At 44.8% G+C, this 57,671-nt stretch carries 55 protein-coding genes and 1 other annotated feature (2 of these 56 cut by a window edge); of the genes, 52 read left to right on the forward strand and 3 right to left on the reverse strand.

The features are described from left to right. The 24 genes from ftsZ to pyrE all read left to right on the forward strand — a co-directional run. Positions 1 to 118: the 3' portion of a cell division protein FtsZ gene (ftsZ, locus tag ETB99_RS01580; protein WP_077429487.1), read on the forward strand. Its footprint begins 1,001 nt before the window's first position; the window shows 118 of its 1,119 coding nt (coding positions 1,002–1,119); the start codon falls outside the window, past its left edge; the stop codon is at positions 116 to 118. A 137-nt stretch (positions 119 to 255) separates the two neighbouring features. After that, positions 256 to 1,149 (forward strand): sigma-E processing peptidase SpoIIGA, encoded by an 894-nt coding sequence (gene spoIIGA, locus ETB99_RS01585; protein ID WP_171699758.1) that lies wholly within the window; start codon positions 256 to 258, stop codon positions 1,147 to 1,149. Between the two features lie 449 nt (positions 1,150 to 1,598). Continuing rightward, the gene (gene sigE, locus ETB99_RS01590; RefSeq protein ID WP_006321468.1) at positions 1,599 to 2,318 is read left to right on the forward strand and encodes an RNA polymerase sporulation sigma factor SigE; all 720 of its coding nucleotides are present in this window, start codon (positions 1,599 to 1,601) and stop codon (positions 2,316 to 2,318) included. 65 nt (positions 2,319 to 2,383) lie between these two features. Beyond that, on the forward strand, positions 2,384 to 3,163 hold the full coding sequence (gene sigG / locus ETB99_RS01595; RefSeq protein ID WP_077429485.1) for an RNA polymerase sporulation sigma factor SigG: 780 nt from the start codon (positions 2,384 to 2,386) through the stop codon (positions 3,161 to 3,163). 104 nt (positions 3,164 to 3,267) lie between these two features. After that, positions 3,268 to 3,510, forward strand: coding sequence for a YlmC/YmxH family sporulation protein (locus ETB99_RS01600; protein ID WP_032101528.1), 243 nt, complete (start codon positions 3,268 to 3,270; stop codon positions 3,508 to 3,510). 69 nt (positions 3,511 to 3,579) lie between these two features. Next, positions 3,580 to 4,386: a peptidoglycan editing factor PgeF gene (gene pgeF / locus ETB99_RS01605; protein ID WP_216366025.1), complete on the forward strand. Its 807-nt coding sequence runs from the start codon at positions 3,580 to 3,582 to the stop codon at positions 4,384 to 4,386. A gap of 1 nt (position 4,387) precedes the next feature. Next, positions 4,388 to 5,071 (forward strand): YggS family pyridoxal phosphate-dependent enzyme, encoded by a 684-nt coding sequence (locus tag ETB99_RS01610; protein ID WP_171699760.1) that lies wholly within the window; start codon positions 4,388 to 4,390, stop codon positions 5,069 to 5,071. Further along, the gene (locus ETB99_RS01615) at positions 5,071 to 5,493 is read left to right on the forward strand and encodes a cell division protein SepF (RefSeq protein ID WP_064220854.1); all 423 of its coding nucleotides are present in this window, start codon (positions 5,071 to 5,073) and stop codon (positions 5,491 to 5,493) included. The genes ETB99_RS01610 and ETB99_RS01615 overlap by 1 nt, the downstream gene beginning before the upstream one ends. Positions 5,494 to 5,495: 2 nt before the next feature. Continuing rightward, complete coding sequence (locus tag ETB99_RS01620; RefSeq protein ID WP_006321475.1) at positions 5,496 to 5,768, forward strand: YggT family protein; 273 nt, start codon at positions 5,496 to 5,498, stop codon at positions 5,766 to 5,768. Further along, complete coding sequence (locus tag ETB99_RS01625) at positions 5,768 to 6,541, forward strand: YlmH family RNA-binding protein (protein WP_006321476.1); 774 nt, start codon at positions 5,768 to 5,770, stop codon at positions 6,539 to 6,541. Before ETB99_RS01620 ends, ETB99_RS01625 begins: the two co-directional genes overlap by 1 nt. A gap of 63 nt (positions 6,542 to 6,604) precedes the next feature. After that, the gene (locus ETB99_RS01630) at positions 6,605 to 7,108 is read left to right on the forward strand and encodes a DivIVA domain-containing protein (RefSeq protein ID WP_006321477.1); all 504 of its coding nucleotides are present in this window, start codon (positions 6,605 to 6,607) and stop codon (positions 7,106 to 7,108) included. Between the two features lie 45 nt (positions 7,109 to 7,153). Beyond that, positions 7,154 to 7,369, forward strand: a binding site (T-box leader). Positions 7,370 to 7,413: 44 nt separating this feature from the next. Next, positions 7,414 to 10,170 (forward strand): isoleucine--tRNA ligase, encoded by a 2,757-nt coding sequence (gene ileS / locus ETB99_RS01635; RefSeq protein WP_171699761.1) that lies wholly within the window; start codon positions 7,414 to 7,416, stop codon positions 10,168 to 10,170. A gap of 75 nt (positions 10,171 to 10,245) precedes the next feature. Next, positions 10,246 to 10,734, forward strand: coding sequence for a signal peptidase II (gene lspA, locus ETB99_RS01640; protein WP_129000948.1), 489 nt, complete (start codon positions 10,246 to 10,248; stop codon positions 10,732 to 10,734). Beyond that, the gene (locus ETB99_RS01645) at positions 10,709 to 11,620 is read left to right on the forward strand and encodes an RluA family pseudouridine synthase (protein WP_077429480.1); all 912 of its coding nucleotides are present in this window, start codon (positions 10,709 to 10,711) and stop codon (positions 11,618 to 11,620) included. The genes lspA and ETB99_RS01645 overlap by 26 nt, the downstream gene beginning before the upstream one ends. A 154-nt stretch (positions 11,621 to 11,774) precedes the next feature. Then, positions 11,775 to 12,311, forward strand: coding sequence for a bifunctional pyr operon transcriptional regulator/uracil phosphoribosyltransferase PyrR (gene pyrR, locus ETB99_RS01650; RefSeq protein WP_171699762.1), 537 nt, complete (start codon positions 11,775 to 11,777; stop codon positions 12,309 to 12,311). A gap of 118 nt (positions 12,312 to 12,429) precedes the next feature. Next, positions 12,430 to 13,722: a solute carrier family 23 protein gene (locus ETB99_RS01655; protein WP_171699763.1), complete on the forward strand. Its 1,293-nt coding sequence runs from the start codon at positions 12,430 to 12,432 to the stop codon at positions 13,720 to 13,722. 128 nt (positions 13,723 to 13,850) lie between these two features. Next, a complete protein-coding gene (locus tag ETB99_RS01660; protein WP_171699764.1) occupies positions 13,851 to 14,774 on the forward strand; it encodes an aspartate carbamoyltransferase catalytic subunit in 924 nt (307 codons plus the stop codon). After that, positions 14,740 to 16,026: a dihydroorotase gene (locus tag ETB99_RS01665; protein ID WP_129000097.1), complete on the forward strand. Its 1,287-nt coding sequence runs from the start codon at positions 14,740 to 14,742 to the stop codon at positions 16,024 to 16,026. Before ETB99_RS01660 ends, ETB99_RS01665 begins: the two co-directional genes overlap by 35 nt. Beyond that, positions 16,023 to 17,117, forward strand: a complete 1,095-nt coding sequence (locus ETB99_RS01670; RefSeq protein ID WP_129000098.1) for a carbamoyl phosphate synthase small subunit — start codon at positions 16,023 to 16,025, stop codon at positions 17,115 to 17,117. Before ETB99_RS01665 ends, ETB99_RS01670 begins: the two co-directional genes overlap by 4 nt. Continuing rightward, positions 17,110 to 20,301, forward strand: a complete 3,192-nt coding sequence (carB, locus tag ETB99_RS01675; protein ID WP_171699765.1) for a carbamoyl-phosphate synthase large subunit — start codon at positions 17,110 to 17,112, stop codon at positions 20,299 to 20,301. Before ETB99_RS01670 ends, carB begins: the two co-directional genes overlap by 8 nt. Next, positions 20,298 to 21,062: a dihydroorotate dehydrogenase electron transfer subunit gene (locus tag ETB99_RS01680; RefSeq protein WP_171699766.1), complete on the forward strand. Its 765-nt coding sequence runs from the start codon at positions 20,298 to 20,300 to the stop codon at positions 21,060 to 21,062. The genes carB and ETB99_RS01680 overlap by 4 nt, the downstream gene beginning before the upstream one ends. Then, positions 21,059 to 21,997, forward strand: coding sequence for a dihydroorotate dehydrogenase (locus ETB99_RS01685; protein ID WP_077429474.1), 939 nt, complete (start codon positions 21,059 to 21,061; stop codon positions 21,995 to 21,997). The genes ETB99_RS01680 and ETB99_RS01685 overlap by 4 nt, the downstream gene beginning before the upstream one ends. Beyond that, positions 21,969 to 22,682 (forward strand): orotidine-5'-phosphate decarboxylase, encoded by a 714-nt coding sequence (gene pyrF, locus ETB99_RS01690; protein ID WP_077429473.1) that lies wholly within the window; start codon positions 21,969 to 21,971, stop codon positions 22,680 to 22,682. Before ETB99_RS01685 ends, pyrF begins: the two co-directional genes overlap by 29 nt. Then, the gene (gene pyrE, locus ETB99_RS01695; protein ID WP_171699767.1) at positions 22,682 to 23,296 is read left to right on the forward strand and encodes an orotate phosphoribosyltransferase; all 615 of its coding nucleotides are present in this window, start codon (positions 22,682 to 22,684) and stop codon (positions 23,294 to 23,296) included. The genes pyrF and pyrE overlap by 1 nt, the downstream gene beginning before the upstream one ends. A gap of 43 nt (positions 23,297 to 23,339) precedes the next feature. Here the strand turns inward: pyrE and ETB99_RS01700 are convergent, their stop codons facing one another. Together ETB99_RS01700 and ETB99_RS01705 are read right to left on the reverse strand one after the other, a co-directional pair. Continuing rightward, entirely contained in the window at positions 23,340 to 24,131 is a 792-nt protein-coding gene (locus ETB99_RS01700; RefSeq protein ID WP_171699768.1) for a hypothetical protein, read from the reverse strand. Positions 24,132 to 24,234: 103 nt separating this feature from the next. Beyond that, entirely contained in the window at positions 24,235 to 25,947 is a 1,713-nt protein-coding gene (locus ETB99_RS01705) for an Rqc2 family fibronectin-binding protein (protein WP_171699769.1), read from the reverse strand. A 102-nt stretch (positions 25,948 to 26,049) separates the two neighbouring features. Here ETB99_RS01705 and ETB99_RS01710 point away from each other — a divergent pair, with 102 nt between their 5' ends. The 16 genes from ETB99_RS01710 (at position 26,050) to spoVM (ending at position 43,169) form a co-directional block, all read left to right on the forward strand. Further along, positions 26,050 to 28,719, forward strand: a complete 2,670-nt coding sequence (locus tag ETB99_RS01710) for a calcium-transporting P-type ATPase, PMR1-type (protein ID WP_171699770.1) — start codon at positions 26,050 to 26,052, stop codon at positions 28,717 to 28,719. 103 nt (positions 28,720 to 28,822) lie between these two features. Then, positions 28,823 to 29,701, forward strand: coding sequence for a YicC/YloC family endoribonuclease (locus ETB99_RS01715; RefSeq protein WP_129000102.1), 879 nt, complete (start codon positions 28,823 to 28,825; stop codon positions 29,699 to 29,701). Positions 29,702 to 29,731: 30 nt separating this feature from the next. Then, on the forward strand, positions 29,732 to 30,346 hold the full coding sequence (gene gmk, locus ETB99_RS01720) for a guanylate kinase (RefSeq protein WP_129000103.1): 615 nt from the start codon (positions 29,732 to 29,734) through the stop codon (positions 30,344 to 30,346). A gap of 1 nt (position 30,347) precedes the next feature. After that, positions 30,348 to 30,557, forward strand: coding sequence for a DNA-directed RNA polymerase subunit omega (gene rpoZ / locus ETB99_RS01725; RefSeq protein WP_003395016.1), 210 nt, complete (start codon positions 30,348 to 30,350; stop codon positions 30,555 to 30,557). Positions 30,558 to 30,626: 69 nt separating this feature from the next. Then, entirely contained in the window at positions 30,627 to 31,829 is a 1,203-nt protein-coding gene (coaBC, locus tag ETB99_RS01730; RefSeq protein ID WP_077429466.1) for a bifunctional phosphopantothenoylcysteine decarboxylase/phosphopantothenate--cysteine ligase CoaBC, read from the forward strand. Next, a complete protein-coding gene (priA, locus tag ETB99_RS01735; protein ID WP_077429465.1) occupies positions 31,826 to 34,240 on the forward strand; it encodes a primosomal protein N' in 2,415 nt (804 codons plus the stop codon). Before coaBC ends, priA begins: the two co-directional genes overlap by 4 nt. 17 nt (positions 34,241 to 34,257) lie before the next feature. Beyond that, on the forward strand, positions 34,258 to 34,731 hold the full coding sequence (gene def / locus ETB99_RS01740) for a peptide deformylase (protein ID WP_004891139.1): 474 nt from the start codon (positions 34,258 to 34,260) through the stop codon (positions 34,729 to 34,731). Continuing rightward, the gene (gene fmt / locus ETB99_RS01745) at positions 34,728 to 35,672 is read left to right on the forward strand and encodes a methionyl-tRNA formyltransferase (RefSeq protein WP_077429464.1); all 945 of its coding nucleotides are present in this window, start codon (positions 34,728 to 34,730) and stop codon (positions 35,670 to 35,672) included. The genes def and fmt overlap by 4 nt, the downstream gene beginning before the upstream one ends. Beyond that, complete coding sequence (gene rsmB, locus ETB99_RS01750; protein WP_171699771.1) at positions 35,665 to 37,005, forward strand: 16S rRNA (cytosine(967)-C(5))-methyltransferase RsmB; 1,341 nt, start codon at positions 35,665 to 35,667, stop codon at positions 37,003 to 37,005. Before fmt ends, rsmB begins: the two co-directional genes overlap by 8 nt. Continuing rightward, positions 37,002 to 38,051 carry a dual-specificity RNA methyltransferase RlmN gene (gene rlmN, locus ETB99_RS01755; protein WP_064220615.1) on the forward strand — a complete coding sequence of 350 codons (1,050 nt, stop codon included), beginning with the start codon at positions 37,002 to 37,004 and terminating at the stop codon, positions 38,049 to 38,051. The genes rsmB and rlmN overlap by 4 nt, the downstream gene beginning before the upstream one ends. 58 nt (positions 38,052 to 38,109) lie before the next feature. After that, positions 38,110 to 38,859: a Stp1/IreP family PP2C-type Ser/Thr phosphatase gene (locus ETB99_RS01760; RefSeq protein WP_006323129.1), complete on the forward strand. Its 750-nt coding sequence runs from the start codon at positions 38,110 to 38,112 to the stop codon at positions 38,857 to 38,859. Positions 38,860 to 38,865: 6 nt separating this feature from the next. Then, on the forward strand, positions 38,866 to 40,791 hold the full coding sequence (gene pknB, locus ETB99_RS01765; protein WP_171699772.1) for a Stk1 family PASTA domain-containing Ser/Thr kinase: 1,926 nt from the start codon (positions 38,866 to 38,868) through the stop codon (positions 40,789 to 40,791). Between the two features lie 13 nt (positions 40,792 to 40,804). Continuing rightward, complete coding sequence (gene rsgA / locus ETB99_RS01770; RefSeq protein ID WP_064220613.1) at positions 40,805 to 41,686, forward strand: ribosome small subunit-dependent GTPase A; 882 nt, start codon at positions 40,805 to 40,807, stop codon at positions 41,684 to 41,686. A 2-nt stretch (positions 41,687 to 41,688) separates the two neighbouring features. Beyond that, the gene (gene rpe, locus ETB99_RS01775; RefSeq protein WP_077429459.1) at positions 41,689 to 42,345 is read left to right on the forward strand and encodes a ribulose-phosphate 3-epimerase; all 657 of its coding nucleotides are present in this window, start codon (positions 41,689 to 41,691) and stop codon (positions 42,343 to 42,345) included. 30 nt (positions 42,346 to 42,375) lie between these two features. After that, positions 42,376 to 43,014: a thiamine diphosphokinase gene (locus tag ETB99_RS01780; RefSeq protein WP_006323123.1), complete on the forward strand. Its 639-nt coding sequence runs from the start codon at positions 42,376 to 42,378 to the stop codon at positions 43,012 to 43,014. A gap of 74 nt (positions 43,015 to 43,088) precedes the next feature. Continuing rightward, positions 43,089 to 43,169: a stage V sporulation protein SpoVM gene (gene spoVM / locus ETB99_RS01785; protein ID WP_003394991.1), complete on the forward strand. Its 81-nt coding sequence runs from the start codon at positions 43,089 to 43,091 to the stop codon at positions 43,167 to 43,169. A gap of 30 nt (positions 43,170 to 43,199) precedes the next feature. On the opposite strand, the gene rpmB is transcribed toward spoVM, so the two are convergent. Next, entirely contained in the window at positions 43,200 to 43,385 is a 186-nt protein-coding gene (gene rpmB / locus ETB99_RS01790) for a 50S ribosomal protein L28 (protein ID WP_003394988.1), read from the reverse strand. A 220-nt stretch (positions 43,386 to 43,605) separates the two neighbouring features. Between rpmB and ETB99_RS01795 the strand changes: the two genes are divergently transcribed. The 12 genes from ETB99_RS01795 to smc all read left to right on the forward strand — a co-directional run. Next, entirely contained in the window at positions 43,606 to 43,968 is a 363-nt protein-coding gene (locus ETB99_RS01795) for an Asp23/Gls24 family envelope stress response protein (RefSeq protein WP_006323120.1), read from the forward strand. Between the two features lie 17 nt (positions 43,969 to 43,985). After that, positions 43,986 to 45,644, forward strand: coding sequence for a DAK2 domain-containing protein (locus ETB99_RS01800; RefSeq protein ID WP_171699773.1), 1,659 nt, complete (start codon positions 43,986 to 43,988; stop codon positions 45,642 to 45,644). Positions 45,645 to 46,130: 486 nt separating this feature from the next. After that, positions 46,131 to 46,793: an L-serine ammonia-lyase, iron-sulfur-dependent subunit beta gene (gene sdaAB / locus ETB99_RS01805; RefSeq protein ID WP_171699809.1), complete on the forward strand. Its 663-nt coding sequence runs from the start codon at positions 46,131 to 46,133 to the stop codon at positions 46,791 to 46,793. Positions 46,794 to 46,816: 23 nt separating this feature from the next. Continuing rightward, the gene (gene sdaAA / locus ETB99_RS01810; RefSeq protein ID WP_006323117.1) at positions 46,817 to 47,704 is read left to right on the forward strand and encodes an L-serine ammonia-lyase, iron-sulfur-dependent, subunit alpha; all 888 of its coding nucleotides are present in this window, start codon (positions 46,817 to 46,819) and stop codon (positions 47,702 to 47,704) included. Next, positions 47,697 to 49,745, forward strand: coding sequence for an ATP-dependent DNA helicase RecG (gene recG / locus ETB99_RS01815; RefSeq protein WP_171699774.1), 2,049 nt, complete (start codon positions 47,697 to 47,699; stop codon positions 49,743 to 49,745). The genes sdaAA and recG overlap by 8 nt, the downstream gene beginning before the upstream one ends. 75 nt (positions 49,746 to 49,820) lie before the next feature. Beyond that, positions 49,821 to 50,405: a transcription factor FapR gene (fapR, locus tag ETB99_RS01820; RefSeq protein WP_006323114.1), complete on the forward strand. Its 585-nt coding sequence runs from the start codon at positions 49,821 to 49,823 to the stop codon at positions 50,403 to 50,405. Continuing rightward, positions 50,402 to 51,388 (forward strand): phosphate acyltransferase PlsX, encoded by a 987-nt coding sequence (plsX, locus tag ETB99_RS01825; RefSeq protein ID WP_077429456.1) that lies wholly within the window; start codon positions 50,402 to 50,404, stop codon positions 51,386 to 51,388. The genes fapR and plsX overlap by 4 nt, the downstream gene beginning before the upstream one ends. A gap of 15 nt (positions 51,389 to 51,403) precedes the next feature. After that, positions 51,404 to 52,345, forward strand: coding sequence for an ACP S-malonyltransferase (gene fabD / locus ETB99_RS01830; RefSeq protein WP_171699775.1), 942 nt, complete (start codon positions 51,404 to 51,406; stop codon positions 52,343 to 52,345). Positions 52,346 to 52,348: 3 nt separating this feature from the next. After that, complete coding sequence (gene fabG, locus ETB99_RS01835) at positions 52,349 to 53,086, forward strand: 3-oxoacyl-[acyl-carrier-protein] reductase (protein WP_171699776.1); 738 nt, start codon at positions 52,349 to 52,351, stop codon at positions 53,084 to 53,086. A gap of 58 nt (positions 53,087 to 53,144) precedes the next feature. Then, positions 53,145 to 53,381: an acyl carrier protein gene (gene acpP / locus ETB99_RS01840; protein ID WP_003394967.1), complete on the forward strand. Its 237-nt coding sequence runs from the start codon at positions 53,145 to 53,147 to the stop codon at positions 53,379 to 53,381. A gap of 69 nt (positions 53,382 to 53,450) precedes the next feature. Next, on the forward strand, positions 53,451 to 54,167 hold the full coding sequence (gene rnc, locus ETB99_RS01845) for a ribonuclease III (RefSeq protein WP_006323103.1): 717 nt from the start codon (positions 53,451 to 53,453) through the stop codon (positions 54,165 to 54,167). A 60-nt stretch (positions 54,168 to 54,227) separates the two neighbouring features. Beyond that, a protein-coding gene (gene smc / locus ETB99_RS01850) for a chromosome segregation protein SMC (RefSeq protein ID WP_171699777.1) crosses the window boundary here: on the forward strand, positions 54,228 to 57,671 show its 5' portion. The gene runs 117 nt beyond the window's last position; only the first 3,444 of its 3,561 coding nucleotides appear in the window; the start codon lies at positions 54,228 to 54,230; the stop codon falls past the right edge of the window.

The following is a 57,671-nucleotide window of genomic DNA, read 5'->3' on the forward strand; positions in this document are numbered from 1 at the left end:
TGGCGTCAAGCGCGAGAAAAAAGAAGAGCCAGTCGACTACTCGCCAACACGCGGACAACAAGTCGAGGATCCACTCGACATCCCTGCCTTTTTACGCAATCGCAACCGTCGCCGTTAAAAAAACGCTCACTACGTGTGGGCGTTTTTTTATTTCCATCATCATATGACAAAATCTCTGAAGAAATGACGTCATCGTTTGACACACTTTTCTATTGGAAGTGCTATATACTAGTTTCAAGATGTTGTAAGGAGGGGATGCCGCTGATTTATGCCGATCTCGTATGGTTATTAAATTTTTGTTTTGATGCGATGTTGCTATGGCTTGCGGCAATTATGTTAAAGCGTCGCATTCGTTTATGGCGGCTTATGCTTGCAGCATTATTCGGTTCGTTGCTCGTCTTGCTTGTTTTCACTCCTTTTGCTTATATGACATCTCATTTCGTAACGAAACTTGTCATCTCTTTTTTCATCGTGTGGATTTGTTTTGGTTTCCATCGCTTTCGCTTTTTTGTGGAAAACGTGCTCGCTTTTTATTTCGCCACGTTTATGATGGGCGGAGGGATGGTGGCCTTTCACTTTTTGTTGCAAAGTGAAATCACGCCTTATTCATCGGGTTGGCTCACGCATTCAACTTCGATCAGCTGGTTGTTTATCGTCATCATGTTTCCAATTTTATGGATGTTATCAAAAGTGCAAATGGGAACGATTCGCGAAAAAAAATTGCGGTTTGAACACGTCATCGATGTGCGTGTCACATGTTTTGGACAAACGGTATGTTTAAAAGGATTAATTGACAGTGGAAACCAGTTGCGCGACCCATTCACAAACACACCGGTTATGATCGTCGAATTGCAACCGTTCGCACATATTTTCCCTCAAACTGTTTTACAAATGATTCAAAAACGTACGTACACAGATGACATCCCGAACGAATGGGTGAGCCGGATACGTTTCGTTCCATATCGCGCCGTTGGCGTCGAGCAACAGCTGTTAGTAGCGATGAAACCAGACGACGTACAATGGTTGGACGGAAAACAATGGATATCTGTCAAAAAAGTGCTTGTTGGCTTTTATCCGTCATCATTATCAGCAGACGGAGAGTATAACTGCATCGTTCATCCGCATATGGTTATGTCGCAAGCTTCGTAATTATTATTATCATACGGCCGTTCGTGCTGAAATAGAAGGAGGTTTTTTGTCAACTACCCCCACTTAGTTAACGCTTGAAGTGAGGGCTTGCAACTCCCCAGAAGTGCAAACGGACTTCTTCCTCCTTCCTTGACTTGGGGTTGCATCAGGGGCAGGTTGACGACTACCCAACGACGCAGGTCATGCCTGCATCGTTACCGATTCTCTCGGTGTGTCTGTTGGCAGTACTTGGCTTCCACACACAACAGACGGACCTACGCTCGATGTTTTACGGTTACAACGTTTCCTGTAACCAACTCCATACATCGAGTAGCAGTTATTGGAGTGCCTTTATTGAACGGTTTTCTCCACGCCTTTATTATATCATACACAAAAGAAAGGGGGAACGCGCATTCCTCTCCCACTTACTCCTTTGGTCGTTGAAGTGGGAGTCTCCTGCGCGAAATAGGATGAAGTTATTCAAATTACGCCTCACATATGTATGGTACAAACTATTAAAAAAATTAGGGCTTAAAGCGGACGAAATTTATTACATTGGTGGAAGCGAGGCATTGCCACCGCCGCTCACAAAAGAGGAAGAAGAAATGTTATTAAAAAAACTTCCTTCTGGGGATGAAACAGCGCGTTCGCTCCTTATTGAGCGAAATCTTCGCCTCGTCGTCTACATCGCCCGAAAATTTGAAAATACCGGCATTAACATTGAAGATTTAATTAGCATTGGTACGATCGGGTTAATTAAAGCAGTCAATACGTTTAACCCGGAGAAGAAAATTAAACTCGCTACATATGCATCGCGCTGCATTGAAAATGAAATTTTAATGTATTTACGGCGCAACAATAAAGTACGTTCAGAAGTATCGTTTGATGAACCGTTAAACATCGACTGGGACGGCAACGAACTGTTGTTGTCGGACGTATTAGGCACAGAAGATGACGTCATTACGAAAGATTTAGAAGCAAATATTGACCGAAACTTATTATTTCGTGCGCTCGATCAATTAAGCGATCGAGAGAAACAAATTATGGAACTTCGCTTCGGGCTAAGTGGTGGAGAAGAAAAAACACAAAAAGATGTCGCGGACTTGTTAGGCATTTCCCAATCGTACATTTCCCGTTTAGAAAAGCGAATTATTAAACGATTGCGAAAAGAGTTTAACAAAATGATGTAATGCATATTTTTCCCTTCGAAGGAGATACTGAAAGCTGACAGCATCTCCTGCAAGGAGGGAAAGACATGGCAAGAAACAAAGTTGAAATTTGCGGCGTTGATACATCGAAACTTCCCGTACTGAAAAACGAAGAAATGCGTGAACTATTCCGCCAAATGCAAGCCGGTGACATATCGGCACGCGAAAAATTAATCAACGGGAATTTACGGCTCGTATTAAGCGTCATTCAGCGATTTAACAATCGTGGTGAATATGTCGACGATTTGTTTCAAGTCGGCTGTATCGGACTTATGAAATCGATTGATAATTTTGATTTAAGTCAAAACGTGAAATTTTCAACGTATGCTGTACCGATGATTATTGGTGAAATCCGCCGATATTTACGTGACAATAACCCGATTCGCGTGTCCCGCTCGTTGCGCGATATTGCATACAAAGCGCTACAAGTGCGCGAAAAAATGATGAGTGAAACAGCAAAAGAACCGACAGCAGAAGAAATTGCAAAAATTTTAGACGTCCCACACGAAGAAATTGTGTTTGCATTGGATGCGATTCAAGATCCTGTTTCCTTATTTGAACCGATTTACAACGATGGTAGCGACCCAATTTATGTGATGGACCAGCTGAGTGATGAGAAAAACCGTGATATAAATTGGATTGAGGAAATCGCGCTGAAAGAAGGGCTACGTCGGCTAAATGAGCGCGAAAAAATGATTATTCGCAAACGATTTTTTCAAGGGAAGACACAAATGGAAGTGGCCGAAGAAATCGGGATTTCCCAAGCGCAAGTATCTCGTTTAGAAAAAGCGGCCATTAAACAAATGAATAAAAATATTCAATGGTAACATCCCCCACACAGCTGGGGGTTTTTCTATGCTTTCAACATGACTACAACCTTCGATTTACGCATACATATAGGAGATAGAAAGAAGAAAAGGAGCGGGGGAACATGGTGAAAATTTCTGAACTCCAACAAAAAGACGTCGTCAATGTCGCAAACGGCAAACGGCTTGGAAATATTGGAGATATTGATATTAATTTAACGACCGGTCAAATTGAAGCTATCATCATTATCGGTGCAGGGAAGGTGCTCGGTTTATTTGGACGAACGGATGAAATTATTATTCCGTGGCGCGATATTGTGAAAGTTGGTGCCGACGTCATTCTCGTTCGATTAGATGGCGATGAATAATTCACGTTTTCGGCAAGCTGTGATAAAATAGGAAAAAAAGTGATAAAATTGTACAGAGGATGTCGAACGATGAATGAAATATTTCGACAAGCGAGCGAGTCATTGCTTTTGTTTCATGGATGGGAACACGTCGTCGTGGCGTTTACGACAAAACGAGGCGGAGTGAGCATCGGACCGTTTGCGACGTTAAACGTTGGCATGCACGTCAACGATGAACGAGACGCGGTGTATGAAAATCGGAAAAAAGTAGCGGACCAACTGAACGTGTCGCTTGATCGCTGGGTATGTGCGGATCAAGTGCATGGCGTACATGTGCAAAAAGTGACGAAAGAACATGCGGGCAAAGGCGTGCGCACGTACGATACCGCTTTGCCGCATACAGACGGTCTGTATACAAGCGAACAAGATCTCATGTTGGCGCTTTGTTTTGCGGATTGTGTTCCGCTTTACTTTTTTGCGCCAAGTAAAAAGCTTATTGGGGTAGCACACGCTGGCTGGAAAGGAACGGTGCAAAACATCGCTGGACAAATGGTGAAACGGTGGGAAGAAGAAGGCGTCGCTCCCCAACATATTCATGTTGTGATCGGTCCGTCGATCGGCCGTTGTTGTTACGTCGTCGATGATCGCGTCATTGAATTCGTTCAAAAGGCGCTAGTCAACTCGCCACAATCTCTTTATAATGAAACAAGTAAGGGACAGTATGCGCTCGACTTAAAAGAAATGAATAAACAGCTTTTGCAGCAAGCAGGTGTTCCGAGCGAACGTATCGCTGTTTCATCGTATTGCACAAGCTGTGAGCAGTCATTATTTTTCTCTCACCGACGCGACGGTGGCAAAACAGGAAGAATGATGGCGCTTATTGGCTGGAGGGAATGATATGTCGGTCAAACAACGGTTACAAACAATTCAACAACATATTGCTAAAGCGTGTGAAAAAACAGGACGAAACGCATCAGACGTTAAAATTGTGGCAGTGACAAAATATGTCAGCATCGCGCGAGCAAAAGAGGCGATCGATGCGGGCATCGTTCATTTAGGCGAAAGTCGTACCGACGGTTTTTTACAAAAATACGAAACAATCGGAAAAGAAGCAACATGGCATTTTATCGGCACGTTGCAATCAAGAAAAGTGAAACAAATCATCGATTACGTTGACTACGTTCATTCGCTCGACCGTCTTTCATTAGCAGAAGAAATTAACAAACGGGCGAATCGAACGATCAAATGTTTCGTGCAAGTCAATGTTTCAGGGGAGCAATCGAAACACGGGCTAGCGCCAAAAGACGTATTGCCGTTTATTGAAACATTATCTGCTTTTTCACGTATTGAAGTTGTCGGATTAATGACGATGGCGCCATATACGGACGATGAGGCGACGATTCGTCGCTGTTTTCGGACGTTGCGCGAGTTGAAAGAACAAGTACAAGAAAAACAATTGCCGCACGCCCCTTGTACACAATTGTCCATGGGGATGTCAAACGACTACGTAATTGCAGTCGAAGAAGGAGCAACGTTTCTTCGCCTCGGTACATGTCTTGTCGGTGAAGAGGAGGTGGAATGATGGGATTTGTGAAAAAAATTCGCGATTTTTTCGATTTAGATGAAGAAAAATGGGAAGAAGATGAATACGAGGAAGAAGAAGTCGTTCAACAACCGAAAGCCGAACAAAAACAAAATGTTGTGAGTTTACAAAGTGTACAAAAATCGTCCAAGCTCGTCTTATTTGAGCCGCGCGCATATGCGGAAGTACAAGAAATTGCCGACCATTTAAAAAATCGGCGTGCTGTCGTCGTAAACGTTCATCGTGTTGACCGTGATCAAGCGCGGCGCATTGTCGACTTTTTAAGCGGAACGGTGTATGCGATTGGCGGAGACATTCAACAAGTCGGCTCTACCATTTTTTTATGCACGCCGGATAATGTAGATGTAAGTGGATCCATTTCGATCGTTTCTGACGATGAACCGACAATAAAGAGGTGGTAATTTTGTATCAAATAGCAAATTTTCTAGCAACCGTCATTGAAGTATATTCGTACGCGATTATTGTTTACATTTTAATGTCATGGTTTCCAAATGCGCGTGAAACAAAAATTGGTCAATTTCTCGCCAACATTTGTGAGCCGTATTTAGAGCCGTTTCGTCGCTTTATTCCACCGATTGGCATGATCGACATTTCTCCGATCGTCGCCTTGCTTGTGTTACGTTTTGCGACGGCGGGCGTTTACGGATTAGTCGACATGGTCATTCGAGGGTTGTAATGGATATTTATCAACATTTTCGCAAGGAAGAGCATCATTTTATTGATCTCGTTTGCGAATGGAAGCGGCTTGTCACGGAACAATATGCTCCGAAGCTCACAGATTTTTTAACTCCGCGCGAACAACAAATCGTCCGCTCGATTGTCGGCCATCACGATGAAGTGCACGTTGCCTTTTTTGGTGGCTCATCATCTGTTGAACGAAAGCGAGCACTGCTATATCCGACTTACATGCAACCGAATGAAGATGATTTTCAACTATCGTTGTTTTCCGTTCGCTATCCAAAAAAATTTGTTACACTCGGGCATCGTGACGTGCTCGGTGCCCTTTTGTCACTCGGTGTGAAGCGTGAAAAATTTGGCGATATCGTCATCGTTGATGATATCATTCAGTTTGTCGTCGCTAAAGAAATTGCACCGTTTGTGAAAATGAACGTCACAACGATTGGAAAAGCAAAAGTATCGTTAGAAGAACAACCGCTTTCGCAACTTCTCGCTGTGAAAGAAGAATGGGAAGAAGAAACATTTACCGTTTCTTCTTTGCGACTTGACGCCATTTTAGCGCAATGTTTTCGCATATCACGCCAAAAAGCACAAGCCTTCATTGCCCAAAACTTCGTGAAAGTGAATTGGAAAACGGTTGATCAAGCTCATATGGAGTGCCAAGAAGGTGATTTATTGTCGTTACGCGGGTATGGGCGCTGCCGACTGCAAGCGATTGTCGGTCAAACAAAAAAAGAAAAATGGCGCATCGTTGTCGAAAAAGCAAAATAAAAGAAGGATTTTCGCAAAACATGTCGAAACATACGGTACGTACATAAGATGGAGGTGGGCCGCATGCCGTTAACGCCGTTAGATATTCATAATAAAGAATTTAGCCGAGGCTTTCGCGGATATGATGAAGATGAAGTGAACGAGTTTTTAGATCAAGTCATTAAAGACTATGAAATGATTTTGCGTGAAAAAAAGCAGCTTGAGGAAAAAGTGCGAGAGCTGACGGAAAAACTCAACTATTTTACAAATATCGAAGAAACGTTAAATAAATCGATTTTAATTGCGCAAGAAACAGCCGAAGAAGTGAAGCGAAACGCGCAAAAAGAAGCGAAGCTTATCATTAAAGAGGCGGAGAAAAATGCGGATCGCATCATTAGTGAGGCGCTCGCAAAAACGCGAAAAATCGCGATGGAAGTGGAAGAACTAAAGCGTCAAGCGAAAGTGTTCCGCAATCGTTTTAAAATGTTAATTGAAGCGCAGCTCGATATGTTAAATAGCGGCGACTGGGATCATTTATTAGATTACAAACTTGATGATGAAGCGGTGCAAGAAATAACAGAGTCTTGACGATGGCTATTGTGATTGCCTATAATATCGAATACAGTTATACATGAGAAAACGATGAAGGGGACAGTAGTTCTTTCATCAGCTTATTACAGCGAGCCGAGGGCGGTGGAAGCTCGGCATAAGCGAAAGAATGAAAATCACCCCGGAGTTCCGTGCTGAACAAATAGTAGGCCACGGCGCGTCATTCCCGTTACGAATGTCAAGTGGGCTATGTTTACATAGTCAACAAGGGTGGTACCGCGAGACCTTCTCGTCCCTTTTGGGCATGAGAAGGTTTTTTATTTACATAAAAGGAGGTAAACAAAATGGATTACAAAGATACGTTACTCATGCCAAAAACCGATTTCCCGATGCGCGGAAATCTTCCACAACGTGAACCACAAATGCAAGCAAAATGGGATGAAATGGACATTTATCGAAAAGTGCAAGAGCGTACAAAAGATCGCCCGCTTTTCGTATTGCATGACGGACCGCCGTATGCGAACGGCGACATTCATATGGGACATGCCCTTAATAAAATTTTAAAAGACTTTATCGTTCGCTATAAGTCAATGAGCGGCTATTGTGCTCCGTACGTACCGGGCTGGGATACGCACGGCTTGCCAATTGAAACGGCGCTGACGAAAAATAAAGGCGTCAATCGGAAAGAAATGAGCGTTGCGGAATTCCGCAAGCTATGCGAACAATATGCATACGAGCAAATTGACCGCCAGCGCGAACAATTTAAACGCCTTGGTGTGCGCGGCGATTGGGACAATCCTTACATTACGTTAACGCCAGAATATGAAGCACAACAAATTAAAGTATTTGGTGAAATGGCGAAAAAAGGATTAATTTATAAAGGATTAAAACCTGTGTATTGGTCTCCATCAAGTGAATCGGCGCTTGCCGAAGCGGAAATCGAGTACAAAGACAAACGTTCCCCATCGATTTACGTCGCTTTTCCTGTCAAAGACGGAAAAGGGGTGCTTAATGGCGACGAAAAAATCGTCATTTGGACGACAACGCCATGGACGATTCCAGCGAACTTAGGTATCGCTGTTCATCCACAGTTGCAATATAGCGTCGTTGAGGCAGATGGTGGCAAATACGTCATTGCATCGGAGTTATTACAATCGGTACAAAAAGAAATCGGCTGGGAGCATGTGACTGTATTAAAAACAGTGAAAGGAAGCGAACTCGAATACGTCGTTGCGAAACATCCGTTTTACGACCGCGATTCGCTCGTCATTTGTGGCGAACACGTCACAACAGACGCCGGAACCGGTTGCGTTCATACGGCCCCAGGACACGGGGAAGACGACTTTATCGTCGGTCAAAAATACGGCCTCGGTGTTCTTTGCCCTGTCGATGAACGCGGCTATATGACGGAAGAAGCGCCAGGGTTTGCTGGCATGTTTTACGATGACGCGAACAAAGCGATTACAGAAAAGCTACAAGAAGTAGGTGCTTTATTAAAACTATCGTTTATTACGCACTCGTATCCGCACGATTGGCGGACGAAGCAACCGACAATTTTCCGTGCGACAGCTCAATGGTTTGCGTCCATCGACAAAATTCGTGATCAATTATTGAAAGCTGTCGAAGAAACGAAATGGGTGCCAGCATGGGGTGAAATTCGCATCCACAACATGATTCGCGATCGTGGCGACTGGTGCATTTCGCGCCAACGTGCGTGGGGCGTACCGATTCCAGTCTTTTATGCGGAAAACGGTGAACCGATTATTACAGACGAAACGATTGAACACGTATCGAACTTGTTCCGCCAATACGGTTCAAACGTTTGGTTTGAGCGCGAAGCGAAAGATTTGCTCCCAGAAGGGTTTACGCATCCAGGCAGCCCGAACGGACGGTTTACGAAAGAAACGGACATTATGGACGTTTGGTTCGACTCTGGTTCTTCTCATCAAGCGGTATTAGAAGAACGGGACGATTTACAACGTCCAGCAGATCTTTATTTAGAAGGGTCCGACCAATATCGCGGCTGGTTTAACTCATCGCTCTCCACCGCGGTTGCAGTTACCGGAAAAGCGCCGTATAAAGGCGTATTAAGCCATGGCTTCGTACTAGATGGCGAAGGACGAAAAATGAGCAAATCGCTCGGCAACGTCGTCGTACCAGCAAAAGTCATGGAACAGCTTGGTGCCGACATTTTGCGTCTTTGGGTTGCTTCTGTCGACTATCAAGCGGACGTGCGCATTTCTGACAACATTTTAAAACAAGTCGCAGAAGTATATCGTAAAATTCGCAACACGTTCCGTTTCATGCTCGGGAACTTATTCGATTTCAATCCTGCAGAACATACGGTAGCGATCGAGCAGTTGCGCGAAGTGGACCGTTACATGCTCATTAAATTAAATCGTCTCATCGAAAAAGTAAAACAAGCGTATGAAACGTATGAATTTGCGACGATTTACCATGAAATAAACAACTTCTGCACCGTCGATTTAAGCGCTTTTTACTTCGATTTTTCAAAAGACGTGTTGTACATCGAAGCAGCCAATAATCATGAACGTCGTTCAATTCAAACGGTGTTGTATGAAACGCTTGTAGCGTTAACGAAACTTGTTGCGCCAATTTTACCGCATACGGCAGATGAAGTGTGGTCGTACATTCCACACGTGAAAGAAGAAAGCGTACAGCTTGTCGATATGCCAGAATCCGTGCATATTGATGATGTCGATCGCATCGTTAAAAAATGGGATGCGTTTATGGAATTGCGCGACGAAGTATTAAAAGCGCTAGAAGTGGCGCGCAATGAAAAACTAATCGGCAAGTCGCTAACGGCGCACGTCATTTTATATCCGACGGACGACACGAAAGCGCTCATCGACTCCATTAAAGAAGATATGAAACAATTGTTAATCGTTTCTGCGTTTTCGATTGGTGGCTCATTTACAGAAGCACCGAGCGAGGCGCAAACATTTACAAAAACAGCGATTGTCGTCAAACAAGCGGAAGGAAAAACGTGCGCACGTTGCTGGGTCGTTACTCCGACAGTCGGCGAAGATGCAGACCACCCAGAGCTATGTCCACGTTGTGCGACAATTGTCAAGCAATAACACTAATCCCCCCTCGTTTTCAAGGGGGGATTGTTTGTGATACAATGAAAAAGAATTTCGTCTTGGAGGGGTATGATGGTATATTATTTGCTTGCTTTTGTCGTCATTTTGCTTGATCAATGGACGAAGTGGCTTGTCGTTCGCTATATGGAATTAGGGGAAAGCATTCCAATTATTGAAAACGTATTATACATAACGTCGCATCGTAATCGCGGCGCGGCATGGGGCATGTTGCAGGGGCAATTTTGGTTGTTTTATATCGTTACGGTTGTCGTTGTCGTCGGCATCGTCATATACATTCAACGGTTGCAACCGACGCAACGGCTGTTTGGCATCGCGCTTGGACTGATGCTTGGTGGCGCGCTCGGGAACTTTATTGATCGCGTCTTTCGAAAAGAAGTTGTCGATTTTGTGCATACGTACATTTTCAATTATAGCTTCCCGATTTTTAACGTCGCCGATGCAGCATTGACAATCGGTGTTGCGCTCATGTTTATTTATACATGGACCGAAGAAAAACAACGAAAGGGAATGAGCGATGGAGCAAATTCAACTCACGATTGAAGAACAACACGATGGAGAGCGCATTGATAAAGTCATTGCTGAACTAAATGAACAATGGTCGCGTTCTCAAGTACAACAATGGTTAAAAGAAGGGCATGTGCTCGTGAACGGTAAAGCGGTGAAACCGAACTACAAATGCCATGTCGATGATGAAGTGGTCATTTCCATTCCGAGTCCGGAGCCGTTAGATGTCGCACCGGAGCCAATTCCGCTTGATATTTATTACGAAGATGCGGACGTGCTCGTTGTCAATAAGCCGCGCGGCATGGTCGTTCATCCAGCGCCAGGGCATATGCACGGGACGCTTGTTAACGCGTTACTTGCACATTGTCAAGACCTTTCCGGCATTAACGGTGTGCTTCGACCGGGCATCGTTCATCGCATCGATAAAGATACGTCCGGTTTATTAATGATTGCCAAAAACGATTTGGCGCATGAGTCGCTTGTTAATCAACTTGTAAACAAAACGGTGACGCGCAAATATGTCGCGATCGTTCACGGTGTCATTCCGCACGATTATGGGACGATTGATGCCCCAATCGGGCGCGACCCACGCGATCGTCAAAGCATGGCCGTTGTGGAAAACGGAAAAGAAGCGGTGACACATTTTCGCGTCCTCGAACGATTTGAACATTATACGTTCGTTGAATGTCAGCTTGAAACAGGGCGGACGCATCAAATTCGTGTGCATATGAAATACATTGGCTATCCGCTTGCCGGAGATCCAAAATACGGTCCACGCAAAACGTTGCCGATTGACGGACAGGCGCTTCACGCTGGGGTATTAGGATTTCAACATCCGCGCACGGGCGAATATTTTCAGTTTGAAGCCCCGATTCCTCACGAATTTGAGCGATTGCTCGACATGTTGCGAAATAATCGTTGACAAACGAAAAAAAGAAACGTACAATGAGTTCAAGTAAACAAAGACCTTTAAGTTCAGTCCCGTGAGGCTGAGAAGGTGTCGGATTTAGGTGACGTGTGCCTACATATACCCTCTCGCCAAACGGTGAGAGGGTTTTTTGTATGGAGGTGGAACGATGCAAAAGGCAATTGTATTAGACGAACAAGCGATTCGACGCGCGTTGACGCGTATTGCTCACGAAATTATTGAGCGCAATAAAGGGATTGACGATTGCGTCCTCATCGGTATTAAAACGCGCGGCATTTACTTAGCAAAGCGATTAGCTGAACGCATTGAACAAATTGAAGGAACGTCTATTCCTGTTGGCGAGTTAGATATTACATTATACCGTGATGATTTAACAGTAAAAACAGACGATCGTGAACCGCTTGTGAAAGGAACGGACGTCCCGTTTTCCGTTACAAATCGAAAAGTCGTTTTAGTTGATGATGTATTATTTACAGGCCGAACGGTGCGCGCCGCCATGGATGCCGTTATGGATCTCGGTCGTCCGGCGCAAATTCAATTAGCTGTTCTCGTTGACCGCGGTCATCGCGAATTGCCGATTCGTGCCGATTTCGTCGGTAAAAACATCCCGACATCAAGCACAGAAAGAATTGTCGTCGAATTAAAAGAAGTGGACGACATTGATCAAGTGAGCATACATGAATAAAGCACCCTTTTTAAAGGCAGTCCAGCGAGGCTGACAAAGGGGATTCGTTTCCTATACCCTCTTTGTGCCTTCGTACGGACAAAGAGGGTTTTTTAATAAAAAGAAAAGGAGAGAGAAGATGAACAAACCAGTATTAGACGTGAAAGATGTTCCTTCTTCCGGACAGCTTGTTACACTTAGTTTACAACATTTATTTGCGATGTTTGGTGCCACCATTTTAGTGCCATATTTGGTCGGGTTAAGTCCAGCGATGGCGCTCATTTCAAGCGGACTCGGTACAATCGCCTTTTTAATCGTGACAAAATGGCAAGTACCTGCTTACCTCGGCTCATCGTTCGCGTTTATTACGCCAATTATTGCAGCGAAAGCAGCTGGCGGTCCGGGTGCGGCGATGATCGGAAGTTTTTTAGCCGGTCTCGTATATGGCATCGTCGCTTTAGCGATTAAAAAAGCAGGTTATCGTTGGATTATGAATTTACTTCCACCGATCGTCGTCGGTCCGGTCATTATCGTCATCGGCTTAGGATTAGCAAACGTTGCCGTCAGCATGGCGATGAACGGCCCAGATGGAAAGTATAGCTTGACGCACTTTTCTGTTGCGGTCGTGACGCTTGCTGCGACGATTATGTTTTCGATTTTATCAAGAGGAATGTTTAGCTTAGTACCTGTTTTGATGGGCATTATCGTCGGCTACGTGTACGCGTTAGCTGTCGGCGTCGTCGATTTATCAGGGGTAGCAAAAGCAAAATGGCTTGAGATGCCTGATTTCTTGTTGCCGTTCGTTCATTACGATGTCCGCGTGACGCTCGATATTGTGCTTTTGATGGTGCCTGTAGCCATTGTGACATTATCTGAACATATCGGTCATCAGCTCGTATTAAGCAAAGTCGTTGGGCGCGATTACATTAAAGAACCAGGTTTACATCGCTCGATTTTCGGTGATGGATTAGCGACGATGATTTCAGCCCTCATCGGCGGTCCGCCGAAGACGACATACGGAGAAAATATCGGTGTATTAGCAATTACGCGCGTATATAGCGTATATGTGTTAGCTGGTGCGGCTGTGCTCGCGATCGCATTCGGATTTTTAGGAAAAGTGACGGCGCTTATTAGCTCGATTCCGACGCCGGTCATGGGTGGCGTATCGATCTTACTGTTCGGAATTATCGCTTCTTCAGGTTTGCGCATGCTTGTCGATAGTAAAATCGACTTTGGTGACAAACGAAACTTAGTCATCTCATCAGTTATTCTCGTCATCGGCATCGGGGATGCGGTTGTGAAAGTATCAGAACAATTTGAAGTGCACGGTATGGCGCTTGCGGCAATCACAGGTATCGTATTAAACCTCATTTTGCCTGGTCGCCCGAAAGTGTCGGATAGCGTATTTGAACAAAAACATGATGTCGCATAACACACCTTTTAAAAGAAGTCCAGCGAGGCTTACAAAGGTGCGAGGAGGAGGACATACGTTTTCCTCATGCTTTTCAACACCTTGCCTCGCTCGGCAAGGTGTTTTTTTACTAAAAAGGAGGAGTTTATATGCATTTACTAACGTTAGCAGAACTCTCGGTTGATGAAGTGCTCGCCATTTTGCATGAAGCGGAACGATTTGCGAACGGTGAAACGTGGAAAGTCAATAAACAAACGTTTGTCGCCAACTTATTTTTTGAACCGAGCACGCGCACAAAATGTAGTTTTGAAATAGCGGAACGAAAACTTGGGCTTGAAGTCATTCCGTTTGATGCAGAGATGTCGAGCGTCCAAAAAGGAGAAACGTTGTACGATACGATTCGGACGTTGCAAGCGATCGGTGTGGAAGCGGTCGTCATTCGCCACCCATCCGATCATTACTTTGAACCGTTGCGCCATACGATTGACATTCCGATCATTAATGCAGGCGACGGGTGCGGTCATCATCCGACGCAATCGTTATTAGATTTACTGACGATTCGTCAACAATTTGGCACATTTATCGGGCTGAATGTTGCCATTGTTGGTGACATTCGTCATAGCCGAGTAGCACGTTCGAATGCTGAAATATTAACAAGGCTCGGCGCAAACGTCTTCTTTTGCAGCCCTCCTGAGTGGCAAGATATAACGAATCCGTACGGCACATACGTCGATCTTGACACGGCAGTGAAAGAAGCAGACGTCGTCATGCTTCTTCGCATTCAGCACGAGCGTCATGAAGAAAAAATGGGATGGACGAAAGAGCAATATCATGAACAGTACGGTTTAACGATCGCGCGAGAAAAACAAATGAAAAACACGAGTATCATTTTACATCCGGCTCCAGTCAATCGCGATGTAGAAATCGCAAGTGAACTCGTTGAATGTGAACGATCACGCATTTTTAAACAAATGGAAAACGGTGTATACGTGCGCATGGCTGTTTTAAAACGAGCATTACAAAAAGGAGGAACGAAACATGGCTATCATTTTCAAACGTGCGCGTTTGCTTAATGAGCAAGGTGAACTTATACAGACGGATATAAAAGTTGCTGGAGGTCGTATCGTTCAAATCGCCCACGACCTTCATGCAGACGCCGATGATGAAGTCATTGATGTGGATGGGCAATTTGTCGCGCCAGGATTTGTCGACGTACACGTTCATTTACGTGAGCCGGGCGGCGAGCATAAAGAAACGATCGCGACAGGTACGCTCGCTGCAGCAAAAGGCGGATTTACAACGATTGCAGCGATGCCAAACACAAAACCAGTACCTGATACGAAACAACAAATGGAGTGGCTCGTCAACCGCATTCGCGAAACGGCGCACGTGCGCGTGTTACCGTATGCTTCGATTACAGTGCGCCAAGCAGGAAAACAGCTTGTCGATTTCGCGGCCTTAAAAGAAGCAGGAGCGTTCGCGTTTACAGACGATGGCGTGGGAGTGCAAAGCGCACGCATCATGTATGAAGCGATGCAACAAGCGGCAGCTCTCGATATGCCTATTGTCGCACATTGTGAAGACGAAACGCTCACATATAAAGGATGTGTACACGACGGTTCGTTTGCAAAACGGTATGGACTTTCTGGCATTCCTTCCGTTTGTGAATCGGTACATATTGCCCGCGATGTGTTGTTAGCCGAAGCGACCGGGTGTCACTACCACGTTTGTCATATAAGCACGAAACAGTCGGTGCGCATCGTGCGCGAGGCGAAACAAGCAGGAATTCGCGTCACTGCTGAAGTGACTCCGCACCATTTACTGCTTTGTGATGAAGACATCCCAACGTTAGATGCGAACTTTAAAATGAATCCACCGTTGCGAACGAAAGAAGATCAACAAGCGTTAATCGAAGGGTTGCTTGATGGAACGATTGATTTTATTGCCACCGATCATGCGCCACATACAAAGGAAGAAAAAAGCGAAGGGATGGTACTTGCGCCGTTTGGCATCGTCGGATTAGAAACGGCCTTTCCGCTTTTATATACGCATTTTGTTGAAAAAGGAGTATGTACGTTAAAACAGCTTGTTGACTGGCTTTCAAAAAAACCAGCCGAGACGTTTCGCATTGACGGCGGGGAACTAAAAGTTGGCGCCAAAGCAGATTTCGTCATTATCGATTTACATACCGAACAAGCCATTGATCCAAACACGTTTGTATCGAAAGGAAAAAATACACCGTTTGCAGGCTGGACATGTAAAGGGTGGCCAACGATGACGATTGTAGATGGAAAAATGGTTTGGCAGAAAGGAAGAGGAGAATGAAACGACAACTCATTTTAGAAGATGGTACACGTTTTGTTGGCGAAGCGTTTGGAAGTGAACGACAAACAGTCGGTGAAGTCGTTTTTAACACAGGAATGACAGGATATCAAGAAATTTTGACTGATCCGTCGTATTGTGGACAAATCGTAACGATGACATATCCATTGATCGGCAACTACGGCGTCAACCGCGACGATTTCGAATCGATCGAACCGCATGTGTTTGGGTTTATTGTGAAAGAAGCGTGCCTATCTCCGTCCAATTGGCGAAGTGAGCTAACGATTGACGAATATTTGCGCATGAAAAATATCCCCGGTTTAGCAGGTGTCGATACGCGGAAACTGACGCGCATCATTCGTCAATACGGCACGTTAAAAGGGATGATTTGCGACATGGGCGTGTCTGTGACGGAGGCAGTCGCTTATTTAAAAGAAACGGAGCTTGCGCGCGATCAAGTGAAACGCGTATCGACAAAAAGCCCATACGTTAGCCCGGGGCGTGGCCATCGCATCGTTTTAATCGACTTTGGCATGAAGCATGGTATTTTGCGCGAATTAAATAAACGCCATTGCGATGTCATCGTGTTACCGTACAACGCAACGGCCGAAGAAGTATTGCAATGGCATCCCGACGGTGTCATGTTATCGAACGGACCAGGGGATCCGAAAGACGTACCAGAAGCGATTGACATGATTCAACACATACTTGGTCACGTTCCGCTTTTTGGCATTTGTCTCGGTCATCAACTATTTGCACTCGCTTGTGGGGCGAATACAGAAAAAATGAAGTTCGGTCATCGAGGTTCCAATCACCCTGTGAAACATCTCCAAACAGGAAAAGTAGCAATTACTTCACAAAATCACGGCTATACCGTTACAGAGCAGTCGCTTCGTCACACGCGGCTAGAAGTGACGCACATCGCATTAAATGACGGAACGATTGAAGGGCTTCGCCATCGCGACGTTCCTGCGTTTACCGTGCAATATCATCCGGAAGCGTCGCCAGGTCCAGAAGACGCAAACGGTTTATTCGACGATTTTATTGCGATGATTGAACAGTTTAAAAAAGAAAGAGGTGTCGTTCATGCCTAAACGTCAAGATATTGAAACGATTCTCGTCATCGGTTCTGGACCGATTGTCATCGGGCAAGCAGCGGAGTTCGATTACGCGGGGACGCAAGCATGTTTAGCGTTAAAAGAAGAAGGATATAAAGTCATTCTCGTCAACTCCAACCCGGCAACGATTATGACCGATACAGAAATTGCTGACAAAGTATACATGGAACCGTTAACGCTCGAATTTGTCTCGCGCGTCATTCGGAAAGAACGGCCCGATGCCATTTTGCCGACGCTTGGCGGGCAGACGGGATTAAACTTGGCGGTCGAATTAGCAAAAGCAGGAGTGCTTGAAGAGTGCGGTGTTGAAATTCTCGGCACGAAATTAGAAGCGATTGAAAAAGCGGAAGACCGTGAACAATTCCGAGCCCTTATGAACGAGCTTGGCGAGCCGGTGCCAGAAAGCGCCATCGTACATAGTTTGCAAGAGGCGTATGCGTTCGTTTCACAAATCGGATATCCGGTCATCGTTCGCCCGGCATTTACGCTCGGTGGAACAGGCGGAGGCATTTGTACGAACGAAGAAGAGCTTGTCGATATCGTTTCAAGCGGCTTAAAAATGAGCCCCGTTCATCAATGTTTATTAGAAAAAAGTATCGCAGGCTATAAAGAAATTGAATACGAAGTCATGCGCGATTCGAAAGACAACGCCATCGTCGTTTGCAATATGGAAAATATTGATCCCGTCGGCATTCATACGGGCGATTCCATCGTCGTCGCGCCAAGTCAAACGTTAAGCGATCGTGAATATCAGCTATTGCGCAACGCCTCGCTGCGCATCATTCGCGCGCTCGGCATCGAAGGGGGCTGCAACGTTCAACTTGCCCTTGATCCGCACAGCTTCCAATATTACGTCATTGAAGTCAACCCGCGCGTGAGTCGCTCATCGGCGCTTGCATCAAAAGCGACAGGGTATCCGATTGCGAAGCTTGCCGCAAAAATTGCCGTTGGTTTAACGCTTGATGAAATGACGAATCCTGTGACGGGAAAAACGTATGCGTGTTTTGAGCCAACGCTTGATTACGTCGTCATTAAAATTCCGCGTTTTCCATTTGACAAGTTTGAATCCGCCAACCGTCATCTCGGTACACAAATGAAAGCGACGGGGGAAGTAATGGCGATCGGGCGCACGTTTGAACAGTCGCTATTAAAAGCGGTGCGCTCACTTGAAACGAACGTCTATCATTTAGAATTAAAAGAACAAGTCGATGATGCATTGATACAAAAGCGTATTCGAAAAGCGGGCGATGAACGGTTATTTTACATTGCGGAAGCGTTTCGTCGCGGTGTAACGGTCGAACAAGTGCATGCATGGAGCCAAATCGATCCGTTCTTTTTAACAAAAATTGAAGGCATTGTGAAGTACGAATCCGTTTTACGCGAACATGTTGGCAATATCGACATGCTAAAAAAAGCGAAAGAAATGGGCTTTTCTGATGTGGCGATTGCGAAATATTGGCAGATGACTGAACGAGACGTGTATGAGATGCGGAAACGCGCCTGCATTACGCCGGTATATAAAATGGTCGATACGTGCGCAGCGGAATTCGAATCGGAAACGCCGTATTATTACAGCACATATGAAGAAGAAAACGAATCTATTGTTACAACGCGTGAAAGCGTCGTTGTACTCGGTTCGGGTCCGATTCGCATCGGACAAGGGATCGAATTTGACTATGCGACCGTTCATTCCGTATGGGCGATTAAAGAAGCAGGATATGAAGCGATTATTATTAACAACAATCCAGAAACGGTTTCAACCGACTTTAGTATTTCCGACAAGCTTTACTTTGAACCGTTAACGATTGAAGATGTCATGCACGTCATCGATTTAGAACAACCGATCGGCGTGATTGTACAATTTGGTGGGCAAACAGCGATCAACTTAGCGGCGGAATTAGCGGCGCGTGGGGTGCGCATTCTCGGCACTTCGCTTGAAGATTTAGATCGTGCCGAAAACCGCGACAAATTTGAACGAACGCTTGCGCAACTCGGCATTCCGCAACCGAAAGGAAAAACAGCGTTTTCGGTTGAAGAAGCGGTACACATCGCGAAAGACATCGGCTATCCTGTTCTCGTGCGTCCATCGTACGTGCTCGGTGGTCGTGCAATGGAAATCGTATATAAAGAAGAAGAGTTGTTACATTATATGGAGCATGCAGTGAAAGTCAATCCGCAACACCCGGTATTAATTGACCGCTATTTAATCGGGAAAGAAATTGAAGTTGATGCCATTTCAGACGGTGACGATGTATTTATTCCGGGCATTATGGAACATATTGAGCGCGCCGGTGTTCATTCCGGCGATTCGATTGCCGTCTATCCACCGCAAACGTTAACGAAAGATGTACAACAGCAAATTGTCGACTACACGATTGCGCTTGCGAAGGGGCTAGGCATCGTTGGTTTATTAAACATTCAATTCGTCTTATACGACGGAGACGTATACGTATTAGAAGTAAATCCACGGTCGAGCCGTACCGTTCCATTTTTAAGTAAAATTACGAACGTACCGATGGCAAACATCGCAACAAAAGTCATTTTAGGCGCAAAGTTAAACGAGCTTGGTTACTACACCGGATTAAAAGAAGAAAGCGAAGGGGTATATGTGAAAGCGCCTGTGTTTTCATTCGCAAAGTTGCGTAACGTCGATATTTCGCTCGGTCCAGAAATGAAATCGACGGGTGAAGTGATTGGAAAAGATGAAACGTTTGCGAAGGCGCTTTATAAAGGGCTTGTCGCTTCAGGTATTCATATTCGTCCGTACGGGGCGGTATTGTTAACTATTGCCGATAAAGATAAAGAAGAGGCGATTGATATAGCGCACCGCTTTTACAATATCGGCTATCAATTGCTTGCGACAAACGGCACAGCGCAAACGTTGCGGAAAGCGAACATTCCTGTGACTGTCGTCAATAAAATTCATACCGGTTCACCAAACATTCTTGACGTCATTCGCCAAGGCGAAGCACAAGTCGTTATTAACACATTAACAAAAGGAAAAGAAACGGAAAGCGACGGCTTCCGCATTCGTCGCGAAGCGGTGGAAAATGGCATTCCTTGTTTAACGTCGCTCGATACAGCGAAAGCGATGCTGCTCGTTTTAGAAGCGATGACGTTTTCGACAACGGCAATGACAGAAAAGAAGGTGGGCGTATGAGAGAAAATATGATAATCGTCTCCAACCACCAAATCGCAACAGGCATTTATGAATTAACGCTTTCCGGTTCGCTCGTTCAGCGCATGCACACCCCCGGACAATTTGTGCATGTTAAAGTGGGACATCGTGAACCGTTACTAAGACGGCCGCTCAGTCTTTGCGACATTAATCACGAAGCAGGAGAATGTACGATCATTTACCGTGCGGAAGGGGTAGGAACAACGCTCCTTTCGCAAAAACAGCCTGGGGAGTCGCTCGATGTGCTCGGTCCGCTCGGAAACGGCTTTCCGCTTTCCGCTCTTTCAAGCGGGCAACATGCCCTTCTTGTCGGTGGTGGTATCGGGGTGCCGCCACTCTATGAATTAGCAAAGCAACTAGTGAAAAACGGTGTATGTGTCACAGTCGTGCTCGGTTTTCAAACGAAAGAAGTCGTCTTTTACGAGCAACAATTTGCTTCGTTCGGTAAGACGTACGTTGCAACGGCAGATGGTTCGTACGGCATGAAAGGATTTGTTACCGACGTCATTCAACGTCACGCCCTTTCGTTTCATGTGTTATATGCGTGCGGACCGAAGCCGATGTTAAAAGCATTACAACAACAATTTCCGCATAAAGAGCTATATTTGTCATTAGAAGAACGAATGGGTTGCGGCGTCGGCGCTTGTTTTGCATGCGTATGCCACGTGCCAAACAGCGAAACGGCATATAAAAAAGTATGTAGCGATGGACCTGTATTTCGAGCGGGGGAGGTCGTATTATGAACCGATTAGCAGTCGAATTGCCAGGACTTTCATTAAAAAATCCGATTATGCCTGCTTCAGGTTGTTTCGGATTTGGACGGGAATACGCGAAATTTTACGATTTAAGCGTTCTCGGAGCAATTATGATTAAAGCGACGACGCTTGACGCGCGCTTCGGCAATCCGACGCCACGTGTCGCCGAGACGGCAAGCGGCATGTTAAATGCGATCGGGTTGCAAAATCCCGGCGTTGATTATGTGCTTGCTGAAGAACTGCCGTGGTTAGCGCAATACGACGTACCGATTATCGCCAACATCGCTGGCTCAACGGTGGAAGAATACGTAGAAGTCGCCAAGCGCATATCAAAAGCGCCAAATGTTCATGCGCTCGAGTTAAACATTTCATGCCCAAACGTGAAAAAGGGCGGCATCGCATTCGGAACGGTCCCAGAAGTCGCTGCGGAGCTGACGCGGGCGGTAAAAGAAGTGTCGGACGTGCCTGTTTATGTGAAACTATCACCGAATGTCACCAATATCGTCGCGATGGCGAAAGCGATTGAACAAGCAGGCGCGGACGGATTGACGATGATTAATACGTTAGTTGGCATGCGCATCGACGTTAAAACAGGGAAGCCGATTTTAGCGAACGGAACAGGCGGATTATCTGGTCCAGCCATTAAACCGATTGCCATTCGAATGATTTATGAAGTAAGCCAAGCAGTATCGCTTCCGATTATCGGCATGGGTGGCATTCAAAGCGCCGAAGATGTCATCGAGTTTTTTTATGCCGGTGCAAGCGCGGTGGCGATTGGAACAGCGAATTTTATCGACCCGTACGTTTGTCCACATATTATTCGCGACTTGCCACCTCTTTTAGATGAACTACGTATCGATCATATTTCGGAATGTACGGGAAGGAGCTGGAACAATGGACAAACCGTTTATTGTGGCACTTGATTTTTCATCAAAGGAAGAAGTGCGGTCGTTTTTGCAGTTATTTTCTGACACATCGCTCTTTTTAAAAGTCGGCATGGAGCTATATTTTCAAGAAGGTCCAGCGATCATCGACGAATTAAAGCAGCGCGGACATGATATTTTTTTAGATTTAAAGCTTCATGATATTCCGCATACAGTAAAACGAGCAATGAAAGGATTGGCGAAATTAGGCATTGATTTAGTGAACGTTCATGCATCAGGAGGAAGCGCGATGATGTGCGCAGCGATCGAAGGATTAGAAGAAGGAACGCCACCGGGAATGAAGCGTCCCCGTTGCATCGCGGTGACGCAGCTAACGAGCACAAGCGAACGAATGCTCCATGATGAATTGTTGATCGACCGTACGATGAATGAAGCGGTGCTTCATTACGCCACCCTTGCATATCGAAGTGGGCTTGACGGCGTCGTTTGTTCCGCAAAAGAAGTGCCGTTTCTTCGTGCATCACTTGGCGCATCGTTCATCACCGTTACCCCAGGCATTCGTTTTGCGGATGATCAAGCGGACGATCAAGTGCGCGTTGTAACACCATATGAGGCGAAACAGCTTGGAACAAATTATATCGTCATCGGACGAAGTATCACAAAAGCGCACAATCCATATGCGGCATATGAACGGCTAAAACGAGAATGGGATGGTGGACAATGATGAACAAAGGAATCGCAAAACAATTGCTTTCGATCGGTGCAGTATCGTTAAGCCCAAACGAACCATTTACGTGGTCTTCCGGCATACAATCCCCTATTTATTGCGACAATCGGCTGACGTTAGCGTACCCAGCGGTGAGAAAAATGATTGCCGATGAACTCACTTCGCTTATTCGTACGCATTTTCCGAATGTGGAAGTTGTCGCTGGCACCGCTACCGCAGGCATTCCCCATGCGGCATGGGTGAGCGAACGACTCGATGTACCGATGTGTTATGTGCGTAGTCAAGCGAAAGGACATGGAAAAGGGAAACAAATTGAAGGGAAAGTCGAACGAGGGCAACGCGTTGTTGTCGTAGAAGATTTAATTTCAACAGGTGGCAGCTCGCTAAATGCTGTGCGGGCTTTGCGCGAAGCAGGATGCCATGTGCTTGGCGTCGTTGCCATTTTTACATACGGATTACAAAAAGGCAAACGAGCATTTCAGCAAGAACAAGTCCCATACTACACCGTCACCGATTACGATACGCTCATCGAAACAGCAACAGAGCTTAGTATCATTACCGAAAAAGAGCGAGCGACACTACATCATTGGCGTGAGCAATTAGAAGCATAAAAACGAGGGTGTCCAACGAGTGACACCCTTTTTCATGTTATATTTATTTCGTGGGAATGACGTTTGTTTTTAAATAGTGGATATCGTTTGCTTGTTGAATCGAACGGAGTGATAATGCTTGTAGAATCGTTTCTTGATGCGCCATTTTTTCAAATCCTTCTTCCATTTGTTGCGACAATTGTTCAATTTGCTGTTTCATAGCAGGAATTTCTTGCACATGCAACTCAACAACAGTCATTCGTTCCATTAATTGTCCAACCATTTCCCGAATTGCTGGCACGAGCGCCACATCGTCTTTTGTGGCCATTGTCTGTTCAATTCGCTCCACCCGATGTTCAAGCTCACGCATACCGCTTTGCAGAGATACAACATCCTCTTTTGTCGCCATACGCTGCTCGATACTTGCGACATCGTCTTTTGTCGCCATACGCTGCTCGATGCTTGCGATATCGTCTTTTGTCGCCATACGCTGCTCGATGCTTGCGACATCGTCTTTTGTCGCCATACGCTGCTCGATGCTTGCGACATCGTCTTTTGTCGCCATCGTCTGTTCGATGCTTGCGATATCGTCTTTTGTCGCCATACGCTGCTCGATGCTTGCGACATCGTCTTTTGTCGCCATACGCTGCTCGATACTTGCGATATCGTCTTTTGTCGCCATACGCTGCTCGATGCTTGCAATATCGTCTTTTGTCGCCATCGTCTGTTCGATATGACTCACGCGGTTTTCTAATACGCGAATGTCATCTTTCAACATAGCGACGTCTTCTTTCGTTGCCATATTCGCACGCAAATATGCCAGCTCATCAAAAATGCGTTGCAACAACTGTTCCATCATGCTCACCTCCTTTTTTTCGCTCCCATTATATCATGATTCGACGAAAAGAGAGAATAAAAAAACGACAAAATATTTTGATAAGTGCGAAAAACCCGCCTGCTTAGACGGGTTTTTTCATCCTCACGACCAACTCCTCATCCGGCGTGACGTAAATCGTCTGTTGGTTTTCGTAAATGACGAAACCAGGTTTGGCACCGCTCGGTTTTTTAACGTAGCGGACGCGTGTGTAGTCGACCGGAACGGAGCTGGAGTGGCGCGCTTTACTAAAGTAGGCGGCTAAATGGGCAGCTTCGATGATCGTTTGTTCGGATGGTTGCTTGCTTTTAATGACGACGTGGGAGCCAGGGATGTCTTTCGTATGAAGCCAAATGTCGTCTTTGCTTGCGAATTTGTTCGTTAAATAGTCGTTTTGTTTATTGTTTTTGCCGACGAAAATTTCCGTGCCGTCGCTTGAGATGTAGCGTTCAAGGTCAATCGTGCGCGGCTTTTGTTTTTTCTGTTTTGTCGCCTTGGCGCGCAAATAGCCTTGTTCGATTAATTCGTCGCGAATATCGTCAATGTCTTTTGGTGAGGCGGTTTCGAGCTGTTGTAAAAGCGTTTCGAAGTAGACGATTTCTTCTTTTGTGCGTTCGATTTGCTCTTGGACGATCGCAAGCGAGTTTTTCGCTTTTTGATACTTTTGAAAATAGCTTTGCGCGTTTTCCGATGGCGTTTTTTGTTCATCAAGTGGAATCGTGACCGTTGCACCATTTTCGTCGTAATAGTTAACAACTTCCACTTCTTTCATTCCGCGTTCAACCGCGTAAAGATTTGCCGTCAACAATTCGCCGTACAGCCGATATCGCTCCGCTTGTTTTGCTTCTTCTAACGTTTGTTGTAACTTCATGAGCTTTTTCTCATTTTTCGCTTTTTCATTCGCGACAAATCGCTCTAAATCGTGCGCTTGTTGTTTGACACGGTCGCGTTCGGCCTTGCCGAAATAAAAACGGTCAAGCATCTCGCTTAATGTGTCAAACGGTTTCATTTCGCCTTCAATATGAGTGAGTGGCAACGCGTAAAATATTTCTTTTTCCCCTGTCGTATATATACACGGAGTAAAATTTCCGTTTCGTACGTTTTCGATAAGCGATATAAAACTTTTCGGTAGCGTCGTCCGATTGGCAAGCCCTGCCCGATGAACAGCTTCGCGAGCAAACAGCGGAGAAATGCCCATAAATGTCGCCACGAGTTGATCGGCTAATTTTCCAGCGAGAAAATCGATTTTTTTTAACACCGTTTCTTCCGTCGCATCAAGCGGATTCAGTTTGTCGTGTGATGGCGGCGAAATGTAAGGCGCCCCCGGCAGCACCGTTCGATAGCGGTTCACAGCAGGCGAGAGATGTTTGACGCTATCGATAATTGTATTCGTCTGTTCATCGACGAGAATGATGTTGCTGTGGCGGCCCATCATTTCAATAATGAGTTGCTTCGTACATACATCACCAAGCTCATTTCTTGCTTTCACGTGAATGATGATGATGCGATCAAAATCGACTTGCGTAATCGCCTCGATGATGCCCCCTTCCATATGTTTGCGCAAAAGCATGCAAAACATCGGTGGTTCAGACGGGTTATCGTACGTCTCATTTGTTAAATGAATACGGGCGTAAGTCGGATGTGCACATAATAACAATTTATAGTTACGTCCGTGCGAGCGAACATGAAATACTAATTCATATGAAGAGGGTTGATAAATTTTTGAAATGCGCCCCCCGACAAGCGTGCGCTGTAATTCTTTTGTCATCGCATATGTAAATACTCCGTCAAACGACATAAAAAAACACCTTTCTCTTTTTTCTTTTGATTATACCATATCATTTTTTTGTACATGCCTGAATAAGCTGTCATAGATAAGATAAGCGGAAGGGGGAAAGAAATGAGCTGGCACGGACTGCGTGTTGAACAAGTCGAACAACAAGTAAACACAACAATCGGTTTCGGATTAACGGAAAAAGAAGCGAAAAAACGATTAAAACAATTTGGAAAAAATGAGCTGTCAGAAGAAAAAAAGCCGTCTGCGTTCAAACAATTTATCGGGCAGTTTCAAGACTTTATGGTGCTCGTTTTATTGGCGGCAACGGCGATTTCTGCCGTATTAGGGGAATACATCGATGCGATCGCCATCGTAGCGATTGTGATCATTAATGCATGCCTAGGATTTATACAAGAGCGGCGAGCGGAAAAGTCGCTTGAGGCGTTAAAAAAACTATCCGCCCCAGAATCGCTCGTTTTACGTGACGGTGAATGGATGAAAGTACCGTCTGCCGACCTTGTCGTTGGTGATATTGTGAAATTCGCAAGCGGCGATCGTATCGGGGCTGACGTACGCCTTATTGAAGCGAAGGGACTATATATTGAAGAATCGTCTTTGACAGGGGAGTCGCTTCCGGTTGAAAAACAAACAGCGCCACTTCCCCAAGACGTTTCGTTAGGTGATCGGACGAATATGGCGTTTATGGGCACGCTCGTGACGAAAGGAAGCGGTGCAGGTATTGTCGTAGCGACAGGGATGAATACAGCGATGGGACAAATCGCCCATTTATTGCAGTCTGCACCAACGATGACAACACCGTTGCAGCGAAAGCTTGAACAGCTCGGCAAAATTTTAATTGTCATCGCTTTAGCGCTCACAGCGCTCGTTGTCGTGCTTGGTGTATGGCAAGGACATGAACTGTATGACATGTTTTTGGCAGGCGTGTCGCTTGCGGTTGCGGCGATTCCTGAAGGATTACCAGCTATTGTCACTGTCGTATTAGCGCTCGGTGTGCAGCGAATGATGAAACGAAACGCCATCGTGCGCAAACTTCCGGCCGTTGAAACGCTCGGGTGCGCGTCCGTCATTTGTTCTGATAAAACAGGAACGATGACAGAAAATCAAATGACCGTCACACACGTATGGGTGAATCATCGCTTATGGACAGTAAGCGGGACGGGCTATGAACCAAAAGGAACGTTTTTGTTAAACGGTAAACAAGAAAAAATAGACACATCGTTGCAACAACTGTTACTGTTCGGGGCGTTGTGCAATCATGCTGAGCTGAAGAAAAAAGGGAAAACGTATATGATTGATGGTGACCCGACCGAAGGGGCACTCGTTGTAGCTGCGGCGAAAGCAGGATGGACGAAAGACAAAATCGCTAATGAGTTTACGATTGAACATGAATTTCCGTTTGATTCGACGCGCAAAATGATGACCGTCATCGTGAAAGATCGTTCGAATCGGCGCTTTATCGTGACAAAAGGAGCACCAGATATGTTGCTCGAACGATGCCGTTTCCTATACATGAACGGTCAAGCCAAACCGCTTCGCGACCAAGAACGAAAAACGGTACAACAAACGGTCAATATGCTCGCCTCACAGGCGCTTCGAACGATTGCGATCGCGTATCGTCCGCTTTCATTCGCCGAAGCGATCAACGATGAAACGAAAGCAGAAAGCGACTTAACGTTCATCGGTTTACAAGGGATGATCGACCCACCGCGAAAAGAAGTGAAACAAGCGATAGCCGAATGTAAAAAAGCAGGCATTAAAACGGTGATGATTACAGGAGATCACGTATTAACAGCAAAAGCGATCGCCCAGCAGCTTCACATGTTGCCGCCAAACGGAAAAGTAATGGACGGAAAGACGTTATCGCAACTCACTGTCGATGAGTTAGAAGACGTTGTAGAGGATGTGTATGTTTTTGCGCGCGTATCGCCAGAACATAAACTAAAAATCGTACAAGCGTTGCAAAAACGAGGGCATATTGTCGCAATGACAGGCGATGGCGTCAACGATGCCCCGGCTATTAAAACAGCAAACATTGGCATTGCGATGGGGATCACAGGAACGGACGTCTCAAAAGAAGCGGCTTCCCTCGTTTTGTTAGACGATAACTTTGCGACCATTAAAGCTGCCATTGAAGAAGGGCGAAACATTTACGAAAACATTCGCAAATTTATTCGCTATTTGCTTGCATCAAACGTCGGAGAAATTTTAGTCATGTTATTTGCGATGATTTTAGCTCTGCCACTCCCGCTTGTACCGATTCAAATTTTATGGGTCAATCTTGTGACAGATGGATTGCCTGCCATGGCACTCGGATTAGACCCTGCAGAAGAAAACGTCATGAGACGGCCCCCACGCCATCCGAAAGAAGGCGTCTTTGCGCGCGGGCTCGGTTGGAAAATTGTTAGCCGCGGGTTTTTAATCGGCATCGTGACACTTCTTGCTTTTCTTGTCGTGCATACGCGTCACCCAGAAAACTTGACGTATGCGCAGACGGTCGCCTTCGCAACGCTCGTGCTCGCTCAACTCATTCACGTTTTTGATTGTCGAAGCGAACGATCGGTGTTTGACCGCAATCCGTTTGAAAATATGTATTTAGTGCTTGCGGTTTTGTCATCGCTTCTACTGTTACTTGTTGTCATTTATTATCCGCCGCTACAACCAATTTTCCATACCGTTTCGCTTCCGCTTGCAGATTGGTTGTTAATTGTCGGCTTATCGGCTATTCCGACGTTTTTACTGGCAGGTTCGCTATTTGCGCGTCGCCGTTCATGAAATGTTTTCGCTATATAGTGATATATGTTATAATGAAAGAGGGTAATGGAGCGAATCTATTACCTTCTTTTATTGTCGACAACGTAGCAATGGATGTGAGAACATGATCATGAGTATGACAGGATTTGGTCGAGGGAAAAAAGAAGGCGAAAACGTACGCGTTACGGTGGAAATGAAATCTGTTAATCACCGTTTTTGTGAAATTTCGATCCGCATGCCTAGACAGTGGATGATGTTTGAAGATAAAATAAAAAGAGCGATTACTGAACATATTGCACGTGGACGTGTTGAGGTGTTTGTGACGATTGAAGGAGAACAGCTCGTTGAACGAACGCTACACGTTGACTGGCAGCTTGTCGATGCGTATTATCGCATGCTGCATGAGATGCGCAGTCGATTTCATTTTGCTGATGATATATCGCTTCGGGATGTTGTGCACATGCTATCCGATGCGGTTGAAATGACAGAACAGCCTGTGCAGAACGATGCGCTTCTTTCTTTACTTTTAGAAGCGACAAAAGAAGCGGTTGAGCAACTAAAATATATGCGCGAACAAGAAGGAAAAGCGCTATTAGCAGATATGCTGACGCAACTGGAGACGATTGAAAAAAGTGCACGTCGCATTGAACAACTTGCGCCAACGGTCGTTGCCTCTTACCGCGATCGCATACATAAGCGAGTGCACGAGTTTGTACAAGGTATCGTCGACGAACAACGGCTATTAACAGAAGTCGCTTTATTTGCAGAAAAAGTCGACATTAATGAAGAATTAAAACGCATATATAGCCATATCGAGCAATTCCGTCGCATCGTTTCCGAAGGAGGATCTGTCGGACGAAAGCTCGACTTTCTCGTTCAAGAGCTCCATCGCGAAACGAATACGATCGGTGCTAAAGCAAACGATAGCCACATTGCTTCGGAAGTTGTTAACATGAAAAGCGCCCTTGAAAAAATTAAAGAACAAGTGCAAAATGTGGAGTAGTTTGTTTATTACAGAAGGGTAGGGATCAACATGAAAGAGCGAGGTTTATTAATCGTTTTATCAGGGCCGTCCGGTGTCGGGAAAGGAACGGTACGAAAAGCGTTATTTTCGCAGCCAGATATTCAATTGCAATATTCCATTTCTGTCACAACGCGCCAGCCGCGCGAAGGCGAAGTGGACGGTGTCGATTACTTTTTCAAAACGCGCGAACAGTTTGAACACATGATTCGCAACAATGAGTTGCTAGAATGGGCAGAATATGTTGGCAATTATTACGGCACGCCAATTGCGTACGTGGAAAAAACGTTGCAAGAAGGAAAAGACGTCTTTTTAGAAATTGAAGTGCAAGGAGCGATGCAAGTTCGCAAAGTGTTCCCAGAGGCGCTCTTTATTTTCTTAGCCCCGCCAAGTTTAAGCGAATTGCGAAAACGAATCGAAATGCGCGGAACTGAATCGGAAGAACTCATTCGCGATCGGTTAAAGGCGGCAAAAGAAGAACTAGAAATGATGGATGCGTACGATTACGTCGTCGAAAACGACCAAGTCGAGCTTGCGTGTGAACGCATTAGAGCGATTGTGATGGCAGAGCATTGCCGACGCGAACGCGTCGCACAACGATACAAAAAGATGTTGGAGGTTGAGTAATATGTTGTACCCTTCCATTGATTTACTTATGACAAAATTAGATTCAAAATATACGCTTGTGACCGTGGCGGCGAAACGCGCCCGTCAATTGCAAGTCAAAAACGATTTAACAATCGAAAAACCTGTGTCGAAAAAATTTGTCGGCAAAGCGTTAGAAGAAATTGCGGCGGGTCATATTGAAGTCGTTAGCGAAGAAGAAGCAACGCAATAACCTACTTACGACAACCTAGTTTTAGGTTGTTATTTTTTTACAAATATCAAAACGAAAGGGGCAACGCTGATGCTTCAGCAAAAAAACATTTTATTATGTGTTACAGGTGGCATTGCTGTATATAAAGCTGCAGCGCTCACAAGCAAACTTGTGCAAGCGGGGGCGAACGTCAAAGTCGTTATGACGGAAGCTGCTTGTCAATTCGTCACACCGCTTACGTTTCAAGCGTTATCAAAAAATGAGGTGTACATCGATACATTTGATGAAAAAAAGCCGCACGTCATCGCACACATTGATTTAGCTGATTGGGCACATGTCGTACTCGTTGCCCCTGCGACTGCAAACACGATCGCAAAGCTCGCGCACGGTTTAGCTGACAATATGGTGACAACGATTTTGCTTGCGACAAAAGCACCGGTGTGGATTGCACCAGCGATGAACGTCCATATGTACGAACACCCAGCCGTCCAACAAAATATGCGCACGTTGCAGTCGTTCGGTTATCGCTTCATTGAACCAGCCGAAGGGATGCTTGCGTGCGGTTACGTTGGAAAAGGACGATTAGAAGAACCGGAAACGATCGTTACGTTGCTTGAACAACATTTTGCAACAAATCACATATTAAAAGGAAAAAAAGTGTTAGTAACCGCTGGTCCAACGCGTGAAAAACTTGACCCTGTTCGCTTTTTCAGCAATCATTCAACCGGAAAAATGGGCTATGCACTTGCAGAAGCCGCACGTGATTTTGGAGCGAATGTCGTTCTTATTTCTGGTCCGACGGCGCTTCCTAGCCCTCCGGGTGTACAAATGATTCGCGTTGAAAGTGCGCAACACATGTACGAAGAAGTGATGAACCATTTCCATGATAGTGACATCGTCATTAAAACAGCAGCGGTGGCGGATTATCGTCCGAAATATGTTGCTGACAATAAAATAAAAAAGCAACAAGGGGACTATACGGTCGTTTTAGAACGAACGATCGACATTTTACAAACGCTCGGTGAACAAAAAACACATCAATTTTTAGTCGGTTTTGCGGCAGAGACGAACGATGTTGAACGATATGCCAAAGATAAGCTGACACGCAAAAATGCGGATATGATCGTTGCCAATAACGTCGTTCAAGAAGGGGCGGGATTTGGGACGGATACAAACATTGTGACGCTGTTTAAACGAGACGGAACAGTGAAAAGCCTTCCGCTTTTACCAAAATCGGAAGTGGCAAAAGAAATTTTACGTGAAGTTCATCGTGAAATCGAGGGACGCGTATGACCATTGCTTCTGTCATTGTTGATATTCCAGCTAGTCAAACGGATCGCCCGTTTGATTATATCATCCCGCCTAAGTTTGTCGATATCGTACAACCAGGCATGCGCGTCGTCGTGCCATTTGGCAATAGACTTTTACAAGGATTTGTCATCGAAGTAAAAGAAACGACCGATATGCCCATCGAGCAACTAAAGCCAATTCATTCCCTTCTTGATGTCGTTCCTGTATTAAACGAGGAATTACTTCAATTAGGGAGGTGGCTAACCGAAACGACACTTTGTTTTATGGTATCTGCCTTTCAAGCGATGTTACCTGCGGCGATGAAAGCGAAATATGAGAAAGATATTCGACTCATCGAACAACATATGCCCCTCGTCCACGAAAACGTGCGCGCGCTGTTTCGTGATCGTCTCACCATCCCATGGAGCGAGGTTGAGCAAACGCCATATGTGCGCCTATTACAAAAAGAAATTGCAAAAGGTCATATTGAAGTCGTTTATCGAGTTGAAGAAAAAGGAAAAATAAAAACAGAAAAATGGGTCGAATTATGTGCAAATGACGAACACGTCACCCATGCACTTGCATCACTTTCAACGCGCGCAATGAAACAAAAGCAAGTGCTCGAACATTTGTTGACAGCACGAGCTTTGCCTTTAAAACAGCTGTTGAGCGAAACAAATAGCACATGGGCAACTGTTCAAACGCTCATTAAAAAACAACTTGTCGCTGTGAAAGAGAAAGAAATATATCGTGATCCGTACGCCAATCGCTCATTTTCAAAAACAAAACCATTCGTCTTAACAGATGAACAACATCAAGCGTTACAAGCGATCGGACAAGCCATTGAACAAAACGTGCACGATGTTTTTTTAATGTACGGTGTTACCGGGAGCGGAAAAACGGAAGTGTATATGCAAGCGATCGATCTCGTTTTAAAAAAAGGGAAAGAGGCGATTGTGCTCGTCCCTGAAATTTCGCTTACGCCTCAAATGGTCAGACGGTTTAAAGAGCGATTCGGCTCCAAAGTAGCCGTTCTTCATAGTGGATTATCACTCGGAGAAAAGTATGATGAATGGCGGAAAATTCAACGAAAAGAAGTGAAACTTGTCGTTGGCGCTCGCTCTGCCATTTTCGCCCCGTTTGAAAACATCGGCATCATCATTATTGATGAAGAACATGAAACGAGCTACAAACAAGAAGAATCGCCTCGCTATCATGCGCGCGATGTGGCTATTTTTCGCGGTTGTTACCATCGTTGTCCGGTTGTGCTCGGCAGCGCTACGCCATCACTTGAATCGTTTGCGCGTGCGAAAAAAGGGGTATATAAGCAAGTGACGTTAACGAAACGAATGAATGACCATGCGCTCCCACCTGTTGAGATTGTCGATATGCGTGAAGAACTGCGCGCAGGAAACCGTTCCATGTTTTCTCGTCTTTTATATGAAAAATTAACGGAGCGGCTACAAAAAGGGGAGCAGTCTGTTTTGTTTTTAAATCGTCGTGGTTATTCATCTTTTGTCATGTGTCGCGATTGCGGTCACGTCATTCAATGTCCACATTGCGATATTTCGCTTACGTATCATCGCGTGCAGCAGCAACTGAAATGCCATTATTGTGGATACGAACAGCGCATGTCTGCCCATTGTCCTGCTTGTCAAAGCGAACATATTCGTTTTTTCGGAACAGGAACACAAAAGGTGGAAGAAGAATTAACTAAACTTCTCCCTCATGCTCGCGTCATTCGCATGGATGTCGATACAACGAGCCGAAAAGGAGCACATGAACGGCTGTTAAACGAGTTTGGCGACGGAAAAGCGGACATTTTACTCGGCACGCAAATGATAGCGAAAGGGCTTGATTTTGCGAACGTCACATTAGTTGGCGTATTAGCGGCAGACACGATGCTTCATGTCCCTGACTTTCGGGCGGCCGAAAAAACGTTTCAACTGTTGACGCAAGTGAGTGGCCGAGCGGGGCGGCATCATTTGCCGGGAGAAGTCGTTATTCAAACGTATACGCCCGAACATTACAGCATTCAACTAGCAGCCGACCATCACTTCGAAGCATTTTATGAGCGCGAAATGATGAACAGAAAAAAACATGGATATCCACCGTTTTACTATTTAACGCTCATTACCGTATCCCATGTCGATGCGCTGAAAGGAATAAGCATCGCTGAAAAAATCGCTGCACATGTGAAAAAACATTTGTCAGCTGAAGCGGTCGTGTTAGGACCTGTTGCTTCGCCAATTGCACGCATGAACGATAGATATCGTTACCAATGCATGATAAAATACAAGCGGGAAACGAACTTAACGACAGCGCTTCGCGCGATTGTCGAACATTATCAGCGCGACATGGCGCGCGGCGATGTGACGATTACGATCGATTTAAATCCATATATGATGATGTAAATAAGGGAGGAACCATTTTGGCCATTTTACCGATTGTGACATATCCTGCACCCATTTTAGAAACGGTTTGTCAACCAGTCACCGTATTTGACCGAAAGCTAATCAAGTTATTAAATGATATGTACGATACGATGCTTGCGGCCGATGGAGTTGGATTAGCTGCTCCACAAATTGGTGTCGATCAACAAATTGCCATTGTCGATATTGGCGATCGCCATGGGCGCATTGAATTAATTAATCCAATCATCGTTGCCCAAAACGGCGAGCAAATCGGTCCCGAAGGCTGTTTAAGTTTTCCGGGACTGTTTGGGGAAGTAAAACGTTTTCAATACGTGAAAGTACGTGCGCAAAATCGTCGCGGTCGCCCGTTTGAAATCGAAGCGACCGGCTTTTTAGCGCGTGCCTTACAACATGAGATTGACCATTTACATGGCATATTATTTACGTCAAAAGTGATTCGCTATTATGAAGAAGGGGAGTTCGAACAATGAACATTGTGTTTATGGGAACACCTGATTTTGCTGTTCCGATTTTAGAACAATTGATCAAAGACGGATATAACGTCGTTGGCGTCGTTACACAGCCAGATAAACCGAAAGGGCGAAAACAACAATTGACGCCACCACCTGTCAAAGTGGCAGCGGAATCGTACGGCATTCCGGTATTTCAACCAACGAAAATTCGCGAGAAAGAACAATACGAGCACGTCATCGCTCTACAGCCTGATTTAATTGTGACCGCTGCATTCGGACAAATTTTACCGAAACCGCTTCTTGACGCACCAACGTACGGTTGTATTAACGTGCATGCCTCGCTTTTGCCTGAGTTGCGTGGAGGGGCACCGATTCATTACGCCATTTTACAAGGAAAAGAAAAAACAGGTATTACCATTATGTATATGGTTGAAAAACTAGATGCAGGCGATATATTAACGCAAGTGGAAGTGCCAATCGATGAGCGCGATACCGTCGGAACATTGCACGACAAACTAAGCCAAGCAGGAGCACGACTACTTTCTGAGACGCTCCCAAAACTGCTTCGAGGCGACATTACACCAATCAAACAAAATGATGAACAAGCGACGTTTGCGTACAACATTAAACCAGAACAAGAGCGAATCGATTGGACAAAAACAGGAGAAGACATTTACAACCATATTCGCGGCATGAATCCGTGGCCTGTTGCCTATACGATGTATGGTGAGGAACGGTGGAAAATTTGGTGGGGAGAAAAAGTACCCGCTTCTTCACAAGCGAAACCTGGTACCATTGTCGCCGTTGAACAAGATGGCATCATCGTTGCGACAGGGAATGAAACGGCAATTAAAATTACGGAACTACAACCAGCTGGGAAACGGAAAATGAGCGCAACTGACTTTTTGCGCGGCACGACGATTTCCATCGGGACAGTATTAGGAGGAACGAATGAGTAACGTGCGAAATGTAGCATTAGATGTGCTAATCGATATTGAAAAAAAACGAGCATATAGCAATTTATCATTACATCATGTGATCGAAACGAACGAATTATCCGCCCAAGACGTTGCCCTTTTAACAGAATTAGTATACGGCACGATTCAGCGACGCGATACGCTTGATTACTATTTACAGCCGTTTATCAAAGGAAAAATCGAGCCGTGGGTGCACCTACTACTTCGCATGTCGCTTTATCAAATGGTATATTTAGATCGAATCCCTGATCGGGCGGTGTTATTTGAAGCAGTCGAAATTGCCAAGCATCGTGGTCATCGTGGCATCGCTTCGCTCGTCAACGGCATATTACGTTCTGTTCAACGGCAAGGATTGCGCTCCTTGGACGACATAAAAGATGAGAGCGAACGGTTAGCCATCGCGACAAGTCATCCCGTATGGCTTGTGCGCCGATGGATCGAACAGTTTGGCTTCGATGAAACGAAACGGATGTGCGAAGTAAACAACTTCCCACCAGAACAAACAGCGCGAGTAAACGTGATGCGCGTAACCGTTGAAGAAGTTATCGATCGCCTAAAAGAAGAGGGAATAGAAGCTATCCCTTCTTCCATCGTTCCGATTGGCATTAAAATAACAAAAGGAAATGCCGCTAAAACGAGCGTGTTTCGCGAAGGGCTTATAACGATTCAAGATGAAAGTTCGATGCTTGTCGCTTATGCCCTTTCTCCAAACGAAACAGATGTCGTGTTAGACTGTTGTGCGGCTCCAGGCGGAAAAACGACGCATATCGCAGAGCGCATGAACAATCGCGGGCGCGTTGTCGCGTTAGATATTCACGATCATAAAGTAAAACTGATTGAACAGCAGGCGAAGCGACTCGGCTTGTCGAATATAGAAGCGAAACAGCTCGATAGCCGTCAAGCGCATACGCAATTTGCCACTGAAACGTTCGATCGCATATTAGTTGATGCCCCGTGTTCAGGGCTTGGTGTCATTCGTCGCAAACCGGAAATTAAATATGCGAAAAATGAAAAAGATATTACACAACTTGCGGACGTTCAACTCAATATTTTACGATCGGTTGCCCCGCTTTTAAAGCGTGGCGGAACGCTTGTATATAGCACATGTACCGTTGATCGCGAAGAAAATGAACAAGTCATCGCCCAGTTTTTAGCTGAACATCCCGAATATGATCGCGACGAAACACTTGCTTCGCGTCTACCATCGTCTGTTGCGTCATATGTAGATCGCGGCATGTTGCAATTGCTTCCTCATCACGTATATAGCGACGGATTTTTTATCGCAACATTGAAAAAGAAAGGTGACATCATATGAAACCATCCATTTACTCAATGCGTTTAGAAGATTTACAAAGTTGGGTGGAACAGCAAGGGGAAAAGCCGTTTCGCGCCACACAAATTTTTGAATGGCTATATAAAAAACGGGTGACGTCATTTGAAGACATGACGAATATTCCGAAAGCATTGCGCGAGCGGTTAGCTGAACATTTTGTCATTACAACGTTAAAAACGCTCGTACAGCAAACATCAAAAGACGGAACGATGAAATTTTTATTTGAGCTTCATGACGGTTATTCGATTGAAACGGTGCTTATGCGCCATGATTACGGAAATTCAATTTGTGTCACGACCCAAGTCGGCTGTCGCATTGGGTGTACGTTTTGCGCTTCGACATTAGGCGGATTAAAGCGCAATTTGCAAGCGGGTGAAATTGTCGCCCAAGTTGTCAAAGTGCAAAAGGCGCTCGATGAAACGAATGAACGTGTAAGCAGCATCGTTGTAATGGGAATAGGCGAACCGTTCGATAACTATGATGAGCTAATCAAGTTTTTAAAAATCGTCAACCACCCAAAAGGGTTGCATATCGGCGCGCGTCATATTACTGTATCGACAAGTGGTATCATCCCAAAAATTTACAAATTTGCCGATGAAAATATGCAAATTAATTTTGCGATTTCGCTTCATGCGCCAAATACAGAATTGCGCTCAAAACTAATGCCGATTAATCGAGCTTATAAATTGCCAGAACTCATGGAAGCGGTGCGCTACTACATTGAAAAAACGGGACGACGCGTCACATTTGAATACGGTTTATTTGGCGGTGTAAACGATCAAATTGAACATGCAGAAGAGCTTGCGGAGCTCATTAAAGGATTGAAATGCCATGTCAATTTAATTCCAGTCAACTACGTACCTGAACGCAACTACGTTCGTACACCGCGTGAACAAATTTTTGCGTTTGAGAAAACGTTAAAAAAACATGGCATTAATGTTACGATTCGTCGCGAGCAAGGACACGATATTGATGCTGCATGCGGACAGCTGCGCGCAAAAGAACGAAAAGAGGAGACGAAAGCGTAAGATGTAGCAACACCTATATGAAGGGAGGAAGCGATACTCTTGTGAGTGTCGTGCGTGTATGAAGGCGGTGTTTCAAACGGATGTCGGGAAAATTCGGTCACATAATGAAGATAATGGTGGAGTTTTTATTAATCAAGCGGGCAATTATTTAGCTGTTGTCGCTGACGGGATGGGGGGGCATCTCGCTGGCGACGTGGCGAGTGAAATGACGATGACGCAACTAAAACAATTTTGGGAAGAAACAGGCGAAATGACCTCGCCGCAACAGGCAGAAATGTGGTTAAAAGAACATGTTATGAAAGTAAACGAATCGCTTTTTCATCATTCGCAAACGAACGAGCATTGTCAAGGAATGGGTACGACCGTTGTTGCTGCTATTTGTACAAATCAGTTTGCGACAATTGGACACATCGGTGATAGCCGTTGTTATTTATTGAACGCAAACGGATTTCAACAAATGACCGAAGACCATTCCCTTGTGAATGAATTAGTGAAAAGTGGACAACTATCAAAAGAAGATGCGGAATACCATCCACGTAAACATGTACTATTGCGTGCGCTCGGAACGGAACAGACGATTCAGTTAGATGTCAAAACGGTTACGATCGACGAAGGAGATATGTTGCTCCTTTGTTCTGATGGGCTTTCTAATAAAGTGACGGAACAGACGATGATCGACGTATTAACGTCCGACCGTTCGCTTGAGGAAAAAGCGCAAGCGCTTATCAACGTCGCAAACGAGCACGGCGGCGAAGATAATATTACGTTAGCGATCGTACAATTTGTAGATGTGGATGAAAGTAGGTGATCGCTCGTGCTCATCGGCAAACGATTAAACGGTCGCTATAAATTGTTGCAACTTATCGGCGGCGGTGGAATGGCGAACGTTTATTTAGCTAGAGATATCATTTTAGATCGCGACGTTGCCGTCAAAGTGTTACGCTTAGATTTTGTAAACGATGAATTATTTATTAAACGTTTTCGCCGCGAAGCACAAGCCGCAACAAGTTTAAATCATGAAAATATTGTCACGATTTACGATGTTGGGGAAGATGACGGCATTTATTATATGGTCATGGAATATGTGCGCGGCTGTACGTTAAAACAATATATTCAACAACATGCCCCGCTTCCTGTGCAAGAGGCGCTACGCATGATGGATCAACTAACAGGAGCAATTGCTCACGCGCATCAAAACGGTGTTATTCATCGTGATATTAAGCCGCAAAATATTTTAGTGGCAGAAGACGGAACATTGAAAATTACAGATTTCGGTATCGCTGTCGCGTTAAGTTCAACAACGATTACACAAACGAACTCGGTGTTAGGATCGGTTCATTATTTATCACCGGAACAAGCAAAAGGCGGAATGGCAACGGAAAAGTCGGATATTTATTCACTTGGTATCGTCATGTTTGAACTATTGACCGGTCAACTACCTTTTTCAGGTGAATCGGCTGTCGCGATTGTGTTAAAACATTTGCAAACGGAGACGCCATCTGTACGACGATGGAATCCGAATATTCCACAAAGCGTAGAAAACATTGTGCTAAAAGCAACGGCGAAAAATCCGTTGCATCGCTACAATAGCGCGTTAGATATGCGACAACATATTCGTACCGCTCTTTCACCTGAACGTATAAACGAAGCAAAATTCACGCTCCCTATCGAAGACGATGATGAGGAAACAAAAGTAGTGCCGATTATTAAATCACCTGCTCCATCGCTAGAAAAAAGGGAAAACGTGCCCGCTCCAAAAGAAAAAAGGTCAAAAAAATGGATCGCTTTATGGGCGCTGTTTCTTTTGTTGTTCATCGGGGCTGGAGTGAGTGCGGTCACATGGCTTCCTGATTTATTTTTCCCGAAAGATGTCACTGTACCGGATGTGACGAACAAACATTATGATGATGCGATCGCGGAACTGACATCATTAGGTTTAAAAATCGAAGAAACGATCGAACAAGAACATGATGACATCGCCGAAGGATTTGTTATCCGCACGAATCCACAAGCTGGAAAAGTCGTGAAAGCAGGAACGGCTGTCACCATTTATAAAAGTATCGGAAAGAAAAAAGTCGCGTTCAAAAATTATGTGGGTGAACAAATTGCTGATGTCGAACCGCAATTGCGTTCAGAAAAATATTTGCTTATCGATAAAAAAGAAGTATATAGTGATGAGCCAGCAGGGACGATTATTGAACAATTTCCGCTTCCGGGTGAAAAAGTTGTACCAGAAGAAACAGAAGTGCGTTTTACGGTAAGCCTTGGACGCGAAAAAATCATTTTAAAAGATTTAACAGGATATACGGAAAAGAGCGTACGTGACTACGCGGCAGATCAACAATTGTATGTCATCGTCAAACAACGATATTCCGATACGGTCGAAAAAGGGCTCGTTATTTCTCAAACGCCACAAGCGAATGCAAAACTAGAAAAAGGAGCAACCGTTACGGTCGTCATTTCCCTCGGAAAAGAGCCGGTACAAACAAAGAAAGTAATTCAAGACATCGACATTCCGTATGAACCGCCTGTTGATGTGAACGAACCAGTCATGGCAGAATTATATATTGAAGACGAAAATCATTCGTTCGCTCAACCGTACAAGCGATATCGTTTAACAAATGACGTGAAAGAACGTGTCGAATTTGTTATTCAACAAGGAAAACAAGGAAAATATCGCGTCGTCGTTAATGGCACGACGGTGCGCGAAGGCATTGTTCCATATCCAACAACACCGTAGAAGGAGGGAAGCCATGGCGGAAGGAAAAATTATTAAAGCGTTAAGCGGCTTTTATTACGTGTTAAGTGACGGGCAAGTGTATCAATGTCGTGGTCGTGGGGTGTTTCGCAAGCGAAAGGTGACGCCACTTGTTGGCGATTACGTTTCCTTTCAAGCGGAAAATGAACGAGAAGGTTACATATTAGACGTGTTTGAGCGGAAAAATGAACTTGTTCGCCCGCCGATCGCGAATATTGATCAAGCGATTTTAGTGTTTTCAGCCGTCGAGCCGGATTTTAGCCCAGGATTACTTGACCGCTTTCTCGTACTCATTGAAGCAAAAAACATTCGTCCGATTATCGTCGTCAGCAAAATGGATTTAGTCGACGATGAAACGAAGCCGCGCATCGAACAATATATTCGCGACTACCGTCAAATTGGATATGACGTGTTAGAAGTATCTGTCAAGACGCGTGCAGGAGTTGACGTGTTATTGCCTTACTTGGAAGGAAAAGTGTCCGTATTTGCTGGGCAATCTGGTGTCGGAAAATCGTCTTTACTCAATGCGTTACGTCCAGGCTTACAGCTAAAAACAGGCGACATTTCCCATCACCTTGGACGTGGAAAACATACGACAAGACATGTCGAGTTCATTGAAATCGGAGGCGGCTTTGTCGCAGATACACCAGGATTTAGTGCGCTAGAATTCGATGAGATAGAACTCGAACAATTGCCGCTTTGTTTTCCGGAGTTTGTAGCTAGAAGTGCCGATTGTAAATTCCGTGGTTGTACGCATACAGCTGAGCCGAAATGTGCGGTGAAAGAGGCGTTAGCGTCGGGGGACATTCCTTCTTATCGTTATGAACATTACGTAAGCTTTATCGAGGAAATAAAAGAACGAAAGCCGAGGTATTAAACATGGTTAAAATTGCACCATCCATTTTATCTGCCAATTTTGCTAAACTTGGCGAAGAAATTATCGACGTAGAGCGCGGGGGAGCGGATTATATTCATGTTGATGTCATGGACGGGCATTTCGTCCCAAATATCACCATCGGACCGCTCATCGTCGAGGCGATTCGTCCTGTGACGACATTGCCGCTTGACGTTCATTTAATGATTGAACAACCCGATCGTTATATCCCGACATTTGCAAAAGCAGGAGCAGATTATTTGACGGTACATGTTGAAGCGTGTCCGCATTTACATCGCACGATCCATCTTATTAAAGAACATGGTGTGAAAGCAGGAGTAGCGTTAAATCCGCATACGCCGATTTCGATGATTGAACATGTGATTGAAGACCTCGACCTCGTTTTATTTATGACGGTCAACCCTGGTTTTGGCGGACAATCGTTTATTCCGGCAGTGCTTCCAAAAATTCACGCATTCTCAACACTCGTTCGTGAACGAGGGGTTTCTGTTGAAATCGAAGTCGACGGCGGCATTCACGCAGAAACGGCAAAGCTTTGCGTCGAAGCCGGTGCGAACGTGCTCGTTGCTGGATCAGCCATTTATAATCAAGCCGATCGTGCTAAAGCGATTCGCGCTATTCGTGAGGGTGTGTCATCTTGACACATCCTTCTTTCTTAGGAGGTGAGCCCATTGATTATTCATCTTGTAGCAGGCGGACCGACCAATCTTTTGCCACATTTACAAGCTTATGACGGAGAAGATGTATGTTGGGTAGGAGTAGATCGCGGCGTTTTAGCGTTGCTTGATGCGGGAATCATGCCAAAGCGAGCATTTGGCGATTTTGACTCAATTGATGAACAAGAGTTACAACAATTGAAAAACAAATTACCTCACATCGACATATGGCCAGCGGAAAAAGATCAAACCGACACAGACATTGCGCTCGATTGGGCGCTGGAACAAAAGGCAACGAAAATTCGTTTGTTTGGGGTGACCGGCGGACGACTTGACCATTTATTCGGGAACGTACAGCTTTTGTTTAAAGGAAAAGATGGACAAATTGAATTAATTGATCGCCAAAACGTCGTTACGCTTTATCGAAGCGGCGAACATACGGTTAAAAACGAGGGGAATTATTCGTATATTTCCTTTATCCCAATGACCCCGATTCGCGCTTTAACGCTTCGCGGATTTAAATATCCGCTTAATGCGCACGATATACCACTCGGCTCAACATTATGCGTAAGTAATGAACTCATCCATCATTTTGGTACTTTTTCGTTTACTGAAGGCATATTAATGATGATAAGAAGCAAGGATGAAAAATAAACGCTTCGAGGTACGATTTGTGCGGAGATGAATATAATGGTAGAAGAGTGTGCACAGTAGGGGAGGGAATCATGGTGAAATTTTATACGATTAAGTTGCCAAAATTTTTAGGTGGAATTGTACGAGCGATGTTAAACTCGTTCAAAAAAGGATAAAAAGCACCAAATGATTGGTGCTTTTTTCTATTACACACGTTCTACTTTTCCGGATTTTAATGCGCGAGCAGAAACCCAAACGCGCTTTGGCTTTCCGTCAACTAAAATGCGAACTTTTTGAAGGTTTGCTTTCCATGTGCGGCGGCTCGCATTCATTGCGTGAGAACGAGCGTTTCCGAATGATTTTTTCTTACCAGTCACAAAGCATTTTGCCATTTTGTTTCCCTCCTCACTTGCCAAACTACGTGCTCAAAACACTACTATAATTTATCATACATAAAAACGGATTGCAATACTTCCGATCAACTGTTTCAAGAAAATAACCTTGACATCTGTTTTCTGTTTCGGGTAAATATACTATGGGTAGGAGCTTTTAAAAATAAGCGGAGTATAGTACAATGGCGTTAGCTACCTAACAAGAAAGGGGACTTGAGCGATGTCCATTGAATTGCAAACGAAATACGGTCGTGTTGAAATTAGTAACGATGTGATTGCAGCGATTGCCGGGGGAGCGGCAGTAGATTGTTACGGTATTGTCGGTATGGCCTCAAAAAATCAACTGAAAGACGGCATTGCTGAAATTTTACGTCGTGAAAATTTCGCGAAAGGCATTGTTGTACGCCAAGAGAACGATGAAGTGCACATTGATTTATACGTCATCGTCAGCTATGGAACAAAAATTTCTGAAGTGGCACATAACGTCCAAACGAAAGTGAAATATACGTTAGATCAAACGTTAGGTTTATCTGTTCAGTCAATTAACATCTATGTTCAAGGGGTTCGTGTCACGAATCCGTAGTGAGGAGGAACTAGTCTGTGGCAATGACAACATTAGATGGGAAACGCTTTGCACAAATGGTATTGCAAGGCGCGACACATTTAGCGAACAACGCAAAAACGGTAGACGCATTAAACGTTTTTCCCGTTCCGGATGGGGATACAGGAACGAATATGAATTTGTCGATGACGTCCGGTGCGAAAGAAGTAAAAAACCACGTATCTGATCATATCGGAAAAGTGGCGGGCGCATTAGCGAAAGGATTGCTAATGGGAGCGCGCGGCAACTCGGGCGTTATTTTATCACAACTATTTCGTGGATTTGCGAAGGCGATTGAACAAAAAAGTGAAATTAACAGCAAAGAGTTTGCGGCAGCGCTTGAAGCAGGTGTACAAACAGCATACAAAGCGGTCATGAAACCGGTTGAAGGCACGATTTTAACGGTTGCAAAAGATGCAGCAAAGCGCGCAGTAGCTGTGGCGAAAAAAGAAGCTGACATCGTCGTTGTAATGACGGAAGTATTAAAAGAGGCAAAAGCATCGCTGAAGCGCACCCCTGATTTGCTTCCTGTATTAAAAGAAGTAGGTGTCGTCGACAGCGGCGGCCAAGGTCTCGTATTTGTGTACGAAGGGTTTTTAGCCGCATTAAAAGGCGAAACGATTGCAGAAACAGAAGCGTTGTCGATGGAACAGCTCGTTCGTACCGAACATCACCGCAATGTGCAAAGCCATCTTAGCGCAGATGATATTGAATTTGGGTATTGTACGGAATTTATGGTGAAGTTTGAACAAGATAAAGTAGCGAAACATCCATTTCGTGAAGAGACGTTCCGTCAAGATTTGAGCCGCTTCGGCGATTCGCTACTTGTCATTGCAGATGATGAAGTAGTGAAAGTGCATATTCATGCAGAACAACCGGGCGAAGTGCTCACATACGCGCAACGTTACGGAAGCTTAATTAATATTAAAATCGAAAATATGCGTGAACAGCATGCAAATATCGTCCATCAAGAGATGCAATCATCGAAAAAGCAAGAACGCATCCCGTACGGCATCGTTGCGGTAGCCATGGGCGATGGCATTGCTGAATTATTTAAAAGCATTGGTGCTCATGCGGTCATCGAAGGCGGACAAACGATGAATCCGAGCACAGAAGACATCGTAAAAGCAATTGAAGAAGTAAATGCCCAAACGGTATTTGTTTTGCCAAACAATAAAAACATCATTTTAGCAGCTCAACAAGCTGCGTCTGTCGCTTCATGTGATGTAGTCGTCATTCCATCAAAAACCGTTCCACAAGGAATGACAGCATTGCTTTCATTTAATCCTTCTGCGACAAAAGAAGAAAACGAGGAAGTAATGACAGAGGCACTTGCCCGCGTAAAAACAGGACAAGTAACGTTTGCTGTACGCGATACAAACATTGACGGCGTTGAAATTGAAAAAGACGATTATATGGGAATTGCCGACGGCAAAATTGTCGTATCTCATAAAGAACTTTATTCTGTCGTTGAGACGCTACTTACGCATATGATTGGCGAAGAAGATGAAATTGTAACAATTCTTTCTGGTGAAGATGCGACCGAAGAACAAACTGCGCACATCGTTCAATTTATTGAACAACAATTCCCGCATGTGGAAGTTGAAACACATCATGGCGGTCAGCCGTTATATCCGTTTATTTTTGCGATTGAATAAAACGCATGGTTGCTATTCACATACGATAAAAGAAGGGGAACGTTCCCCTTCTTTTTCGTGAAGATAACAAAGGGGAGAACAAATGTCAACTACCCCCACTTAGCTAACGCTTGAAGTGAGGGCTTGCAACTCCCCAGAAGTGCAAACGGACTTCTTCCTCCTTCCTTGACTTGGGGTTGCATCAGGGGCAGGTTGACGACTACCCAACGACGCAGGTCATGCCTGCATCGTTACCGATTCTCTCGGTGTGTCTGTTGGCAGTACTTGGCTTCCACACACAACAGACGGACCCACGCTCGATGTTTTACGGTTACAACGTTTCCTGTAACCAACTCCATACATCGAGTAGCAGTTATTGGAGTGCCTTTATTGAACGGTTTTCTCCACGCCTTTATTATATCATACACAAAAGAAAGGGGGAACGCGCATTCCTCTCCCACTTACTCCCTTTGGTCGTTGAAGTGGGAGTCTCCTGCGCGAAATAGGATGAAATATCGGAGTGTATTTGATATTATCGGTCCGATTATGATTGGTCCGTCGAGCTCGCATACGGCAGGAGCAGTACGCATCGGCAAAGTGGCACGCAACTTATTCGGCAGAAAACCAACGTGGGCGGATATTTTCTTTTACGGTTCATTTGCCCAAACGTATAAAGGACACGGAACAGATGTCGCCATCGTCGGCGGTTTATTAAATTTCGATACGTTTGATGAACGAATGAAAACATCGTTGCAAATCGCCAAACAAGAAGGGATTCGCATCACGTTTCATGAAGAGGAAGCCATTCCTCCTCACCCAAATACAGCAAAAATTCGCCTCGGCGATGAACAAGGTGAGCTTGAGCTTGTCGGCATTTCCATTGGCGGTGGGAAAATCGAAATTATTGAGCTAAACGGTTTCGAGCTGAAGCTTTCTGGTCATCATCCTGCCCTTTTAATTATGCATAATGACCGTTACGGTGCCATCGCAGGAGTAGCGAACGTGCTAGCGAAATATGCGATTAATATCGGTCATATGGAAGTATCGCGAAAAGAAAAAGGAAAACAGGCGTTAATGACGATCGAAGTCGATCAAAATATTGATGATGCGATCGTTGAGCAATTAAAAGCGTTACCACATATTATTGATGCAACAAAAATTGTTGAGTAAAGCGGTGCAAAGGGGAGACAACGATGTTTCGAAATGTAGCAGAACTCGTCGAACGAGCAGAACGAGAACAAATGAAAATTGCAGAAGTAATGATTCGTCAAGAAATGGAAGTAACTGAGCGCAGCCGAGAGGACATTATTGCGCAAATGGAGAAAAACTTACAAGTGATGGAGCAAGCCGTCATTCGCGGACTAGCGGGTGTTCGTTCGCATTCCGGATTGACAGGCGGCGATGCGACACGCTTACAGCAATATATTGCTCGTGGTCAGTTTTTATCGGGAGAAACGATTTTAGATGCCGTCAGTAAAGCGATGGCAACGAACGAAGTAAACGCAGCGATGGGAATGATTTGTGCAACACCAACAGCAGGATCAGCTGGTGTCGTTCCGGGCACATTATTTGCGGTGAAAGAAAAACTGCAGCCGACGCGTGAACAAATGGTTGAGTTTTTATTTACAGCTGGTGCGTTCGGATTTGTTGTCGCAAACAATGCATCCATTTCCGGTGCGGCAGGAGGATGCCAAGCGGAAGTCGGCTCAGCGGCAGGCATGGCAGCGGCAGCGCTTGTCGAGATGGCTGGCGGCACGCCAAGACAAGCGGCAGAGGCGATGGCGATCGCTTTAAAAAATATGCTTGGACTCGTTTGTGACCCCGTTGCAGGGTTAGTGGAAGTACCGTGTGTCAAGCGAAATGCAATTGGAGCAGCAAATGCAATGATTGCTGCTGACATGGCGCTTGCTGGCATACAAAGTCGTATTCCGTGCGATGAAGTCATTGAAGCGATGTTCCGCATCGGCCAGACGATGCCAGTGGCATTAAAAGAAACAGCACAAGGAGGGTTAGCGGCGACGCCGACCGCTCGCAAATTCGAAGCGGATATTTTCGGTAAGCCAAACAACGAACGTGAGTGACGTATTACATCAATCAGTCACAGCGATTAAAGGAATTGGAGAAGAAACAGCCGCCGCGCTTCATGAAATGGGGATTGATACAATTGAACAACTGTTGTGTCATTTCCCTTTTCGTTACGAAGATTATCGCATATGTGCATTAGAAGAAGCAAAGCACGATGAAAAAATTACGATCATTGGCAAAGTGTATAGCGAGCCTGTGCTTACGTATTATAGCCGCAAAAAGTCGCGCTTAACGTTTCGCGTCCTTGTTGACCGATTTTTAGTGACGGCTGTTTGTTTTAACCAACCGTATTTGAAAAAAAAGCTCACCCTGCACGAAACGGTGACGATCACAGGCAAGTGGGACAAACATCGTCAAACGATCACCGTACAGCAGCTGCATATCGGCGAAATGAAGCGACAAAAAGAAATCGAACCGGTCTATTCAACGCGTGGCGACTTAACAGTAAAAGGCATGCGGCGCTTTATTGCACTCGCTTTACAACAATACGGTGATGCGATTGTCGACCCGTTGCCGAGCGAGCTATTGCAAACATATCGTCTTATATCAAAACGTGATGCGATTCGGGTGATTCATATGCCGCTTTCGCACGAGCAACTAAAGCAAGCACGACGCCGTCTCGTTTACGAAGAGTTTTTACTTTTTCAATTAAAAATGCAAGCGTTAAAAAAATATCGTCGTGAACAGTCACCAGGTATTGCGCATCGCTTTTCAGACGGGCAACTTCAATCGTTTATTCAATCGCTTCCGTTTCCGCTAACGAATGCTCAACAGCGCGTTGTACGTGAAATTGTGCAAGATTTAAAATCGCCATATCGCATGAATCGCCTACTACAAGGAGATGTCGGTTCCGGAAAAACAGTCGTTGCTGCCATTGCATTATATGCGGTGTATTTATCAGGGTATCAAGGAGCGTTAATGGTACCGACGGAAATTTTAGCCGAGCAACATGCTGAATCACTTTGTACGCTTCTTGCGCCGATGGGTATTCGTGTCGAACTGTTGACAAGTTCGGTAAAAGGAAAAAGGCGCAAACAGCTACTTGAACAGCTCGCTTTAGGTGACGTTCATGTTGTTGTCGGCACGCATGCCCTTATTCAAGACGATGTGAATTTTGCGAAACTTGGCGTTGTCATCACAGATGAGCAACATCGCTTTGGTGTCGAACAAAGGCGTATTTTACGTGAAAAAGGACAATCGCCTGATGTGCTATTTATGACGGCTACTCCGATTCCGCGTACGCTTGCCATTACGGCATTTGGAGAAATGGACGTGTCCATCATTGATGAAATGCCAAAAGGAAGGAAAAAAATTGAAACGTATTGGGTGAAACACGATATGCTTGAGCGTGTATTTCAATTTATGGCAAAACAAGTGGATGCAGGTCATCAAGCATACGTCATTTGTCCGCTTATTGAGGAATCGGAAAAACTGGATGTCCAAAACGCAATCGACGTGCATGCGATGTTGACGCACTACTATAAAGGGCGGTATCGCATCGGGCTTATGCACGGCCGTTTATCTTCAGAAGAAAAAGAAGAAGTGATGCGTGCATTTAGCGCCAATGACATTCATATTTTAGTATCAACAACGGTTGTAGAAGTTGGTGTAAACGTTCCGAACGCAACCGTGATGGTCATTTACGATGCCGACCGCTTTGGTCTTTCGCAACTTCATCAGCTACGTGGGCGTGTTGGGCGCGGACAAGCCCAATCGTACTGTATTTTAGTCGCTGATCCAAAATCAGAAGCAGGAAAAGAGCGAATGCGCATTATGACGGAAACGAACGACGGTTTTGTGCTATCAGAAAAAGATTTAGAGCTGCGCGGACCCGGTGATTTTTTTGGGACGAAACAAAGCGGCATGCCAGAGTTTCGTCTCGGTGATCTTGTTCACGATTATCGCATTTTAGAAGTGGCGCGACAAGATGCGGAACGCCTCATTGCCTCGCCTTCGTTTTGGCGCGAAGAAAAATACGCTTTTCTTCGCGAACATTTACAACAATCGGGCGCTTTAAACGGCGAAAAATTAGATTAAAAGTTGTTGAAATGTTACTCTCGGTGTTATATACTACTATTAGTACCTAGTAATAATTCGGATGGTGGATCGAAAATGAGAAGAAATAAACGCGAACGGCAACGATTACTGCAAGCAACAATCGAAGAAAATCCTTTTATTACGGACGAACAACTTGCCGAAAAATTTTCAGTCAGCATTCAAACGATCCGCCTCGATCGCTTAGAACTATCGATTCCGGAGTTGCGTGAGCGCATTAAACATGTTGCTGAGCGCACATTTGCTGACGAAGTGAAGTCGTTGCCCATTGAAGAAGTAATTGGAGAAATCATCGATATACAGTTAGATGAAAGTGCAATTTCCATTTTTGATGTAAAAAAAGAACACGTGTTTAAACGCAATCAAATTGCACGAGGACATCATTTGTTTGCGCAAGCAAATTCGCTTGCGGTAGCAGTCATTAACGATGAACTCGCATTAACGGCAAAGGCAAACATTCGCTTTATGCGTCCTGTCAAAGAAGGCGAGCGTGTCGTTGCCAAAGCGAAAGTGAAAAATTTAAATGAAAATGGACGCACAGTCGTCGAAGTCAATAGCTACGTAGGACAAGAACTTGTCTTTCAAGGAGAATTTCATATGTACCGTTCAAACGTTGTAAAAAAGGATGGAGAAGAAAAATGAAAATCGCAATAGATGCCATGGGAGGCGATCACGCACCAAAAGAAGTCGTGATCGGTGCACAAAAGGCGATTGAGCATTTTCAAGATATCGAAATTACGCTCGTTGGGAATGAAACGCTCATTCGCCCATACATAACAAATGATGAACGACTCTCCATTATTCATACCGAACAAGTTATTGAAGCAACAGATGAGCCTGTCCGTGCTGTTCGCCGCAAAAAAGAGGCGTCCATGGTATTAATGGCAAACGAAGTAAGCGAAGGACGTGCCCATGCATGCATTTCCGCAGGCAATACAGGCGCTTTAATGGCAGCAGGGCTGTTTATCGTCGGTCGCATCGACGGCATTGATCGTCCTGCGCTTGCTCCGACGTTGCCAACGATTGATGGAAAAGGATTTGTGTTGTTGGACGTTGGCGCAAACGTTGATGCTCGCCCAGAACATATATTGCAATATGCGCTTATGGGCGCGGCATATGCCGAAAAAGTGCGCGGTATTCATCGTCCACGCATTGGTTTATTAAACGTTGGAACAGAAGATCAAAAAGGAAATGAACTAGCGAAAAAAGCGTTTCAGCTTATCCAACATACATCGTTAAACTTTGTAGGCAACGTAGAGGCGCGCGATTTATTAGAAGGCGTAGCTGATGTCGTTGTTACGGACGGATTCACCGGCAACGTCGCACTAAAAACGATCGAAGGCACGGCAATCGCTGTTTTCTCGATGTTAAAATCGGCATTGACAAGCAATGTTGTAAGCAAAATGGCGGCGCTTGCTTTAAAGCCACAACTTATGCAGTTGAAGAAAAAAATGGATTATGCAGAATATGGCGGTGCAGCACTGTTCGGTTTACGAGCACCTGTCATTAAAGCGCACGGTTCATCGGATGCGCACGCCATTTTTCATGCGGTGCGCCAAGCGCGTGAAATGGTCGTAAACGACGTTATACAGACGGTGAAACAATCGATAGCGGAAATAAAATAAATAAGAGGTGACATGATGGGGAAAATCGCATTTATTTTTCCAGGACAAGGTTCACAAACGGTTGGTATGGGAAAAGAGTGGGCGGAAAAAGATGAAAAAGTAGCAGCTGTTTTTCGCCAAGCGGATGAACGATTGCAAGTTTCTTTGTCACAACTTATTTTTGAAGGACCACAAGATGTATTAACAAAAACAGAAAATGCCCAACCAGCATTACTCACGACAAGCATCGCGTTTTTGCAAAAAGTAAAAGAAGCAGGTATTGCTCCGCATTATGTGGCAGGACATAGCCTCGGGGAATATAGTGCACTTGTTGCAGCATCGGTGCTGTCGTTTTCTGACGCTGTATATGCGGTGCGTAAGCGCGGAGAATTTATGGAAAAAGCAGTGCCATCAGGACAAGGAACGATGGCTGCGGTGCTTGGGATGGATGAAGCTTTATTGCAACAAGTAGTCGATGAAGCTTCAACGGAATCATCTCCGGTTCAATTAGCGAACTTAAACTGTCCGGGACAAATTGTCATTTCAGGAGCGAAAGAAGCGGTTGAGCGAGCGTCACAACTGGCAAAAGAAAAAGGAGCGAAGCGAGTCATTCCGCTCGAAGTAAGCGGGCCGTTCCACTCCCTTTTAATGAAACCGGCGGCAGAACAGTTTTTATCGGTACTTGATACGTTGGCGTTTCAAGAAAGCGCTGTGCCAGTCATTTCAAATGTGACAGCTGAGCCGATGACAAATCCAACAGAAATCAAACAACGTCTCGTTGAACAGTTATACTCTCCAGTTCGTTGGGAGCAATCTGTTCAAACGATGATTGACTTGGGTGTAGATACGTTTATCGAAATCGGTCCTGGAAAAGTATTAAGCGGTCTAGTAAAAAAAATAAACCGTCATGTCAACGTCCATTCGATTTTTGATGAAGCTTCGTTTATAGCGACGGTGACGGCGTTGAAAGGGGAATGAAGCATGGAAGGGAAAGTAGCGATTGTGACCGGGGCGTCACGTGGTATTGGGCGTGAAATTGCTTTACATTTAGCTCGTCTTGGTGCAAAAGTAGCGGTCAATTATGCAGGAAGTGAAGCGAAAGCAAATGAAGTTGTCGCTCAAATTGTTGAGCATGGTGGCGAAGCGTTTGCTGTACAAGCGGACGTCGCAAATAACGAGGCAGTCGAACGCATGGTGAAAGAAGTGCTTGAGCGCTGGGGTCGCGTTGATATTTTAGTGAACAACGCAGGCATTACGCGCGACAACTTGCTTATGCGCATGAAAGAAGAAGAATGGGATGCGGTCATTAATACGAACTTAAAAGGCGTCTTTTTATGTACAAAAGCCGTCACACGCCCAATGATGAAACAGCGATACGGTCGAATTGTGAACGTAGCGTCCATTGTCGGTGTAAGCGGCAACCCAGGGCAAGCAAACTATGTCGCAGCGAAAGCAGGTGTGATCGGACTGACGAAAACAGCAGCAAAAGAACTCGCGAGTCGAAACATTACCGTCAATGCCGTTGCGCCTGGATTTATTACGACAGATATGACCGATCAACTAAGCGAAGATGTGCGCCAAGCGATGTTGCAGCCAATCCCCCTCGCTCGTTTCGGTAACCCAGAAGATATTGCACATGTCGTCGCGTTTCTCGTCTCAGACGGGGCAAGCTATATAACAGGACAAACAATTCACGTCGACGGCGGTATGGTGATGTAAAAATTCGTTTTATTTTCTGATATAATTCATTATAATAGCTTGAGGGGAGGTGAATAAAATGGCAGACGTATTAGAGCGTGTAACGAAAATTATCGTTGATCGCCTTGGTGTTGAAGAGTCACAAGTGACGCTCGAGTCTTCATTCAAAGAAGATTTAGGAGCAGACTCGCTTGATGTTGTTGAGCTTGTTATGGAATTAGAAGATGAGTTTGATATGGAAATTTCAGATGAAGAGGCGGAAAAAATCGTGACTGTAGGTGACGCAGTTAACTACATAAAGAGCCGTCTATCATAATAAGCAAAGTCCCGTTTTGTAAGCGGGGCTTTCTATGCTTTTTACGTTTATAGTTGGGGGTTCATATGCATGTCAAAACAACGACCGTACGTGAAATTTAAACAATTTCAAGAACAAATAGGTATTTTTTTTCGTAATGAAAAACTACTCATTCAAGCATTTACCCATTCATCATATGTGAATGAGCATCGCAAGCGGCTGCATGAAGACAATGAGCGTCTTGAATTTTTAGGGGATGCTGTCTTAGAATTGACCGTTTCACAATATTTATTTGAACAGTTTCCACAAATGAGCGAAGGGGAATTAACAAAAATGCGGGCAGCGATCGTCTGTGAACCGTCGCTTGTTACGTTTGCCCATGCATTGTCGTTTGGCGATCTCGTGTTGCTCGGTAAAGGGGAAGAACTAACGGGTGGTCGCATGCGTCCGTCGTTGTTAGCCGACGTATTTGAAGCTTTTATCGGAGCGCTTTATTTAGATCAAGGTATGGAGACGGTCGTGCAATTTTTAGGGAAAACGATTTTCCCAAAAATCCGCGAAGGTGCTTTTTCTCATGTGATGGATTACAAAAGTCAACTACAAGAATTTGTACAACGTGATGGAAGTGGAGTATTAGAATATAAAATTTTACAAGAACGAGGTCCTGCTCATAATAAAGAGTTCGTATCGCGCGTATCGTTAAATGGCGAGGAGCTCGGTGTTGGAGTTGGGCGCTCGAAAAAAGAGGCAGAGCAGCGCGCCGCGCAAATGGCATTAGCTAAGCTAAAACAATTACAACAAGGCTGATCCGGTGCGAAAGGACAGCCTTGCTTGTTGTGACATTTTTTTGGATAAAGGGGGATATATGTGTTCCTCAAGCGTTTAGAAGCTATCGGATTTAAATCTTTTGCGGATCGTATTTCCATCGATTTTGTTCCGGGGATGACGGCGATCGTCGGTCCGAACGGAAGTGGAAAAAGCAACATTACAGACGCGATTCGTTGGGTGCTTGGTGAACAGTCCGCCAAGTCGCTTCGCGGCGCAAAAATGGAAGACGTCATTTTTTCGGGAAGCGAATCACGCAAGCCGTTAAACGTGGCGGAAGTGACATTAACGCTCGATAATAGCGATCAATTTTTGCCGCTCGAATACGAAGAAGTAAGTATAACAAGACGTGTCTATCGTTCCGGCGATAGCGAATTTTTTATTAATAACCAGCCTTGCCGTTTAAAAGATATTGTCGATTTATTTATGGATTCTGGCGTTGGTCGTGAAGCTTTCTCCATCATTAGTCAAGGAAAAGTAGAAGAAATTTTAAGCAGTAAAGCGGAAGATCGCCGCATGATTTTTGAAGATGCAGCGGGCGTCTTAAAATATAAAACAAGGAAAAAAAAGGCAGAGCAAAAACTAAACGAAACAGAAGATCATTTGCAGCGTGTGCAAGATATTTTACACGAACTAAACCAGCAGCTCGAGCCGTTGAAACAACAAGCGTCAATCGCCAACGAATATCTTGAGAAAAAAGAGCAGTTACAAACATATGAAGTCGGCTTAATTGTTTATGAAATCGAGCAGCTACATGAAAAATGGGAAGCGTTGAAAAAACAACTCGCTTTACATCAACAAAACGAAATGGAATTAGCGACGACGTTACAAAAAGAAGAAGCGCACATCGCTCAGTTGCGTCATGAACTGACAGCGCTTGATGAGTCGATAGATGGCTTACAGCAAGTATTGTTGCTTGTTAGCGAAGAGCTTGAGAAAATGGAAGGGAAAAAACAGTTATTAAAAGAGCGAAAAAGCAACGCCTACAAGCAACAACAGCAAATGGAGCAAACGATGGGGCAACTTGCTGAGCGAGAACGTGCACTTGAAGCGACAATTGCTGAAAAAAAGAAAGTGCTGCAACAGCTTCAAACAGATGTGCAAGCGCTTCAAGCGCAATTAAAAGAACAAAACAACGTCCTTTCTGCTTACGGTCCAAAAGCGGAGGAAGAAATTGAACGGCTAAAAAGCGAATACATTGATCTCGTTCACGAACAAGCGACGTTAAAAAATGAGCGCATGCACATTGAGTCCCAGTTGCAAAAAAATGAAGAAAAACAACAGCAGCTCGTCACTGCAAACAACGAACATATTCAAGCATACGAACAGATCGTTGAACAATGGGAACAAAAACAAAAACTCATCCATGAGTTGCAAGAACGCATCGCTAAACAAGAGCAAACGCTTCAAACAAAAGAAGAACAATTGACCGCACGAAAAGAACAATATCGAAAAAAAGAAACGACGTTATATGAAGCGTATCAATATGTACAAAAAGTAAAATCAAAAAAAGAAATGTTAGAGGCGATGCAACAAGAGTATGCTGGATTTTTCCAAGGGGTAAAAGAAGTATTAAAAGCAAAAGATCGGTTAAACGGCATTCATGGAGCGGTTGTTGAGTTGATGACGGTGCCATCTGAGCTTGAAACAGCGATCGAAGTGGCGCTCGGGGGAGCGGCGCAACATATCGTCGTAAAAAACGAACAAAGCGCGCGTGAAGCCATTCAATTTTTAAAGCAAAATAAGTATGGACGAGCGACGTTTTTGCCGCTCGACGTTATTCAGCGAAAACTATTTCCTCCATCCGTTCGGGAAAACATTGCCAAACACCCCGCTTACGTTGGCATTGCTTCCGAATTAATTTCGTATGAAGCAACGTACGAAAACATTATGACAAACATTCTTGGAACAGTCATTGTTACACGTGATTTAAAAGGGGCAAATGAGCTTGCTCGCCAATTGCAATACCGCTATCGTCTCGTCACGCTAGAAGGGGATGTTGTGAATCCAGGCGGGGCGATGACGGGAGGAACGGTAAATAAACAGACAAGCTCATTATTTAGTCGTGCGCGTGAGCTTGAAGAAGTGACAGCACATTGGCGCGATGTCGAGCAAAAAACGATCGAGCTTGAACAGCTTGTACAACGAGAAAAAGAAGCCATTGCACAAGCTGAGCAAGAGCGAACAGCGCTTTATACTGAGCTAGAAGCAAGCCGTATGGAGCTGCAAGAAGAAAAAAGCGCATGGATGGAACTAAACCTTCGTAAAAAACATATGGACGAACGACTCGCTGTATATCGCTATGAAAGACAGACGCTCGAAGAAGAAAAGAAACAATTGACTGCTCGACTTCACGATATTATGCATTCGCTCCATACACTTGAGAAACATATTGCTTCTATCGATGAACAAGTGAAACAATGGACAGAAAAAAAACAGTTAGAGCAGCAATCGAAGGAGCAAATGCAAGAAAAGTTGACCGCATTGAAAGTCGCGCTCGCTGAAAAGCAAGAACACGTCAGAAATGAAGAGCAACATGTGCATCGACTAACGGAAGAATGGGAGGAAGTGAAGCGAACACTTACGCACATCGAAAAAGAACGCAATGAACTTGTACGCCATACGAACGAACAAACGGAAGATGAACAACAGCTCGAGCGAATATGCGAAGAAAAAACGAAACAAAAAGAGGAAACGATTGAACTTATTGCTAGCCGACGTGAACAGCGGTTACATTATCAAACAAAGCTTGAGCAACTCGAAAAAGAAATAAAAGAATTGAAACGACAACATAAACAACTCACAGATACGCTAAAAGACGAGGAAGTGAAGCTTGCTCGCTTCGATATGGAGCTTGACCACTTACTAAACCGCCTTCGTGAAGAATACAAACTGTCATTCGAAGCAGCGAAAGAAGCGTTCCCGCTCCATATCCCTGCTCAAGAGGCGCGGAAAAAAGTGAAGCTCATCCAGCTCGCTATTGATGAACTTGGAACGGTCAATCTCGGTGCGATTGAAGAATATGAACGTGTCTCTGAACGCCACCGCTTTTTAACTGAACAAAAAGAAGACTTACAACAGGCAAAAGATACGTTATATCAAGTGATTGATGAAATGGACGATGAAATGAAACGAAGATTTGCGACAACGTTTGAGCAAATTCGGACGCAATTTGCACGCGTGTTCGTTGAATTGTTTGGAGGAGGAAAGGCCGATTTACAGTTGACTGATCCGAACGATTTACTCCATACGGGTGTCGACATTGTCGCACAGCCACCGGGGAAAAAACTACAACATTTAAGTTTATTATCAGGCGGGGAGCGAGCATTGACGGCGATTGCGCTTTTGTTCGCCATTTTAAATGTTCGACCTGTTCCGTTTTGCGTGCTTGATGAAGTAGAAGCAGCACTTGATGAGGCGAACGTACAACGATATGCGAAATATTTAAAGAAGTTTAGCGACGATACACAATTTATCGTCATTACC

This window comes from Anoxybacillus sp. CHMUD, assembly GCF_013096965.1.
GTDB classification, from domain to species: domain Bacteria; phylum Bacillota; class Bacilli; order Bacillales; family Anoxybacillaceae; genus Anoxybacillus; species Anoxybacillus kestanbolensis_A.

What these genes read in the sequence shown, in the direction of transcription:
- rsgA (WP_064220613.1), top strand. Translation starts at nt 40,805, where the DNA reads ATGGCGGAAGGAAAAATTATTAAAGCGTTAAGCGGCTTTTATTACGTG.
- carB (WP_171699765.1), top strand. Translation starts at nt 17,110, where the DNA reads ATGCCTAAACGTCAAGATATTGAAACGATTCTCGTCATCGGTTCTGGA.
- pyrR (WP_171699762.1), top strand. Translation starts at nt 11,775, where the DNA reads ATGCAAAAGGCAATTGTATTAGACGAACAAGCGATTCGACGCGCGTTG.
- ETB99_RS01645 (WP_077429480.1), top strand. Translation starts at nt 10,709, where the DNA reads ATGGAGCAAATTCAACTCACGATTGAAGAACAACACGATGGAGAGCGC.
- fabD (WP_171699775.1), top strand. Translation starts at nt 51,404, where the DNA reads ATGGGGAAAATCGCATTTATTTTTCCAGGACAAGGTTCACAAACGGTT.
- pgeF (WP_216366025.1), top strand. Translation starts at nt 3,580, where the DNA reads ATGAATGAAATATTTCGACAAGCGAGCGAGTCATTGCTTTTGTTTCAT.
- ETB99_RS01615 (WP_064220854.1), top strand. Translation starts at nt 5,071, where the DNA reads ATGGGATTTGTGAAAAAAATTCGCGATTTTTTCGATTTAGATGAAGAA.
- ETB99_RS01715 (WP_129000102.1), top strand. Translation starts at nt 28,823, where the DNA reads ATGATCATGAGTATGACAGGATTTGGTCGAGGGAAAAAAGAAGGCGAA.
- sdaAB (WP_171699809.1), top strand. Translation starts at nt 46,131, where the DNA reads ATGAAATATCGGAGTGTATTTGATATTATCGGTCCGATTATGATTGGT.
- gmk (WP_129000103.1), top strand. Translation starts at nt 29,732, where the DNA reads ATGAAAGAGCGAGGTTTATTAATCGTTTTATCAGGGCCGTCCGGTGTC.
- ETB99_RS01680 (WP_171699766.1), top strand. Translation starts at nt 20,298, where the DNA reads ATGAGAGAAAATATGATAATCGTCTCCAACCACCAAATCGCAACAGGC.
- sigG (WP_077429485.1), top strand. Translation starts at nt 2,384, where the DNA reads ATGGCAAGAAACAAAGTTGAAATTTGCGGCGTTGATACATCGAAACTT.
- ETB99_RS01705 (WP_171699769.1), bottom strand. Translation starts at nt 25,947, where the DNA reads ATGTCGTTTGACGGAGTATTTACATATGCGATGACAAAAGAATTACAG.
- rpe (WP_077429459.1), top strand. Translation starts at nt 41,689, where the DNA reads ATGGTTAAAATTGCACCATCCATTTTATCTGCCAATTTTGCTAAACTT.
- priA (WP_077429465.1), top strand. Translation starts at nt 31,826, where the DNA reads ATGACCATTGCTTCTGTCATTGTTGATATTCCAGCTAGTCAAACGGAT.
- ETB99_RS01660 (WP_171699764.1), top strand. Translation starts at nt 13,851, where the DNA reads ATGCATTTACTAACGTTAGCAGAACTCTCGGTTGATGAAGTGCTCGCC.
- rpoZ (WP_003395016.1), top strand. Translation starts at nt 30,348, where the DNA reads ATGTTGTACCCTTCCATTGATTTACTTATGACAAAATTAGATTCAAAA.
- ETB99_RS01710 (WP_171699770.1), top strand. Translation starts at nt 26,050, where the DNA reads ATGAGCTGGCACGGACTGCGTGTTGAACAAGTCGAACAACAAGTAAAC.
- ETB99_RS01600 (WP_032101528.1), top strand. Translation starts at nt 3,268, where the DNA reads ATGGTGAAAATTTCTGAACTCCAACAAAAAGACGTCGTCAATGTCGCA.
- ETB99_RS01655 (WP_171699763.1), top strand. Translation starts at nt 12,430, where the DNA reads ATGAACAAACCAGTATTAGACGTGAAAGATGTTCCTTCTTCCGGACAG.
- fabG (WP_171699776.1), top strand. Translation starts at nt 52,349, where the DNA reads ATGGAAGGGAAAGTAGCGATTGTGACCGGGGCGTCACGTGGTATTGGG.
- ETB99_RS01665 (WP_129000097.1), top strand. Translation starts at nt 14,740, where the DNA reads ATGGCTATCATTTTCAAACGTGCGCGTTTGCTTAATGAGCAAGGTGAA.
- sigE (WP_006321468.1), top strand. Translation starts at nt 1,599, where the DNA reads ATGAAGTTATTCAAATTACGCCTCACATATGTATGGTACAAACTATTA.
- coaBC (WP_077429466.1), top strand. Translation starts at nt 30,627, where the DNA reads ATGCTTCAGCAAAAAAACATTTTATTATGTGTTACAGGTGGCATTGCT.
- ETB99_RS01760 (WP_006323129.1), top strand. Translation starts at nt 38,110, where the DNA reads ATGAAGGCGGTGTTTCAAACGGATGTCGGGAAAATTCGGTCACATAAT.
- sdaAA (WP_006323117.1), top strand. Translation starts at nt 46,817, where the DNA reads ATGTTTCGAAATGTAGCAGAACTCGTCGAACGAGCAGAACGAGAACAA.
- rlmN (WP_064220615.1), top strand. Translation starts at nt 37,002, where the DNA reads ATGAAACCATCCATTTACTCAATGCGTTTAGAAGATTTACAAAGTTGG.
- fapR (WP_006323114.1), top strand. Translation starts at nt 49,821, where the DNA reads ATGAGAAGAAATAAACGCGAACGGCAACGATTACTGCAAGCAACAATC.
- lspA (WP_129000948.1), top strand. Translation starts at nt 10,246, where the DNA reads ATGGTATATTATTTGCTTGCTTTTGTCGTCATTTTGCTTGATCAATGG.
- ETB99_RS01610 (WP_171699760.1), top strand. Translation starts at nt 4,388, where the DNA reads ATGTCGGTCAAACAACGGTTACAAACAATTCAACAACATATTGCTAAA.
- ETB99_RS01795 (WP_006323120.1), top strand. Translation starts at nt 43,606, where the DNA reads ATGTCCATTGAATTGCAAACGAAATACGGTCGTGTTGAAATTAGTAAC.
- rpmB (WP_003394988.1), bottom strand. Translation starts at nt 43,385, where the DNA reads ATGGCAAAATGCTTTGTGACTGGTAAGAAAAAATCATTCGGAAACGCT.
- acpP (WP_003394967.1), top strand. Translation starts at nt 53,145, where the DNA reads ATGGCAGACGTATTAGAGCGTGTAACGAAAATTATCGTTGATCGCCTT.
- spoIIGA (WP_171699758.1), top strand. Translation starts at nt 256, where the DNA reads ATGCCGCTGATTTATGCCGATCTCGTATGGTTATTAAATTTTTGTTTT.
- rnc (WP_006323103.1), top strand. Translation starts at nt 53,451, where the DNA reads ATGTCAAAACAACGACCGTACGTGAAATTTAAACAATTTCAAGAACAA.
- ETB99_RS01685 (WP_077429474.1), top strand. Translation starts at nt 21,059, where the DNA reads ATGAACCGATTAGCAGTCGAATTGCCAGGACTTTCATTAAAAAATCCG.
- ETB99_RS01630 (WP_006321477.1), top strand. Translation starts at nt 6,605, where the DNA reads ATGCCGTTAACGCCGTTAGATATTCATAATAAAGAATTTAGCCGAGGC.
- ETB99_RS01700 (WP_171699768.1), bottom strand. Translation starts at nt 24,131, where the DNA reads ATGGAACAGTTGTTGCAACGCATTTTTGATGAGCTGGCATATTTGCGT.
- pyrF (WP_077429473.1), top strand. Translation starts at nt 21,969, where the DNA reads ATGGACAAACCGTTTATTGTGGCACTTGATTTTTCATCAAAGGAAGAA.
- plsX (WP_077429456.1), top strand. Translation starts at nt 50,402, where the DNA reads ATGAAAATCGCAATAGATGCCATGGGAGGCGATCACGCACCAAAAGAA.
- rsmB (WP_171699771.1), top strand. Translation starts at nt 35,665, where the DNA reads ATGAGTAACGTGCGAAATGTAGCATTAGATGTGCTAATCGATATTGAA.
- pyrE (WP_171699767.1), top strand. Translation starts at nt 22,682, where the DNA reads ATGAACAAAGGAATCGCAAAACAATTGCTTTCGATCGGTGCAGTATCG.
- ETB99_RS01670 (WP_129000098.1), top strand. Translation starts at nt 16,023, where the DNA reads ATGAAACGACAACTCATTTTAGAAGATGGTACACGTTTTGTTGGCGAA.
- fmt (WP_077429464.1), top strand. Translation starts at nt 34,728, where the DNA reads ATGAACATTGTGTTTATGGGAACACCTGATTTTGCTGTTCCGATTTTA.
- ileS (WP_171699761.1), top strand. Translation starts at nt 7,414, where the DNA reads ATGGATTACAAAGATACGTTACTCATGCCAAAAACCGATTTCCCGATG.
- ETB99_RS01625 (WP_006321476.1), top strand. Translation starts at nt 5,768, where the DNA reads ATGGATATTTATCAACATTTTCGCAAGGAAGAGCATCATTTTATTGAT.